Annotated in this window: 66 protein-coding genes and 1 pseudogene (1 of these 67 only partly in view); 22 read left to right on the top strand and 45 right to left on the bottom strand. The window is 61.8% G+C overall.

Features of this window, described 5'->3' with window-relative positions; genetic code table 11:
* The 5 genes from NKJ84_RS04460 to NKJ84_RS04440 form a co-directional block, all read left to right on the top strand.
* On the top strand, window positions 1–1,076 hold the 3' portion of the coding sequence (locus tag NKJ84_RS04460; protein ID WP_352505517.1) for a xanthine dehydrogenase family protein molybdopterin-binding subunit. 292 nt of this gene lie to the left of the window's left edge; only the last 1,076 of its 1,368 coding nucleotides appear in the window; its start codon lies off the left edge, out of view; the stop codon is at window positions 1,074–1,076.
* Window position 1,077: 1 nt separating this feature from the next.
* Window positions 1,078–2,082 carry a xanthine dehydrogenase family protein molybdopterin-binding subunit gene (locus NKJ84_RS04455; RefSeq protein WP_352505516.1) on the top strand — a complete coding sequence of 335 codons (1,005 nt, stop codon included), beginning with the start codon at window positions 1,078–1,080 and terminating at the stop codon, window positions 2,080–2,082.
* A gap of 69 nt (window positions 2,083–2,151) precedes the next feature.
* Complete coding sequence (locus tag NKJ84_RS04450; RefSeq protein ID WP_352505515.1) at window positions 2,152–2,988, top strand: AAA family ATPase; 837 nt, start codon at window positions 2,152–2,154, stop codon at window positions 2,986–2,988.
* Complete coding sequence (locus NKJ84_RS04445) at window positions 2,985–4,118, top strand: vWA domain-containing protein (protein ID WP_352505514.1); 1,134 nt, start codon at window positions 2,985–2,987, stop codon at window positions 4,116–4,118. Before NKJ84_RS04450 ends, NKJ84_RS04445 begins: the two co-directional genes overlap by 4 nt.
* Entirely contained in the window at window positions 4,118–5,005 is an 888-nt protein-coding gene (locus NKJ84_RS04440; RefSeq protein WP_352505513.1) for an amidohydrolase family protein, read from the top strand. Before NKJ84_RS04445 ends, NKJ84_RS04440 begins: the two co-directional genes overlap by 1 nt.
* A gap of 85 nt (window positions 5,006–5,090) precedes the next feature.
* Here NKJ84_RS04440 and NKJ84_RS04435 read toward each other — a convergent pair whose 3' ends face one another.
* The 15 genes and pseudogenes from NKJ84_RS04435 to NKJ84_RS04365 all read right to left on the bottom strand — a co-directional run bounded on the left by NKJ84_RS04435 (window position 5,091) and on the right by NKJ84_RS04365 (window position 20,914).
* Complete coding sequence (locus NKJ84_RS04435; RefSeq protein ID WP_352505664.1) at window positions 5,091–6,530, bottom strand: DHA2 family efflux MFS transporter permease subunit; 1,440 nt, start codon at window positions 6,528–6,530, stop codon at window positions 5,091–5,093.
* A 226-nt stretch (window positions 6,531–6,756) separates the two neighbouring features.
* Window positions 6,757–7,556: pseudogene (locus NKJ84_RS04430) on the bottom strand (3-methyl-2-oxobutanoate hydroxymethyltransferase).
* Window positions 7,557–7,593: 37 nt separating this feature from the next.
* On the bottom strand, window positions 7,594–7,908 hold the full coding sequence (locus NKJ84_RS04425; RefSeq protein WP_352505512.1) for a MocE family 2Fe-2S type ferredoxin: 315 nt from the start codon (window positions 7,906–7,908) through the stop codon (window positions 7,594–7,596).
* A 42-nt stretch (window positions 7,909–7,950) separates the two neighbouring features.
* A complete protein-coding gene (locus NKJ84_RS04420; RefSeq protein ID WP_352505511.1) occupies window positions 7,951–9,039 on the bottom strand; it encodes a fatty acid desaturase family protein in 1,089 nt (362 codons plus the stop codon).
* 91 nt (window positions 9,040–9,130) lie between these two features.
* Window positions 9,131–10,312: an aldose 1-epimerase family protein gene (locus NKJ84_RS04415; RefSeq protein WP_352505510.1), complete on the bottom strand. Its 1,182-nt coding sequence runs from the start codon at window positions 10,310–10,312 to the stop codon at window positions 9,131–9,133.
* A 34-nt stretch (window positions 10,313–10,346) separates the two neighbouring features.
* Window positions 10,347–11,129: an ATP-binding cassette domain-containing protein gene (locus tag NKJ84_RS04410; RefSeq protein WP_352505663.1), complete on the bottom strand. Its 783-nt coding sequence runs from the start codon at window positions 11,127–11,129 to the stop codon at window positions 10,347–10,349.
* Window positions 11,126–12,130 (bottom strand): ABC transporter permease, encoded by a 1,005-nt coding sequence (locus NKJ84_RS04405; protein ID WP_245274659.1) that lies wholly within the window; start codon window positions 12,128–12,130, stop codon window positions 11,126–11,128. The genes NKJ84_RS04410 and NKJ84_RS04405 overlap by 4 nt, the downstream gene beginning before the upstream one ends.
* Before the next feature lie 61 nt (window positions 12,131–12,191).
* Window positions 12,192–13,133 (bottom strand): sugar ABC transporter substrate-binding protein, encoded by a 942-nt coding sequence (locus NKJ84_RS04400; RefSeq protein ID WP_023675781.1) that lies wholly within the window; start codon window positions 13,131–13,133, stop codon window positions 12,192–12,194.
* Between the two features lie 37 nt (window positions 13,134–13,170).
* On the bottom strand, window positions 13,171–14,085 hold the full coding sequence (locus NKJ84_RS04395; RefSeq protein WP_352505508.1) for a sugar phosphate isomerase/epimerase family protein: 915 nt from the start codon (window positions 14,083–14,085) through the stop codon (window positions 13,171–13,173).
* 26 nt (window positions 14,086–14,111) lie between these two features.
* Window positions 14,112–15,200 carry a Gfo/Idh/MocA family protein gene (locus NKJ84_RS04390; protein ID WP_352505662.1) on the bottom strand — a complete coding sequence of 363 codons (1,089 nt, stop codon included), beginning with the start codon at window positions 15,198–15,200 and terminating at the stop codon, window positions 14,112–14,114.
* A 50-nt stretch (window positions 15,201–15,250) separates the two neighbouring features.
* A complete protein-coding gene (locus NKJ84_RS04385) occupies window positions 15,251–16,312 on the bottom strand; it encodes an ABC transporter ATP-binding protein (RefSeq protein WP_352505507.1) in 1,062 nt (353 codons plus the stop codon).
* Window position 16,313: 1 nt separating this feature from the next.
* A complete protein-coding gene (locus NKJ84_RS04380) occupies window positions 16,314–17,405 on the bottom strand; it encodes an ABC transporter ATP-binding protein (protein WP_352505506.1) in 1,092 nt (363 codons plus the stop codon).
* A complete protein-coding gene (locus NKJ84_RS04375) occupies window positions 17,405–18,364 on the bottom strand; it encodes a carbohydrate ABC transporter permease (protein WP_352505504.1) in 960 nt (319 codons plus the stop codon). Before NKJ84_RS04375 ends, NKJ84_RS04380 begins: the two co-directional genes overlap by 1 nt.
* Window positions 18,361–19,221: a carbohydrate ABC transporter permease gene (locus NKJ84_RS04370; protein ID WP_254820511.1), complete on the bottom strand. Its 861-nt coding sequence runs from the start codon at window positions 19,219–19,221 to the stop codon at window positions 18,361–18,363. The genes NKJ84_RS04375 and NKJ84_RS04370 overlap by 4 nt, the downstream gene beginning before the upstream one ends.
* 79 nt (window positions 19,222–19,300) lie before the next feature.
* Entirely contained in the window at window positions 19,301–20,914 is a 1,614-nt protein-coding gene (locus NKJ84_RS04365) for an extracellular solute-binding protein (protein WP_352505503.1), read from the bottom strand.
* A 124-nt stretch (window positions 20,915–21,038) separates the two neighbouring features.
* On the opposite strand from NKJ84_RS04365, the gene NKJ84_RS04360 reads away from it, so the two are divergent.
* The 3 genes from NKJ84_RS04360 to NKJ84_RS04350 all read left to right on the top strand — a co-directional run bounded on the left by NKJ84_RS04360 (window position 21,039) and on the right by NKJ84_RS04350 (window position 22,633).
* A complete protein-coding gene (locus NKJ84_RS04360) occupies window positions 21,039–21,278 on the top strand; it encodes a hypothetical protein (RefSeq protein WP_352505502.1) in 240 nt (79 codons plus the stop codon).
* 6 nt (window positions 21,279–21,284) lie between these two features.
* Window positions 21,285–22,316: a LacI family DNA-binding transcriptional regulator gene (locus NKJ84_RS04355; protein ID WP_352505501.1), complete on the top strand. Its 1,032-nt coding sequence runs from the start codon at window positions 21,285–21,287 to the stop codon at window positions 22,314–22,316.
* A 107-nt stretch (window positions 22,317–22,423) separates the two neighbouring features.
* Entirely contained in the window at window positions 22,424–22,633 is a 210-nt protein-coding gene (locus NKJ84_RS04350) for a hypothetical protein (RefSeq protein ID WP_352505500.1), read from the top strand.
* Here NKJ84_RS04350 and NKJ84_RS04345 read toward each other — a convergent pair.
* The 3 genes from NKJ84_RS04345 to NKJ84_RS04335 all read right to left on the bottom strand — a co-directional run bounded on the left by NKJ84_RS04345 (window position 22,630) and on the right by NKJ84_RS04335 (window position 24,736).
* Window positions 22,630–23,052 (bottom strand): aconitase X swivel domain-containing protein, encoded by a 423-nt coding sequence (locus NKJ84_RS04345; protein ID WP_352505499.1) that lies wholly within the window; start codon window positions 23,050–23,052, stop codon window positions 22,630–22,632. The genes NKJ84_RS04350 and NKJ84_RS04345 overlap by 4 nt on opposite strands.
* A complete protein-coding gene (locus NKJ84_RS04340) occupies window positions 23,049–24,296 on the bottom strand; it encodes an aconitase X (protein WP_352505498.1) in 1,248 nt (415 codons plus the stop codon). Before NKJ84_RS04340 ends, NKJ84_RS04345 begins: the two co-directional genes overlap by 4 nt.
* A gap of 185 nt (window positions 24,297–24,481) precedes the next feature.
* Window positions 24,482–24,736, bottom strand: a complete 255-nt coding sequence (locus tag NKJ84_RS04335) for a hypothetical protein (protein ID WP_352505497.1) — start codon at window positions 24,734–24,736, stop codon at window positions 24,482–24,484.
* 275 nt (window positions 24,737–25,011) lie between these two features.
* Between NKJ84_RS04335 and NKJ84_RS04330 the strand changes: the two genes are divergently transcribed.
* Window positions 25,012–25,344, top strand: a complete 333-nt coding sequence (locus NKJ84_RS04330) for a hypothetical protein (protein WP_352505496.1) — start codon at window positions 25,012–25,014, stop codon at window positions 25,342–25,344.
* Between the two features lie 143 nt (window positions 25,345–25,487).
* On the opposite strand, the gene NKJ84_RS04325 is transcribed toward NKJ84_RS04330, so the two are convergent.
* From NKJ84_RS04325 to NKJ84_RS04305, 5 genes are all read right to left on the bottom strand, one after another.
* The gene (locus NKJ84_RS04325) at window positions 25,488–26,165 is read right to left on the bottom strand and encodes a hypothetical protein (RefSeq protein WP_352505495.1); all 678 of its coding nucleotides are present in this window, start codon (window positions 26,163–26,165) and stop codon (window positions 25,488–25,490) included.
* A gap of 457 nt (window positions 26,166–26,622) precedes the next feature.
* Window positions 26,623–26,841, bottom strand: coding sequence for a DUF2934 domain-containing protein (locus NKJ84_RS04320; RefSeq protein ID WP_352505494.1), 219 nt, complete (start codon window positions 26,839–26,841; stop codon window positions 26,623–26,625).
* A gap of 81 nt (window positions 26,842–26,922) precedes the next feature.
* Window positions 26,923–27,135: a hypothetical protein gene (locus NKJ84_RS04315; protein ID WP_254820502.1), complete on the bottom strand. Its 213-nt coding sequence runs from the start codon at window positions 27,133–27,135 to the stop codon at window positions 26,923–26,925.
* 124 nt (window positions 27,136–27,259) lie between these two features.
* Entirely contained in the window at window positions 27,260–27,565 is a 306-nt protein-coding gene (locus tag NKJ84_RS04310; protein WP_352475486.1) for a DUF1236 domain-containing protein, read from the bottom strand.
* 364 nt (window positions 27,566–27,929) lie between these two features.
* Window positions 27,930–28,223, bottom strand: coding sequence for a hypothetical protein (locus NKJ84_RS04305; protein ID WP_352505493.1), 294 nt, complete (start codon window positions 28,221–28,223; stop codon window positions 27,930–27,932).
* A gap of 168 nt (window positions 28,224–28,391) precedes the next feature.
* On the opposite strand from NKJ84_RS04305, the gene NKJ84_RS04300 reads away from it, so the two are divergent.
* Window positions 28,392–28,667: a hypothetical protein gene (locus NKJ84_RS04300; protein WP_352505492.1), complete on the top strand. Its 276-nt coding sequence runs from the start codon at window positions 28,392–28,394 to the stop codon at window positions 28,665–28,667.
* A gap of 59 nt (window positions 28,668–28,726) precedes the next feature.
* Here NKJ84_RS04300 and NKJ84_RS04295 read toward each other — a convergent pair whose 3' ends face one another.
* The 6 genes from NKJ84_RS04295 to NKJ84_RS04270 form a co-directional block, all read right to left on the bottom strand.
* Window positions 28,727–29,026: a hypothetical protein gene (locus tag NKJ84_RS04295; RefSeq protein WP_254820498.1), complete on the bottom strand. Its 300-nt coding sequence runs from the start codon at window positions 29,024–29,026 to the stop codon at window positions 28,727–28,729.
* Between the two features lie 171 nt (window positions 29,027–29,197).
* A complete protein-coding gene (locus NKJ84_RS04290) occupies window positions 29,198–29,521 on the bottom strand; it encodes a hypothetical protein (protein ID WP_352505661.1) in 324 nt (107 codons plus the stop codon).
* The gene (locus NKJ84_RS04285; protein WP_254820497.1) at window positions 29,521–29,724 is read right to left on the bottom strand and encodes a hypothetical protein; all 204 of its coding nucleotides are present in this window, start codon (window positions 29,722–29,724) and stop codon (window positions 29,521–29,523) included. The genes NKJ84_RS04290 and NKJ84_RS04285 overlap by 1 nt, the downstream gene beginning before the upstream one ends.
* Complete coding sequence (locus tag NKJ84_RS04280; protein ID WP_352505491.1) at window positions 29,709–29,978, bottom strand: hypothetical protein; 270 nt, start codon at window positions 29,976–29,978, stop codon at window positions 29,709–29,711. The genes NKJ84_RS04285 and NKJ84_RS04280 overlap by 16 nt, the downstream gene beginning before the upstream one ends.
* Window positions 29,978–30,190, bottom strand: coding sequence for a hypothetical protein (locus NKJ84_RS04275; protein ID WP_352505490.1), 213 nt, complete (start codon window positions 30,188–30,190; stop codon window positions 29,978–29,980). Before NKJ84_RS04275 ends, NKJ84_RS04280 begins: the two co-directional genes overlap by 1 nt.
* A 1-nt stretch (window position 30,191) precedes the next feature.
* Complete coding sequence (locus tag NKJ84_RS04270; protein WP_352505489.1) at window positions 30,192–30,995, bottom strand: N-acetylmuramidase family protein; 804 nt, start codon at window positions 30,993–30,995, stop codon at window positions 30,192–30,194.
* Between the two features lie 151 nt (window positions 30,996–31,146).
* Between NKJ84_RS04270 and NKJ84_RS04265 the strand changes: the two genes are divergently transcribed.
* The 5 genes from NKJ84_RS04265 to NKJ84_RS04245 all read left to right on the top strand — a co-directional run bounded on the left by NKJ84_RS04265 (window position 31,147) and on the right by NKJ84_RS04245 (window position 33,356).
* Window positions 31,147–31,332: a hypothetical protein gene (locus NKJ84_RS04265; protein WP_254820493.1), complete on the top strand. Its 186-nt coding sequence runs from the start codon at window positions 31,147–31,149 to the stop codon at window positions 31,330–31,332.
* Between the two features lie 173 nt (window positions 31,333–31,505).
* Window positions 31,506–31,655, top strand: coding sequence for a hypothetical protein (locus NKJ84_RS04260; protein ID WP_352505488.1), 150 nt, complete (start codon window positions 31,506–31,508; stop codon window positions 31,653–31,655).
* A 176-nt stretch (window positions 31,656–31,831) separates the two neighbouring features.
* Window positions 31,832–31,999 (top strand): hypothetical protein, encoded by a 168-nt coding sequence (locus NKJ84_RS04255; RefSeq protein WP_352505487.1) that lies wholly within the window; start codon window positions 31,832–31,834, stop codon window positions 31,997–31,999.
* A gap of 167 nt (window positions 32,000–32,166) precedes the next feature.
* A complete protein-coding gene (locus NKJ84_RS04250) occupies window positions 32,167–32,340 on the top strand; it encodes a hypothetical protein (RefSeq protein WP_352505486.1) in 174 nt (57 codons plus the stop codon).
* Between the two features lie 269 nt (window positions 32,341–32,609).
* The gene (locus tag NKJ84_RS04245; protein WP_352475728.1) at window positions 32,610–33,356 is read left to right on the top strand and encodes a hypothetical protein; all 747 of its coding nucleotides are present in this window, start codon (window positions 32,610–32,612) and stop codon (window positions 33,354–33,356) included.
* Window positions 33,357–33,447: 91 nt separating this feature from the next.
* Here NKJ84_RS04245 and NKJ84_RS04240 read toward each other — a convergent pair whose 3' ends face one another.
* The 3 genes from NKJ84_RS04240 to NKJ84_RS04230 form a co-directional block, all read right to left on the bottom strand.
* A complete protein-coding gene (locus tag NKJ84_RS04240; RefSeq protein ID WP_352505485.1) occupies window positions 33,448–34,032 on the bottom strand; it encodes an acyltransferase in 585 nt (194 codons plus the stop codon).
* A gap of 33 nt (window positions 34,033–34,065) precedes the next feature.
* Window positions 34,066–36,807, bottom strand: coding sequence for an SGNH/GDSL hydrolase family protein (locus NKJ84_RS04235; RefSeq protein ID WP_352505484.1), 2,742 nt, complete (start codon window positions 36,805–36,807; stop codon window positions 34,066–34,068).
* Between the two features lie 141 nt (window positions 36,808–36,948).
* Complete coding sequence (locus NKJ84_RS04230) at window positions 36,949–37,299, bottom strand: hypothetical protein (protein WP_254820487.1); 351 nt, start codon at window positions 37,297–37,299, stop codon at window positions 36,949–36,951.
* Between the two features lie 555 nt (window positions 37,300–37,854).
* Here NKJ84_RS04230 and NKJ84_RS04225 point away from each other — a divergent pair.
* Entirely contained in the window at window positions 37,855–38,100 is a 246-nt protein-coding gene (locus NKJ84_RS04225) for a KTSC domain-containing protein (protein WP_352505483.1), read from the top strand.
* Window positions 38,101–38,211: 111 nt separating this feature from the next.
* A complete protein-coding gene (locus NKJ84_RS04220) occupies window positions 38,212–39,051 on the top strand; it encodes an ATP-dependent DNA ligase (RefSeq protein ID WP_502904010.1) in 840 nt (279 codons plus the stop codon).
* Between the two features lie 672 nt (window positions 39,052–39,723).
* Here the strand turns inward: NKJ84_RS04220 and NKJ84_RS04215 are convergent.
* Both NKJ84_RS04215 and NKJ84_RS04210 read right to left on the bottom strand, forming a co-directional pair.
* Window positions 39,724–39,948 (bottom strand): hypothetical protein, encoded by a 225-nt coding sequence (locus tag NKJ84_RS04215; protein WP_352505482.1) that lies wholly within the window; start codon window positions 39,946–39,948, stop codon window positions 39,724–39,726.
* A 118-nt stretch (window positions 39,949–40,066) separates the two neighbouring features.
* Entirely contained in the window at window positions 40,067–40,270 is a 204-nt protein-coding gene (locus NKJ84_RS04210) for a hypothetical protein (protein WP_352505481.1), read from the bottom strand.
* A gap of 844 nt (window positions 40,271–41,114) precedes the next feature.
* Here NKJ84_RS04210 and NKJ84_RS04205 point away from each other — a divergent pair.
* Together NKJ84_RS04205 and NKJ84_RS04200 are read left to right on the top strand one after the other, a co-directional pair.
* Window positions 41,115–41,573, top strand: coding sequence for a hypothetical protein (locus NKJ84_RS04205; RefSeq protein WP_352505480.1), 459 nt, complete (start codon window positions 41,115–41,117; stop codon window positions 41,571–41,573).
* 1,476 nt (window positions 41,574–43,049) lie between these two features.
* Window positions 43,050–43,385: a hypothetical protein gene (locus tag NKJ84_RS04200; protein ID WP_352505479.1), complete on the top strand. Its 336-nt coding sequence runs from the start codon at window positions 43,050–43,052 to the stop codon at window positions 43,383–43,385.
* Between the two features lie 393 nt (window positions 43,386–43,778).
* Here the strand turns inward: NKJ84_RS04200 and NKJ84_RS04195 are convergent, their stop codons facing one another.
* Both NKJ84_RS04195 and NKJ84_RS04190 read right to left on the bottom strand, forming a co-directional pair.
* The gene (locus tag NKJ84_RS04195) at window positions 43,779–44,609 is read right to left on the bottom strand and encodes a hypothetical protein (RefSeq protein WP_352505478.1); all 831 of its coding nucleotides are present in this window, start codon (window positions 44,607–44,609) and stop codon (window positions 43,779–43,781) included.
* Window positions 44,609–44,860: a hypothetical protein gene (locus NKJ84_RS04190; protein ID WP_352505477.1), complete on the bottom strand. Its 252-nt coding sequence runs from the start codon at window positions 44,858–44,860 to the stop codon at window positions 44,609–44,611. The genes NKJ84_RS04195 and NKJ84_RS04190 overlap by 1 nt, the downstream gene beginning before the upstream one ends.
* Before the next feature lie 77 nt (window positions 44,861–44,937).
* Here NKJ84_RS04190 and NKJ84_RS04185 point away from each other — a divergent pair, with 77 nt between their 5' ends.
* A complete protein-coding gene (locus NKJ84_RS04185; RefSeq protein WP_352505476.1) occupies window positions 44,938–45,090 on the top strand; it encodes a hypothetical protein in 153 nt (50 codons plus the stop codon).
* An 11-nt stretch (window positions 45,091–45,101) separates the two neighbouring features.
* Here NKJ84_RS04185 and NKJ84_RS04180 read toward each other — a convergent pair whose 3' ends face one another.
* The 9 genes from NKJ84_RS04180 to NKJ84_RS04140 form a co-directional block, all read right to left on the bottom strand.
* Window positions 45,102–45,764: a hypothetical protein gene (locus NKJ84_RS04180; RefSeq protein ID WP_352505475.1), complete on the bottom strand. Its 663-nt coding sequence runs from the start codon at window positions 45,762–45,764 to the stop codon at window positions 45,102–45,104.
* A gap of 201 nt (window positions 45,765–45,965) precedes the next feature.
* Window positions 45,966–46,892 carry a phage tail protein gene (locus NKJ84_RS04175; protein WP_352505474.1) on the bottom strand — a complete coding sequence of 309 codons (927 nt, stop codon included), beginning with the start codon at window positions 46,890–46,892 and terminating at the stop codon, window positions 45,966–45,968.
* Window positions 46,825–48,420, bottom strand: coding sequence for a phage tail protein (locus NKJ84_RS04170; RefSeq protein ID WP_352505472.1), 1,596 nt, complete (start codon window positions 48,418–48,420; stop codon window positions 46,825–46,827). The genes NKJ84_RS04175 and NKJ84_RS04170 overlap by 68 nt, the downstream gene beginning before the upstream one ends.
* Entirely contained in the window at window positions 48,417–49,019 is a 603-nt protein-coding gene (locus tag NKJ84_RS04165) for a phage connector family protein (RefSeq protein ID WP_352505471.1), read from the bottom strand. Before NKJ84_RS04165 ends, NKJ84_RS04170 begins: the two co-directional genes overlap by 4 nt.
* 286 nt (window positions 49,020–49,305) lie before the next feature.
* Entirely contained in the window at window positions 49,306–49,557 is a 252-nt protein-coding gene (locus tag NKJ84_RS04160) for a hypothetical protein (RefSeq protein ID WP_352505470.1), read from the bottom strand.
* Window positions 49,558–49,762: 205 nt separating this feature from the next.
* Complete coding sequence (locus tag NKJ84_RS04155; RefSeq protein ID WP_352465334.1) at window positions 49,763–50,752, bottom strand: Coat protein; 990 nt, start codon at window positions 50,750–50,752, stop codon at window positions 49,763–49,765.
* 23 nt (window positions 50,753–50,775) lie between these two features.
* On the bottom strand, window positions 50,776–51,381 hold the full coding sequence (locus tag NKJ84_RS04150; RefSeq protein WP_352505469.1) for a hypothetical protein: 606 nt from the start codon (window positions 51,379–51,381) through the stop codon (window positions 50,776–50,778).
* A gap of 72 nt (window positions 51,382–51,453) precedes the next feature.
* A complete protein-coding gene (locus tag NKJ84_RS04145) occupies window positions 51,454–51,684 on the bottom strand; it encodes a hypothetical protein (protein ID WP_352505468.1) in 231 nt (76 codons plus the stop codon).
* A gap of 217 nt (window positions 51,685–51,901) precedes the next feature.
* Window positions 51,902–52,474 carry a hypothetical protein gene (locus NKJ84_RS04140; RefSeq protein ID WP_352505467.1) on the bottom strand — a complete coding sequence of 191 codons (573 nt, stop codon included), beginning with the start codon at window positions 52,472–52,474 and terminating at the stop codon, window positions 51,902–51,904.
* A 252-nt stretch (window positions 52,475–52,726) separates the two neighbouring features.
* Here NKJ84_RS04140 and NKJ84_RS04135 point away from each other — a divergent pair, with 252 nt between their 5' ends.
* Window positions 52,727–53,041, top strand: a complete 315-nt coding sequence (locus NKJ84_RS04135; protein WP_352475510.1) for a YMGG-like glycine zipper-containing protein — start codon at window positions 52,727–52,729, stop codon at window positions 53,039–53,041.
* 153 nt (window positions 53,042–53,194) lie between these two features.
* Window positions 53,195–53,418: hypothetical protein (locus tag NKJ84_RS04130; protein ID WP_352505466.1), on the top strand; the 224-nt coding region annotated here is incomplete at its 3' end.

The following is a 53,418-nucleotide window of genomic DNA, read 5'->3' as shown; positions in this document are numbered from 1 at the left end:
TCGGGCCGGAGGACGAAACGGTGCTGGCCGACGGCAAGGTGCGCTGGAAGGGCGAGGCGGTGGTGGCGGTGCTGGCCGAGACCGAGCGTGCCGCCCAGGAAGCCGTCGCCAAGGTCAAGGTCGATTACGAGGTGCTGCCGGCCGTCTTCGACATGGACGAAGCGTTGAAGCCCGGCGCGCCGATCGTCAACGAATATCACGGCCGCAATTATTACCTCTACGACAGCGGCGAATGCCGCAAGGTGCGCTTCGGCGATGTCGAGGCAGGCTTTGCCGGAGCCGACCACGTGCTCGAACAGACCTACCAGTCTTCACCGATCGAGCATGCGCCGACCGAGACGACAGGCTGCATCGTCGCACCCGAGGGTAACGACCGCTTCACCTGCTACACCAACACGCAGGCGATGTTCTTCACCCTCGACAACGCCTCGATCATCCTGCAGATGCCCGGCAACAAGCTGCATTTCGTCGGCGGCACCGTCGGCGGCGGCTTTGGGGGCAAGGTCGACGTCATCGTCGAGCCGATCGCCATCCTCGGCGCCAAAATAACAGGACGACCGGTCTGTTTTATCTACAGCCGCGAGGAAGAGATGCAGATTTCCTCGCCGCGCGCCGCCGAGAAGGTCGTCATCAAGGACGGCGTCATGAACGATGGCCGCATCGTCGCGCGCAAAGTCACCGGCTACACCGATGCCGGCGCCTATTCGCGCCATTCGCCCTACGGCGCGCAGAAGGGCGCAGGCCACTATCCCGGCCCGTATACGATCCCGAACGTCTGGATCGACACTTATTGCGTCTACACCAACCGCACCCCGTCCTCGGCGATGCGCGGTTTCGGCGTCACCATCGGCGATTTCGCGCTGGAGGTGCAGATGGACAAGCTCGCACGGCTGATCGGCATGGACCCGCTCGAATTCCGCTTCATCAACGCCTACCGCGACGGCGACATGAAGGCGCATCGCCAGCCGACCGAGGGAGCGGCGCTGATCGAGTGCATGCAGGAAGCCTCACGCGCCGCCAACTGGCCGGTGGCGGAGAAGTTCATGGCGATGTCGTCTTACGCGAAGGGAGCTTGAGATGGCGATCAGGCGCGGACGCGGCGTTGCCGCGATCAACTATCCGACCGGCATGAATCTCGGCGGCGACCCGACCCAGGCGCTGGTTCATTCGACGCCGACCGGCAATTTCATGGTGACGCTGTCGAGTGTCGACCTTGGCCAAGGCATGAAGCAGATCATGGCGCAGATCTGCGCCGAGACGATCGGCGTGCCGACCGACCGTGTCGTCGTAGACACCGCCGACACCGACACTGGTCCGCACTGCATGGGCACCTTCGCCTCGCGTGGCACGCACCGCGCCGGCAACGCGGTCATCCAGGCGGCCAGGGAAGCCCGCCTGGTGATGTTGGAAGTAGCGGCCGAGGAGCTGGAGGTGAATGCGTCGGACCTCGAGACTGATGGCCAGGGCAACATCCTGGTCAAGGGCGCGCCGCAGAAATCGATCTCGATCTTCGATGTCGCGCTGTCGGCGCATTTCAAGCGCGGCCGCTCGATTTCCGGCCGCGGCATGTTTTTGATCCCCCGCTCCTATCCCGAAAAGGAAACCGGCGCGATGAAGCCGTCGACCTGCTACGCCCACGCCTGCACGGTTGCCGAGGTCGAGGTCGATGACGAGACCGGCGAAGTCACCGTGCTGACGGTGAAGAACGTCTTTGAGATCGGCCGCGCGCTGAACCCGAAAATGGTCGAGCAGCAGCTCGTCGGCGGTTCGTGGATGGGCATCAGCCATGCTCTCTACGAAACGACCGAGCCCTATTATCCCAACCGCGACCATGGCGGCACCGACTTCAACCAATATCTGATGCCGGGTCCTGGCGATCTCGCGCAAACCGAGATCATCGTGCTGGAGAGGCCCTCGGCCGACGGGCCGTACGGCGCCAAGGGGCCGGGCGAAATGTGCGCCAACCCGCAAATCCCGGCGGTGGCCAACGCCGTCTTCGACGCCGTCGGTGTTCGCATCGACACGCTGCCGATCACGCCGGAGCGCATCCTGCGGGCGCTGAAGGCGCAAGCATCGAACTGAGTGCTGGAAATGCCCAAGAGAAGCGCCCGGACTTCAAGCGCAGAGACAGTCGCGACCTCGCCGGAGGCGATGGCGTCCCGCCTCGCCGCCTCGCGCTATCTCGCCGATGAAAGCCTGGCCACCGCAATCTTCCTGGCGATCAGGCTGGGTAAGCCGCTGCTGCTCGAAGGCGCGCCCGGCGTCGGCAAGACCGAAGCGGCGAAGGCGATAGCCGAACTGCTCGGGCGCGATCTGGTGCGGCTGCAATGCTATGAAGGCATCGACGCCGCACATGCGCTATACGAGTGGAACTACCAGCGCCAGCTGCTCGCCATCCGCCATGCCGGCGAGCACGAGGTCGACATCTACGACGACCGTTTCCTGATCGCGCGGCCGCTGCTGCAGGTGCTGAAGGCGCCGGAAAAGCGCGTGCTGCTGGTCGACGAAATCGACCGTTCCGACCATGAATTCGAAGCGCTGCTGCTGGAGTTCCTGTCCGATTTCCAGATCAGCATTCCCGAGCGCGGCACCATTCGCACGACGGCGCAGCCGATCGTCATCCTGACCTCGAACCGCACCCGTGAGCTTGCCGAAGCGCTGCGGCGGCGCTGTGTCTATCACTGGATCACCTATCCCGACGCCATTCGCGAGGCCGAGATCATCATGCTGCGCGCCGGCGACGTCGCCGAGGCCACGGCGCGCGCCGTGGCTTCCGCCGTGCGCGACATCCGCGCGCGTCCGCTGGCCAAGCCGCCAGGCATCGCCGAGGCGGTCGAATGGGCCAATGCCGCCACCATCCTCGAAAAGGGCGGCAGCCCCTGGCCGGAAGCCTTCCGCCGCGCCATCGGCGTGCTGATCAAGGATGAGGAGGACCTTTCCTGCATCGCGCCCGAGCTCGGCAAGATTGTCGAGGAGGCGCTAGCGTGAGCGCGGCGGGCCTGCCTCAAGGGGCAGCACCCTTCCTCGGCTTCGGCCGGCTGCTGCGCCGCTACGGCTTCCCGGTGGCGCCCGAGCAGGTCTCCGGTTTCATGCAGGCGGTTACGCTGCTCGGCCCACGCTCGATGGCCGACGTCCGCGAAGCGGCCCTCGCCACGCTGGCGCCGCCGCCCGACCGCCGCGACGAATTCGAGGCGCATTTCCGGAGCCATTTCTACGGGGATGCCGCGGCGCTGGTCGAAGGCGACGCCGACGAGGAAGCCCGCATCAAGGACGACGGCAAAACCAGCAAACAAGAAATCGAAGTGGTCCGCCAGGAGGAAGGCGGCGAACTGTCTTCGGCCAGCGAACAGTTGAGCGTCCGCGAGTTCCAGCGCGATCGCGACGGGCTTGCCGCCTTCCGCCGCAAGCTCGCCACCGCTTTGCCCGCCCGCCGGTCCTTCCGCACCGTGCGCACGCATGCGCGCGGCAAGCTCGACCTGCGCCGCTCGCTGCGCGAAATCGTCAGTGCCGACGGCGATATCCCCTCGCCGCTGCTGCGCCGGCGGCAGACAGTGCCGCGCAAGCTTCTCATCCTGATCGACGTGTCGGGCTCGATGAAGCACTACACATCGGACTATCTCAAGCTGGCACACGCGGCGGTGCAAGGCGCCGACCGGGCGGAGGTCTTCACTTTCGGCACACGGCTGACCCGCATCACCTCGGCGCTGCGTATTCGCGACCGCGACCAGGCGCTGGCCCGCGCCGCTGCCCAGGTCGACGACTGGGACGGCGGCACCCGCATGGGTCCAACGCTGCTAGCCTTCCTCTCGGTGCCGCGCTTCTCCGCCTTTGCACGCGGAGCGGCAATCGTCATCCTGTCGGATGCGCTCGAGCGCGGCGATCATGCCGAGCTGGAAATGGCGATGCGCCGGCTGCTTGCCCGCGCCTTCCGACTCTCCCTGGCGACGCCGTTGGCCGGCGATCCGCGTTTCCAGCCGGCAACGGCAGCACTTCGCGCCATCCTGCCGATGCTCGACGACCTGGTCGACGGCTCGTCCATCGCGGGCCTCACCGATTTCATCCTGTCGCTCGCCCGCCCCGCCCCCGTGGCCGCGGCAATCTGGAAGAGGGTTTCGTGATGCAGAAGGCGATCGACGCGCATTTCCACATCTGGCGCCAAAAGGACCAGCCGTGGCTGGTCGGGCCGATGGTCCCGCGCATCTTTGGCCCCTACGAGCCGATCCGCCGCGACTATCCGATCGAGGAATTCCTTGCCGACCAGAAAGGCTCGGGCGTCGAGAAGGCGGTCTATGTCCAGACCAACTGGGCCAAGGAGGATTTCGAGAACGAGGTCGCCTTCCTGCAGAAGACCGCGGAAGAAACCGGCTGGCCGCACGCCATCGTCGGCTATGCCGACATGACCGTGGACGACGTGCGTTCCCAGATCGACCGGCTGATCAAATACCCGCTGCTGCGCGGCGTGCGCATGCAGCTGCACTGGCACGAAACGCCGGCCTTCCGCTTCGCCGCCTCGGCCGATCAGGTCATCGACCCGAAGGTGCGGGCTAATGTCGCGCGGCTCAAGGATTACGGCCTGTCCTTCGACCTGCAGCTTTTCCCCGCCCAGATGAAGGATGGGCTGACGCTCGTCGGCGAGAACCCCGAGACCAATTTCATTCTCACCCACGCCGGCATGCTGACCGGCATGGAGCCCGAAACCACCGAGGCCTGGAAGGCAGGGCTGCGCACGCTGTCAGCGGCGCCCAACCTCTATGCAAAGCTGTCCGGCCTCGGCACCTTCGTCCACCGTAACGATCCGGCGCTCATCGGCTATATCGTCGACAATGCCATCGACATCCTCGGCAGCGATCATCTGACGTTCGGCTCGAACTTCCCGATCGAGAAACTGTGGACCAGCCACGCCGAGCTGATCAGGGCGCACCGGCAGGCCGTGGCAAAACACGGCGCGACCGCCGAGGCGGATGTCTTTTGGAACACGGCGGAGAAGATATATCGGCCGGTGTAGCGCCGCCCTTTTCTTCTCCCCTTGTTGTGGGAGAAGGAAAAGCTCCCCGCCTCCGCCGACACAGGACGGACAACTGCGGCCGATTTCAGCTCCGCAAAACATGGCCCGAGACCTCGGCGCCGGCAGCGTTCGGCAACGCCAGGAAGCGACACGAGGCGACGAGCCCGATTGCGCCGATCGCCAGGAAGGCAAGTCGGAAGTCGATCAGATCGAGCGCCGCAGCGCCCCTGGCGATCTGCGACAGGTTGAGCAGTGCCGCCGCCACCGCCACGCCGAACAGCATCGCCACCTGTTGCAGCATGCTGGACAATGTCGCCGCCGAGCTGCGCTGCGGTGAGGCCACATCGGCGAAGGCCAGTGTGTTGAGCGCGGTAAACTGCATCGAACGCGACAGTCCGGCGATCAGCATCAGGACCACCACCAACGCTTGCGGCGTCTGCGGCGAAAGCGCCGCGCAGGCCATGATCGACAAGGAGGCGATCACCCCGTTGACGATCAGCACCGAACGGAAGCCGAAGCGCCTCAGCGTCGGCGTCGTCACCGCCTTCATGCCGAGATTGCCGAAGAAATAGGCCAGGATCATCACGCCCGCATCGATTGGGCTCAGTCCGAAGCCGACCTGGAACAAAAGCGGCAGCAGGAACGGCGTGGCGTTGATGGCGATCCGGAAAATCGTGCCGGCCGACAGCGTCGAGATGGCGAAGGTCTGCACCTTGAAAGCTGTGAGATCGAGCAGCGGATGGTTGGCGCGTCGCAGATGCCGCACAGCCAGCCAGCCGACCAAAATGCCCGTGCCGAGCAGTGCCACGGTTGGCAAGGCACCGTCTTGCGGATGCGCGATGCGCTCGAGGCCGTAGAGCATCGAGGCGAGCCCCACCGAGGTCAGCAGGAAGCCCGGCCAGTCGAGCGGCTTGGCTCCGGCTTCGCGGTCGCCGGGAATAAAGCGGGCGACCAGCGCCAAACCGGCAACCCCAAGCGGGATGTTGATGAAGAAATTCCAGTGCCAGGAGAAATAAGTGGTGATGAAGCCGCCAAGCACCGGCCCGACCACCGGCGCAAACAGCGCCGGCCAGGTGATCAGCGCCGTGGCGTTGAGAAGCTCGGATTTCGGCGCATTGCGCAGCACCAGGATGCGGCCGACCGGCGTCATCAGCGCGCTGCCCAGGCCCTGCACCGCGCGGGCGGCAACGAACTCGGCCAGGTTCTGCGAGATGCCGCAAACGAGCGAGGCCAATGTAAACAGGGCGATCGCAACGAGGAAGATGTTGCGCGCGCCAAAACGGTCGGCGAGCCAGCCGGACAGCGGCACGAACACCGCCATGGTCAGCATATAGACGGTGATGCCGATGCTCATCGCCACCGCCGCCACGCCGAAGGATTCTCCCATCTGCGGCAGCGAGGTCGAGATGATGGTCGAATCCAGAAGCTGCATGAAAAAGGCGACGGCGACGATCAGCGCCACCCGCCGGGCTTGCCGCGCCGTCGCGGTTTCCGGCAAGGCTTTGTTTTCGGGAATGGCGGTCATGCGCAGAACTGTCCGAAGGGGAATTTTCACCCGCTCCATCAGCAACCGCGCAATTGTCCGGCAAACCGATGACGCACCGGTTTCAACAGCATCTGGCCGGTGCCGTCCAGACCTGGTCCAACAAACTTTCGTGTGGCATCGCAGCCGGCCAAGCGATGACCTGGCCCTGGCGCCGAACCGGCTTTTTACGATCCGCGATGGCGCTTCGCGCCGCAGGCGGCGTGTCTCATGCGGCTTCGATCTTCTCCATAAACAGGCTGAGCTGGTCCGGGTCCATGTGCACGACGTGCCTGTCTTCGGGATAGGCCAGGCTGTTCACATCGGCGACATATTCGGAGAAGGCAGCGACGCGTTCGGCCTGCAGGCGATCGTATTCGGCGGCGAAATTGCGATAGACCTTGGAATGGCGCGGCATGTGGCCACGGTTCTGGCCGAGGATGTCGTCGGCGAACAGGTATTGCGCATCGCAGCCGGTGCCCGCCCCCATCGACAGCATGATCAGCGACGTCCGCTCCGAAATCGCCTTGGCCACCTCGACCGGCACCACCTCGATCTCGGCGCCGATCGCGCCGGCGGCCTCCAGTTGCTTCACCGCGTCGAACACCTGCATGGCGGTATCGGCGGTCTTGCCGACGGCCTTGAAGCCGCCAGTCCAGGTGGCGCGTGACGGGATGAGACCGACATGGCCGATTACCGGAATGGCATCGTCGGCCATCCGCTTGATGGTGGCGTAGCCGGCGCTGCATAGACCGCATCGGCGCTGGCCTTGTAGAGCCGAAACGCCCAGCGGACGAAATCATCTGCTGTGCCGATCTCGAAGAAATTCTCGCCCGGCATGGTGAACAGGCTGGGTGCCGCATCGCGGTATTGCGGATTGAGCACGAGCTCCGGCGGCACCGAGACGATATCGACGCCGGCGCGTTCGGCGGCCTCGGCCTCGTCCATCGTCAGCACGCGCAGCATCGTCAGCTGCCGCTTGCCCTTCATGGCACGCAGGTCTGCGACGGTCGGTCTTTTCCGGCTCATGGATTCTGGTCCCCTTTGCTACGTGACAGAAGGCCGGTCAGGCGATCTGGATCATCACCTTGCCAGCTTCCACCTTGACGGGATAGGTCTGCAGATTGACACAGACGGGAGCCCCTTTGGCCTGGCCGGTTTTGTAATTGAAGCGGCCATTGTGCTTTGGGCATTCGATGATGTCGTCCATCACAAGCCCGTCGGCCAGATGCGCCTTCTCATGCGTACAAAACCCGTCGGTGGCGAAGAATTGATCGTCCGGCGAACGGTAGATCGCGAAGGTGCGGCCGCCATGGTCGAAGCGGATGACGTCTTCCTCGTCGACATCGTCCACGGCGCACGCTTCGACCCAATCGGCCATCTCTGCTTCTCCCGAAATTTCTGCGTTGCGCTGCTGCGGTGCCTATTCAGCCGCCGCCGACATGTTCACTTCGTGGAACTCGCCACGATAGGGCCTGGCCGTTGGCGGCAGTTCGCGCTTGAGGAAATAATCCTCGTACTTGAGCTGCCTGAGCAGGACAGGCCAGACCTCGCGATAGGCATGCCATATCGACGGGTTCGGCTCCGGCAGATCGTGCTTGATCAGTTCGTGCAGCCTGGGCAGCGCGTGGTAAGGCACCATCGGAAACATGTGATGCTCGACGTGATAATTCATGTTCCAGTAGATAAACCGGCTGATCGGGTTCATGTATACGGTCCTGGTGTTGAGCCGGTGATCGACGACGTTGTCGGCCAGACCGATATGCTGCAGCAGGCCGGTCATCACCATGTGCCAGGTGCCGTAGAGGCGCGGCACGCCGATGAGCACCACCGGTATCCACGACCGCATGAAAAGGGCGAGTGCTATCGTGGCGATGTAGATGGCAATATGCCAGCGCGCCGCGATGACGGCCTTGTGCTGTTCCATCTCGGGAACGTAGCTTTTCTCGTCGGGCGTCAGCTTGCCGAACGCCTGGCGTACCAGTGCCGGAAGCGAATAGCGAAAATCGAGGATGCCGGTGAAAGCCAGCGCCGCACGCAAAAGGTCCGGCGGGCGCATCACGGCGATCTCGGCGTCGCGCCCGACGATGATGGTGTCGGTGTGGTGGCGGGCATGGCTCCAGCGCCAGGTCACCGGGTTGCGCATCAGCATGAAGCTGGCGATCTGGTAGACGACATCGTTCATCCAGCGCGTGCGGAAGGCAGTGCCATGGCCGCATTCGTGCCAGCGCGAGTCGCTGGACGAGCCGTAGAGCACGCCGTAGACGAAGAAGAACGGCACGCACCACCAGGTACCCCAGAAAAAGATGGCGCCAGCTGCGGAGCCGAGGATGGCGACGATCCAGATGATCGTGTCGCGGATCGCCGGGCCGTCCGAGCGCTGCATCAACTCCTTGATCGCCTTGCGGGGGACATCCGTGTGGTACCACTCCGCCGAGGCCAGTCCCGTCTCGATCGCCCTGCGCGTGCTTTCGCCGACCAGGCTGTAATCGCGCTTTACCGTGCCAGCCATTGTGACCTCCAATTCCCGATCGGCCGCCAACCCTCCCCGCTCCGGCCGGAACCAGCCTCCCAACTGGTGTCCCGTATCGTCTTCGCCATTATCACGACCTGCCTCCAAGAACAGGAAAACGGCCCGACGGCTGCGGATAATCCTGCTGCGGCTGCCTGGCGATTGCAGCGATCCGGCTTTCGGCGGCGGCGATCTCGCCGGCGCCGTCGAGGACCCGGAACGCCGCATCGTAGGAGCGGCTCTCGCCATGCTCCAGCCAGATCATCTCGCCGCGTTCGCGCGCCGCCAGATTGCCCAGCACATGATGCGTCGACGGCTCGATGCCCAGCGCGTACTGCCCGGCCTGGAAATTCTGCCATTCATAGGCGCAAGGCAACTGGTCCTTGCGCGTGACCACCTCGAAGCCAAGGCCGAGCCTGTCGTTGACCACCGCCACCGGGACTTCGCCGGTGCTGTCGGCGCCGAGTTCATGCTGCCAGACCTGTTCCTTGAATCCCGGTTGCGGCGCCGGCACCGTGCGGTAGCCGACCTTCTGCGCTTCATAGCGCTCGCCGGCATGCCCGGCCCAGACGACGTCGCGGATCGGCGCCAGGTAGCGCGATCCCTCGTCGAGCACCGGATGACTGACATTGATGTGGTAGAAATACATATGCGGCGTACGGTTGAAACCGTGATTGACGACACGGTCCGAAAGCCGGATCTCGTTGCCGCCGACATCGGCCTCGATCCGCCGCAGCAGGTGCAGATCCTCGCCGAATACAGTCGATTGCTGGACGATGCCTTCGGCCCACAACACGCAGCGGTCGCCGTCCCAGGTCTCGCCATAGCCGGTCAGCCGCGCTGGAATGGTGCTGACACGGCCGTGCAGCGAATGGCGTACCGTCTTCTTCGGCGGGTAGTTGTAGGTGTCGGCGGATACCTCGTTCATGAACAATATATGGTCGAGGCCGCAGGTCAGCAGAAGGCCGGAAAACGACCGCGCCCACGCCAATCCCTCCTCGCCTTCATATTCGTGCAGGCCGGGATGGCGAAAACCGCTCGGCGAGTGCCAGCCGATCGCCTGGCCCCTGAAGTCGCAATCGGCGATATCGAGCGCCCGGTCGACCAGCGCGGTGAAGCGCAGGCCGGAGCCGGTGCGGAATTCGAGCATGCGGATGCCGCGCTCGACGCCGTCGCCAAGCGTCATCAGCCGCACGCCGGCGAACTGCGACAGCATGCCCGAGCGTTCCGAGACCTGCCGGCGCGACAGCGTCTTGCCGTAAAGCTCTACCATGTGACGGCCAGTTCTTTCACTTTGCTCCGGTCCTTCACTTCGCTCTCGTCTCCTTGAGCAGGGCCGATATGTCGGCACCGGTGATGATGCTTTCCACGGTCAGCAGATCGGTATCGGCGACCGTCTGCTCGGCGACGATCTCGCCGCGGCGCATGACGATGATGCGATCGGCGACCTGGAAGACGTGATGGATGTTGTGGGTGATCAAAAGCACCGAGTGACCGGCGTCGCGCACTTCCTTGACGAAGCGCAGCACGCCGTGCGTTTCCTCGACGCCGAGATTGTTGGTCGGCTCGTCGAGGATGATGACCTTGGCGGCGAACTGCATGGCGCGCGAGATGGCGATCGACTGACGCTCGCCGCCTGACAGCGTGCTGACCAGCGCATCGGCGTCGAGTTTCTTCGAGATGCCGACGCGCTTCAATAGAGCCGACGCAGCATCGCGCAATCGAGCGAGATCGAGCGGCGCGAACACGCCAAGCCATTTGAGATTGACCGGCTCGCGGCCGAGGAAAAGATTGCGCGCAATGCTGAGATCGGGAGCCAGCGAGGTGTCCTGGTGGATGGTCTCGATGCCGAGATCCATCGCATCGCGCGTCGAGCGGATGGAGACCTTCTGGCCGCGCACATAGATCTCGCCGCGATCGACCGGAAACACGCCCGAGATCGCCTTGATCAGCGTCGATTTGCCGGCGCCGTTGTCACCGAGCAAGGCCACCACTTCGCCCTCGTTGAGCGCGAAGGACGCGTTCTTCAGGGCGCGGACGCTGCCGAAGGATTTTTGCAAATTCTGCAGCCGAAGCACTTCCATGGTCAGCTCCTGGCGGCGTTCTTCTGCAGCAAAGCGTGCAGGATGAGCATGGCAAGGATGATGACGCCGACGAAGATGTTGTAGGCGAGCCCGGGCACGCCGATCAGCACGATGCCGTTGCGGATGCTGCGCAGCATCAGCGCGCCGACGATGGTGCCTAAAATGGTGCCGCGTCCACCGGTCAGCGCGGTGCCGCCAACCACCACCATGGCGATCACTTCGAGCTCGTACCCGGTGCCTGCCACCGGCGAGGCGGCAGAGATGCGGAAGGCGCTGATCATGCCGGCGAGACCGGCCAGCACCGAGGTCAGGATGAACAGCCAGATCTTGACCGCATCGGCCGGCACACCGCGCGCTACGGCGGCGTTACGGTTCGAGCCGATAGCGCTGATCCAGTTGCCGAGCTTGGCGTAGTGCAGCACATAGATCGCCAATAGCGACAGGCCGATGAACCACCACAGCGAGGTATAGAAACGGAACGTTCCGATATTGAAGCTGCCGGCCAGCAGCGTCACGAAGAAGCCTGGCTGGTTCCAGGATTTCAGCGGAAAGCCTTGGGTGATGTAAAGCGCTGCCCCACGCACGACGAGCAGCATCGACAGTGTCACCAGGAAGGACGAGATCCCGATCTTGGTGACGATCAGGCCGTTGATCGCACCGATCGCTATGCAGAGCAGCAGGCCGGCCAACAGCGCGACGCCAATATCAAACCCGCCGTTCTGCACCAGCAGCATGACGACGACCGGCGCCAGCCCGAACACGGCACCGACCGAAAGGTCGAACTCGCCCGCCGTCAGAAGCAGCGTCATGCCGAGTGCGATGATGCCGAGCTCGGGCAGGAACGCCATCATGTTGGAGATGTTGAGCGGCGACAGGAAATTCGCGTCGGCGATCGCGAACACCGCCAGCAGGACAATCAGGATGACGAGCGAAGAGAACTGCGGCGAGCGCATCAGGCTCGACCTGCGTTTGGCACGCGGCATTTCCTCTTCTGCGGCAATTGTCATGACAGTTCGAACCATACGCCAGGGTGACGCTCGCCGCCTGCGCGGCGAGCGTCAGTTTCAATCATTTGTTGTAGAGTTTCAGGATCGGTTCGACGCTCGAGGCGTCGTAGAGGCTGAACGTGTGAATGTCGTAGCCGATCGGTTCGCCCGCGGCGGCCAACCCGAGCAGCGCCACCGGCATGAAGCCCTGCGCTGACGGGAACTGCCAGGCAGCCGCGTTGATGAACCCAGACTTCACTGACTCGGCGGTTTCCTTCGAATTGCCCCAGCCGACGACCGGAATCTTGCCGGCCGGCACGCCGGCGCCGTCGAACACCCGCTTGACGCTGGCCGCGACGGAATCGCCGAGCGCGATGATCGCCGGCGGGTTGTTGGCGACCATGTAGTCGGTCATCTTGGCGATGATGCCGGCCGGATCGGTGCCGCAATCGACCACATCATATTTGATGCCGAGCGGATCGAAGACGCTGGCGATGCCTTCGGTCTCGAGCTGCTGGTAGCTGGCGCCCGGCACTTCGACCGGCAGGAACACTTTGTCGCCCTGCTTCACCATCTTGTGGTCGACCAGATATTTCGCCCAGATGACACCGGCTTCCTTAAGGTCGGCGCCGACATAGGCCTGCCGGCCGGTTGCCGGATCGTCGGTATTGAAGAACACGATCGGGATGCCGGCCGCCTTGGCTGCCTTGACCTCCTCGGTCCACAGGCCGGGCTGCGCCGAGGTGGTGGCGATGCCGTCCGGTTTGGCGGCAAGGGCCGAGTTGAAGGCCTCCTTCTGCGCCGCCATGTCGCCGCCGCTGAACGAGATCTTGCAGGTCACCTTGAGCTGGTCGCAGGCCTTGGTCGCGCCGGCATTCCAGTCGATCCAGAAGGCATCCGACGGGCCGCCATGCGACAGCAGGTAGAACGTCTTCTGGGCGTCCTGCGCCAGCGCCGGTGTACCCAGCGCCACACCGGCGAGAACCGTCGCCGCGGCAGCGATTTTCAACGCGAATTTCAACATTTCTCTTCCTCCCTTGTTTCGTAGCCGAACCGCGCCATCACAGTCCGTTGGCGCGGAATTTTCCGTCGAGGAATTTCTTGGCACGGGGCACGTCGTCTTCCGAAAGATGCTCGATGATGACCGGGATGTTTGGATGCTTTTCGGCCAGCCGCTTGAGATAGAGGTCGTAATTCAGCGAACCGAGGCCGGGGGCCGGCAGCTCGATCTCGCCGACGCCGCGGAAGGTGTGGCTCTCCAGCGCGTCCTCGTCGCCGATGTCTGCGTGTTTTTCCGACTTGTCGCCGCCGGAACGCTTGACGTCCTTGGCGTGGGCAATCTTGATCTTGTCGGCCAATGTGTCGAACACCTGGTTCAGGATCTGGTCCATCCTGTCGATGTTGTGCGTTTCGAAATAGTTGGTCGGGTCCATCAGCAGGCCGAGGCCTGGGTGGTCGACCTGCGCGAACATCCTCACCGTCTCTTCGACCGAGCCGACGACATTGTTGACATAGGTTTCGAGCAGGAAGACCGCGCCGTGGTCATAGGCGGTCTGGGCAAGGTCGGCGATGACCTTGCGGCATTCCTCAAAACCTTCCTCGGTCTTGTTCTTCGGGTGATGCACCCAGTCGGACTCGGTGTTGTAGGTACCGGTTTCCGAGATCACGTAAGGGGTGCCGAAATGGCGTGCGTTGCGGATGATCTCCTTCAAATAGCCGACGCGCCTCTCGCGCTCGCCCATATCCGGATGGATGATGTTGGTGTAGCCCGATACGCAGCAGATCGGCAGATTGTGATCGCGAAACGTATCGCGGACGGTCTTGGCCTTGTCCCTGGTGATCTGCCCGGCCGACAGATCTATGTCCTTGAAATGCAGGTCGAGCTGCACGGTGTTGAAATCGAGCGCACGGATCTTCTGCGCGGTTTCCTTGAGGCTATACGGGAAATAACCCGTGAAAATACCTGCCTGCATCATGGTGTGAAGTCCTCCCTGTAAGTAATTCAGTCAGTTGATATTTCGGAAAGTTTGACTGTCCGGCCCTTGTCGATCGAACGATAGCCGGCTTCGACCAGCGCCATAGTCTTGACGTTGTCGGCGACCGACAGCGCCGGCGGCTCGCCCGTCTTGACCGCGTGCTGGAGCTGCTCCATGACGCCGATGAAGGCATGCGGGAACCACATCGTGTCCCAGCTGGGTGTCGCCCATTCACCACCGGTGGTCTCGGTCGAGGCGTAGGTCAGCGTCGAGGCAGCGCCAGTCGGCCAGCCGATGGTACCCTTGGCGACGCCCTTGGTGCCGTCGACGCGCCAATTGATGTGCTGGTCGTCCTTGTAGCCCTCCTGGCGCGGCCCGGACCAGACATCCTCCAGCGATACGGCGAGCACGCCGGACGGGAACTTGATCGTCGACACGGTGATGCCGTCCGAATGGTCGAAGCGGGTGCGCGGGTCCCTGCGGGTCAGGGTGGTGATCTCCAGGGGATCGCCGAACAGGAAGCGCAGTACGTCGAGATGATGGACGCTCATATTGGCGAGCGTCAGCCGGTCATAGTCCTCGAGGAAGCTCTGCCAGTGCGGGATCGCATGCATGTCGATCTGGGCGAAAACGATGTCGCCGAGCGCGCCGCTATCGATGACCTGCTTCAAGACGCGCATCGACTGGTCGTAACGCATGTTCTGGTTGACCGAGAGGATCTTGCCTGCCTTGGCCGCCTCGTCGCGAAGTTTGACGGCCTCTTCAAGGGACAGCGCCAATGGCTTCTGCGCCAGGATCGCCTTGATATGTGCCTGCTTCAGAGCATGGCGGATCAGCGCCGGCTGCTGGTCGGGCGGAAAGGCAAGGTCGATGATCTCGACGTTCTTGTCCTCGATGAGCTGTTCCGGCGTGTCATGGACGGTTGGGATATCCCAGCGTTTGGCGACCTTCTCGGCGCTGGCCTTGGTCCGCGAGGCAATCGCCACCACGGGGAAACCGGCTTCCTTGTAGGCGGCAAGGTGACATTCGGCCATGATCATGCCGGCGCCGACGCAGCCGATCCTGTATTCCCTGGTACGGACTTCGACGTCCGGCTCGAAGCCGTTGCCCGCCATTTCTTGGCTTGCCATATGTTCCTCCCGAAGCTCGTTCCTTGCCGCCGCCGTCATCTTGCCAGCGCTCCCCCGCTCTGTCCGAAATAATGCACCCTGCCGGGCTCGCAGGATATCGCCACCATCGCGTCCGGCCTGATGTCTGGCTGGCCGCGCAACAGCGCCCGCAGACGCGCCTGCCCGGCGGCGAGCGTCACAACGGTGTAGCCGCCGAGCGGCTCGACCTCGAACACTCGCGCCGGGCGGCCCGCGCCCCCCTCCGACCAGGCCTTGACCTTGATGTCTTCCGGCCTGAGTCCAATTTCCACGGCATCGGCCGGGGCGCCGGTATCCGCGATGCGGATCGTGCCTTCCGCCGCCTCCACGCCTTCGGCGCCGTGCACCGACTTCAATATGTTCATCATCGGCGACCCGAGCAGCCGCGCCACATAGGTGCTGGCTGGCCGGTCATAGATCTCGGCCGGCGCGCCGATCTGCCTGATCTTGCCGTTCTCCAGAATGGCCATTCGGTCGGCGACCGACATCGCTTCTTCCTGGTCGTGCGTGACATAGATCAGCGTCTTGCCGAGCTCGCGCTGGATGCGCTTCAGCTCGACCCGCGTTTCCTCGCGCAGCCGGGCGTCGAGCGCCGAAATCGGGTCGTCCATCAGATAGGCGGCCGGGTCGCGCACCAGCGCACGGGCGATCGCCACGCGCTGCCGCTCGCCGCCTGAAAGCTGTGCCGGCGGCTTGTGCAGGATATGGCCGATATGCAGCTTGGCCGCGACGTCGGCGACGCGCTTTTCGATCTCGGCTTCGGCGACCCGGCGTTCGACCAGCGGAAAGCGGATGTTGGCGCGCGCGCTCATATGCGGAAACAGCGCCAAATTCTGGAACACCATGGCGACGTTGCGCTCGGCCGGCGACACCGTGTTGACCGGCTTTCCGCCGATCAGGATCTCGCCCGCGTCCGGGGTTTCCAGCCCGAGCACCAGACGCAGTATCGTCGACTTGCCCGACAGCGGCGGCCCGAAGAAGCAGAAGAACTCATTGTCGTTGACAGTGAACGAGGCGTCGTCGACGGCGAGCGTGTTGCCGTAGCGTTTTGTCACATTATGGAAAACGATATCGGCCATCTCAACCTGCTCTCAATGCAAGACCGGTGGCGGCGTCGAAGACGCGCACCGCCTCCGCCGCCGGCGCGACGACAGCTGTCTGCCCGATCGCCAGCCCGACATCATTGTCGAACACCGCCTTCACCGCAGTCTCGCCGTCGCCAAGGTGGATGATGGTGCGCGCGCCGATCCGCTCGACGAAACTCACCGGCATGGACAGGCCACGGCCACCTTCAGCCAGCGTCACCTGCTCCGGTCGAAAGCCATAAAACACCTCGCCGCGCATCCTGCGTACGGCATCGGCGATCTCGACCGGCAGCGGCGGTGTCACGCCGAGCGGGCCGAGATCGATGACCAGACCACGGTCGCTTTCCGCCGGCCTGCCCTTGAGCAGGTTCATGCCCGGCGCGCCGATAAAGCGGGCGACGAAGACATTGGCCGGATTGTTATAGACCTCGAGCGGCGTGCCGACCTGCTGCAGCACGCCGTGGTCCATCACCGCGATGCGGTCGGCCATGGTCATTGCTTCAAGCTGATCGTGGGTGACGTAGACCATGGTCTGCCGGAACTGCCGCTGCAACTGCTTCAGTTCGGTCCGCATCACCGCCCGGAAGGCGGCATCGACATTGGACAGCGGCTCGTCGAGCAGGAAGATCGCCGGCTCCATGATCGCCGAACGGCCGATCGCCACCCGCTGCAATATGTTGACCGACAGTCTGTCCGCCTTGCGGTCGAGCAGCGGCGTCAGTTGCAGCATCTCGGCAATGGCGCCGACACGGCGGCCGATCTCGGCCTTTGGTGCGCCGCGCATTTTCGGCCCGTAGGCGAGGTTCTGCCGCACGCTCATATGAGTGAAGATCGCATAGTTCTGGAAGACGAAGCCGACGCCGCGCCGCCCCATCGGCACGCCGGCCATGTCGCGCTCGCCGAACAGGATCTTGCCGCTGGTAGGCTCTTCCATGCCGGCGATCATGTTCATCGTCGTCGACTTGCCGCAGCCGGACGGCCCCAGCAGCGCCATGAACTCGCCATCGGCAATGGCCAGATCCATCGTCTTCAGCGCGGTGAAATCGCCAAATTTCTTGACCAGGTTCTGCAGATGGATGGTGCTCATCAGGCCGCCACCTCGCGTACCCGAGCCATGCGTTTCATGGCAAACACCGCGGCGATGGACAGCACGATCAATATGGCCAGCGCGATTGCCGCCACATAGCCCCAGATCAGGTCCTGGGTGGTGAGCTTGTAGATGTAAACGGAGATGGTTTCGGTAGCGACGCCAGGACCGCCGCCGGTCATGATGTAGAGCGTGTCGAAGATCTTGAAGTTCTCGATCACCCTGATCGCCAGCGCGATGATGATGATCGTCTTCATCTTCGGCAGCACGATGGTGATGAATCGCTGCCAGGGGTTGGCACCGAGCAGCGTCGCCGCCTTGATCTGGTCCTCAGGCACGCCGACCAGGCCGGCAAGCAGGATCAGGAACATCAGCGGCGTCCACTGCCAGATATCGGCGACCATGACGGCGATGAGCGCCAGCGTCGGGTCCGACAGCCAGGCGATGGTGACGGGAAAGCCTGAGATCGCCGACAGGATGTCGTTGACCGGGCCGCCCGACTGAAACAGCATGAAGAACATGTAGCCGGCCACCGCCGGCACCACCATCATCGGCATCAAGAGGATCGAGTAGAAGATCCGCTTGCCGGGGAACTCGTCCGCAAACAGTGTCGCGAGCGCCAAGCCGAGCAGGAACTCCGCCGGCACGCAGACGATCATGACGATGGCCGTGCGCTTCAGCGCACTCCAGAAGCGCGCATCGGCGGCAAGATCGGTGTAGTTGGCGAAACTGTTCCACATCGACCAGGCGTTCCACCAGCCGGTGCCCGACAGCGGCGACCAGTCGGTCAGGCTGATGTAGAGCTGCATCAGGAGCGGAAAGACGGCGATGAACAGCACCAGGATCTGCGCCGGCAGCGTCAGCCGAAAGCCGAGCTTTGCGCCCTCGTCCGGCAGCACCGACGCCGCTTTGGAGGCTTGCATGTCGCCCTCCGAAATCGTCGCAGTCACCGCGCTCATTGCTTGAGCGCCCCGAAGGTCAGCCCGCGCACCAGATGGCGCTGGATGGCGATGCCCATGATGACAGGCGGCACTGCGGCTATCAGGCCGAGCGCTGCCTTGGCGCCGTAGAGTTGGCCGGTCATCGAGGAGGACAGCGAGGCCATGTAGACGGGGACCGTCACCCATTCGCGCGTCGTCAGAAGCAGCGCAATCAGATAGTCCGACCAGTTGAGGATGAAGACGAACAGCGCGGCACTGGCCAGCGGCGCGCGCATCATCGGCAGCGTGATGCGCGTGAAGACGCGCCACCGCGAACAGCCCTCGACCAGTGCCGCCTCCTCGATCTCGCGCGGCATGTCGTCGAAGAAGGTCTTCATCAGCCAGAAGGCGAAAGGCAGCGTGACGATGCCGTAGATCAACGACAGCCCCCACCAGCTGTCGGTGAAATTGAGGAAGGCCCACATGATCATCACCGGGGTCATGACCGCCATTGGCGGAAACAGGCGAAGCTGGATCAGCGCCAGCGGCAGGTTCTGGCCCGAGCCGAAGCGCGACAGCCCGTAGGCCGCCGCGGTGCCCGCCGACATGGCGATTGCCGTACCGAATGTGGCCGACAGCAGCGACGACAGGATCGGCTTCAAAGCTGTGCGGTCGAGGGCGACGATCAGATTGTTGGTCGACTCACCGAAGACGAAGCGGAAATTGCTGAGTGTCGGGTTCTTCGGCCACCATGTCAGGTCGGCGCCGGTCGCCGACCATTCGGCGATCGGCTTGAACGCCATCGACACCATCCACAGGATCGGCACCAGCGTCACCGCCATCGCCGCAAGGATCGCGGCATAGCGGAATATCTCGAAAGGAACTGAACGCTTCATCTTGCGGCTTTGCTGGGTCCTTCGTTGCCGAGGGGAAGAGCGACCGCTCCTCCCCTTCTTGGTAGGATCCTTGGAAGGATCAGGCGATCGGATCGAGGACGGTCGGCCAGGCCTCCTTGTTGGTCTTGATGGCTTCGAGAAGCTTCTCCTCGCCGGTCCGGCGGGCAATCTTCTTCCACTCGGCCTCGGTGTCGGCCATCGCCTGCTCGGCTGTCTTGGCCTTGGTCAACGCGGCGACGAGGTTCTCGTCCAGCGCGTTGTGGAAGGCGGTGGCGCCGGGATAGTTGATGGTGGGCACGGTGCGGGCGACCGTCTCGCGCACCACGTCCATGTGATAGGCGTGATAGGTCTGGCGAACCAGCGGATCGGAGAAATCCGACAGCCGGAACGGATCGAAATAGCCGCCCGGATTAGCGGTCATCCAGGCGTAGATGCGACTTGAACCCAGCCACTGCAGGAACAGGTAGCAGGCTTCCGGATTCTTGGCTTGCGAGGACACCGACGCCGACAGATTGAGCCACAGCACCGAACGGCTGACCAGTTTTCCGTCGATCTCGCGGCCGGGCGGCAGCATCGAGCCGATCTTTCCAGTGACAGCTGAATCCTTGTTGCCGGCATTGTCGAGGAATTTCGGCAGGTTGGAGAAGGCACAGGTCATGGCCGCACCGCCCTTGGCGAAATTGCCGTACTGCTCCGGCCAACCCCAGGAGATCGCATCCGGCGAATGGTGCGAAAGCGAAGCAATGTACTCGTTGGTCGCCGCGATACCTTGCTCCGAATTGATCAGCGGCTTGCCGGCATCGTCGAACAAAAACTGATTGGGCGAAGCCATTGAGACATAACGCTGATACCAGTTGGTGTAGCCCCAGCCCTGGTTGCGCAGATCGGTCGAGCCGAACAGGCCCTTGTCCGGGCGCTGGAAGAAGGCTGCGATCTCGTCATGCTGCTTCCACGTCTTCGGCGCCGCCAGTTCATACCCGTATTTGTCGGAGAAGGCCTTCTTCTCGGCTGCGTCGCCGAACAGATCGGTGCGGTAGACCCAGGTCTGGAAATCGCCATCCAGCGACACGCCGTAGGTCGAGCCGCGATACTGGTTGAGCAGCGAGACGCCCTTGGCGCCGTTGACGTAGCCACGCTCGGGATCGTCCCATTCCGGCTTATATTGTGCAACGAAGTCGTCGAGCTTGAGGATGCCGCCGGTTTCGGCGAGGTCGCCAAGACGGTTCCATTCGACCGCGTAGATGTCGTAGGCTCCACCCTTGGTGGAGATGTCCTGCATCGTCTTGGTGAATTCCTGGCCGTTGGGCACACCGACGATCTCGAGCGGAATACCGGTTTCCTTCTCCCATAGATCCTTGATCGACGGCGCGCCCGCCGGAAACGGCTGCGTCAGTTGGCCGATCGAACCGTCGGACAGGCCGAGCACGATCTTCGTCGGCGCCTTGCCGGCGCCCTTCATCGCCTTGGCTGCCTCGATGGCGCGGCCCTCGGGTGTGTCGGCGCCATACTGATAGCGCTCCGAGCCGTCGAAGCCGGTCGGGCCACCGATCATGCCGGGCGCCAGGGCATCGGCCGCATAGGCACGGCTTGGGCGAATGAATTTCGGCGCGATACCTGCGGCGGCAACAAGCACTGCCGCCTTTCCACCGGACGCCAGCAAACGGCGCCGCGACACGCGGATCAAATTCGACATTGGAACTCCTCCCTCAGGGCCTTGTTCCTCCACGGCCCTTATGATGGATATTGACGGCACCACACGAAGGCTGTCAACATCATAAATAATCAAGACACATCATAATATCTCAAGGGAGAGGAAAATGGCGTTCATCAAGGCTCTCACACCGAAGCCGGTGCTTGAATTTGAGGGAACCAGGCCTGCCCACCTCGCCGCTTTGGTCCGCTTCGGAATTGATCTAGCGCAGCGACTTGCGGATCGGCCAAGGCCGGTTACATCATTTCCCATCAGAATCGCGAGCGGCGATGCGGCCGCTCTTCGACATCGGACCTATGAAATGCGTAATCTCGATGCGCCTTTGGCACATTTTGGAATGAGGTGATCGACAGTGCGGTCCACCCTGACAGACATAGCTCGGGAAGCCGGCGTTTCCGCCGCTACGGTCGACCGTGTGCTCAACAACCGCGCCGGGGTCAGGGCGCGCACTCGCGAGGTCGTGCTCGAAACGGCACAGCGGCTTGGCTATATCGCTGAAAATTCAAATAATCCGAGCTCGCTCAACGCGCTGCGCGGTGAGATCATACGGCTCGATTTCGCCCTGCCCGCCGGCACCAATTCCTTCATCAAGATGCTGCACCGCCAGATCGAGGCGCAGGCGCAGTCGCGGCCTGACCTCGACGTCCGCGTCGCCACTATCGAAGGCTTCAATCCGGATCGGCTCGCCCGTCTGCTGCAGGAACTGCACGGGCAGACGCAAGGCGTTGGTGTGATCGCGCTCGACCATCCGACGGTGCGCGAGGCGATCCGCTCGCTTTCGGCCAGCGGCGTCAAGGTGGTTACCCTCGCTTCCGACATCCTGCATGTGCCGAGGGTTGCCTATATCGGCATCGACAACCGCGCCGCCGGCCGGCTCGCCGGCTACCTGCTCAACCGCTTCATGGGCGCAGAGCGTCCGGGCAAGGTCGCGCTGTTCGCCGGTTCGCTCTCCTACCGCGGCCACGAAGAGCGCGAGATGGGCTTCCGCCACATACTGACGGAAGAATCGCCCAATCTGCAGATCGTCGAGATGCGCGAAATGCTCGACGATCGGGAAAAAGCCTACTCTGAGGCCTCCGCCCTGCTGGACCGGCACCCGGACCTGGCCGCCGTCTACAATGTCGGCGCTGGCAACACCGGCATCGCCCGCGCGCTGAAGGAACGCGGGCGCGCGCTGTCGACGGTCTTTCTCGGCCATGAGGTGACGGAAGGCACCAAGGAGCTCTTGCTCGACGGCACGCTCGACGCGGTCATCGACCAGAACCCGCGCGTCGAGGCCCGCGAGGCGCTCAACACCTTGATCCACGCGGTCAAGGGCTTGCCTTACGAACTGCACCAGCCGAGGCTGCAAGTGATCTTCAGGGAGAGCATCCCGGAGATCTGAACCCAGGTGAGTGGCTGGGGTTTCGTGAATCTTGCGGGCGCGCTCTATTCCGGCCAGCCGCTGAACAACACGCCGCTCGACCGCTCGCGGCGACCGTCGGCTTCTGGATGCTGGAAGACCAGCTTACCGTTGGCGCGCAATATCTCAGAGTTGGCAAGATCACGCGCACCAACCGCAGCAAACCGGACGAACCGACGCTCGTCGATGACGGCTTCGATCTGGTCAACGTCTTTGCCAACTGGCGCATCAACGGCCACGCCAATCTCGATTTCAGCGTCGACCTGGCGGCGGGGCGCGGCGGGACGATGGCCGGCTAGAGCTTGCTCACCATCGCTTGCGCATCTTCGCCCAGACCGATAGCGATCCGGTCGCCGGAGGCAATGCCTGATATGTCGCAGACGACCAGCGGCATGCTGATTTCGTAGAGGAATTCGGCAACGATGGCGCCGATGGCAAGGATCGGGTCCGGCCGCTCCAGGATAATGCCGGCCGGCCCCGTCCCTCTGCGAATCGCTTCGGCCAGAACCGAAGACGAGGACGACGACCCCCGCCCGCTCGGCATCACCAGGATCCTGCCGGCGATATTGCCGCCCAGGTCCGGATGCGAATGGTCGATGATGTCGCCCGTTTCGACATCGATCCCGCCCCAGAAGCTGAGCGCCTGCGAAAGCACCAGCGCCGGGCCCTGTGCGGAGCCGGCAAGGTGGAATGTACCGGTTCTGGCCGGCGCCTTCATGGCGCGCCTCGCACGACGCGGCCGGCCGCGGCCGAGCGGACGCAGTCTTCCATGTCACCGAAGGCCACCGAGACACCGATATTGCCAGGTGCGTAATGCGCCCATTTGCCGGAATTGGTCATCACCACGCCGTCGAGACGCTCGAGGATCGACGTGACATAGGTGCAGGTGTCGGTGACCGGGACAAGGCCGAAGGCTTCCATGCCGGCCAGTGCGCCTTCGTCCTCCAGTCGCGTCAGCGTGGCACGCCCTGTGTTGACATAGATCGGGACGCCCCTGCCCGGCGCAACTTCGCGCAGCAGCGGCAACAGGCGCATCCACTCTTCATGGGAGAAATGCGGCGTGCCTAACGACACGGCTGCAAGCTGCACGCCGTCGGGGACGCTCGACAGCCTGGCCAGCGCATGGCGGACATCAGCGCTAGAGATCCGGATTTTTTCCTCCGGCACCAGGCCGTGCAACGCCTCATCCAGCGTCGTCGCCTCCGGCGTAATGCCGACCGCATGAAACAGCGCCACAGCGCCCGTCGTTGCCGCCGCCGCCCCCAGCGCCTTCAGTTGGTCCTCGTCGCGCGGCTGCGGCAGGCCTGATATGACAGGAATGCGGTCGCCGCTCTTTTGCCCGACAAGTAGTCCGACACCCACGAACAGGGCGTCGCTGGGCTCGAGACCGCCAGTCAGCTCGAACAGGATCTGGCCTCGTCGATTTTCACTCAGATGCAGCCCCCAGGCCGGCGCGCGTCCGGTCATTGCGCAGCATAAATCGATGAAATCGCCATAACGGTTGGTTCGCGCCCCGATCACCGAATTGGCAAAGACGATGGCGTTGGACTCACCCCAGGCGATCTGCTCGCCGAACCTTGGCCGGAATCGAGTCTGATAGGGTGCGCAGGTGAAGGTCGCCTGGCAGCCGAGGTCCAGATGCGCCATCATCAAGCGACGCGCCGGCGCTTCTTGCGACATCGGCATCTTCACCAATCCGGGATGGATGAGGTCGAACGAACCGACATTCAGCGTCGTCGGCACCCGAACGCGGCCGCCGCCCTCGATCAGCCTTTCGACGAAATCGAGGCTAGCCTGGCCGTGATAGAGGCAGCCGTCGATATGGGCACCGGCAATATTCAACAACTTGCGCGCGCCGACCGCCTTCGCGAAGGCGACCAGGATCTTCATGGCGGCAGCCGCTGCCGAGCCTTGCTCGCCATGCAGCATCGACTGGTCGCCGGCCGTCAATTCCAGCGTCATCGGCAAATTCCCGAGCCCGCACTATGCCGATCAAGCACTCCCTGATTGCGGAGCGTCTGGCAAGACAGAGCTTCGGATCTCTTCTACTTCGCGGCGATCAGCAGACCAGACGTTCACAGCTCATCGCAAAGCGAGAGAGACGCGAAGCACGGTCGGAGAGCGGGCGATCCACGGCGGAAACGGCGCTATTCCTTCTGCGACGGTCGGTCGGCCGTGCTGCGGTCGCCATCTGCAGAATGCGGCAGGATGCCGAAGTCGCGCGACTTGGTCCCATGCGCCGCCGTCAGGAAACCATCGGCTGTGAGACCTCGCCTCAAAAGCTCACGTACCGCGGCCGACCGGCTCGGCATGTGCTTTTCGAAGCGCCAGTTCTCCAACGCCGCCAGTTCATCGACAGTCAGCATGATCTGCAGTCGTTCCGGGCGTTCCAGTTCGGACATCTCGGCCTCCAGTCATACCAGCCTAAGCGCAGCTGAGTTAGTATGTTCCTGATTTTGTGTAGAATTAGGTACGTGAGCAGAGTACGTCAAGACCTTCAGATGTGTGACTCATGCAGAAGTCCGATGAAGCGGATCAAGCATCAAATGGGCAATCAACAAAATACGCTAACTATTTGACACGAAGCGATTTTTCAAGGGTCTTCGCTTGCCAATCACGAGCCCTGGGCGCATGGTAGAACACGAGGGACAAACCGCCCCTGAAAGGAAGGTTTTCCATGCGCTACGGATTTTCGGTTCGCCTGCACGAAGACGTCGGTTCCCGAATTCGAGCTACATTGCGGTCCGGGATTGCCATCAATCTGACTGCTGTCGCCGAAGCCGTGCGACTGCAAAACCTCGCCGAGAATATTGCGCGCGAAGACATCGAATGGCTCGTCATGCAGGCAGCCCAGCTCCAAGGCGCAGCTATCGAGTTCGACGGCTTCGCGGAAGCCGATCTGGCGGAGTTTGCGTGCACTCAGCTGATGCAAAGCAGCCCCGCATTGGGCTGGGACGCCCTGGAAGGCGGGGTGGCCGTTTCGCCGGATCTTGGCCGTCAAACACATTGAAGCGCGTGCTCTTGTGAGCCCAGCCATGCTGCCGCCACGTGCTCGGCAAAAAAGCCCGCCGCAATGGCGGGCTTTGGACTGCTGGAGGTCTGGTGGACGAAGGCCTTTCGGCCCGGTCCGACATTTCATCCGATGTATTCGCCTTAGCGGCGCGCGATAAGCAGGCACAATTGGCGCAGATCGCTATCGTAAGTGCCTTCGCTACTCAGCACGTCGACGCAGCGCTTCTTCATCCTGGCCAACTTGTCGCCCGACATGTCGGCAACGACCTGGGGCAAGTTGGGATTGCTGGGATTGGGCGGGCTGCCCGGGTTGGACGGATTGCTCGGATTGGTACCACCGATCCCGACACCGGCGCCGACATTGATGCCGCTGCCGACCCCGACCCCCGCGCCAGCCACAACGCCGCTGCCGATACCTACCCCCGCGTCGGCGGCAATGCCGCTCGAACCGCCAACCGTTGCGCCGGCACCAGCGTTGATGCCGCTTCTGCCCCCGACCGACGCGCCGGCGCCCGCGGCAATGCCGCTCGAACCCCCAACCGTTGCGCCGGCACCGGTGTTAATGCCGCTGCCGCCCACCAAGGCACCGAGGCCTGCCTTGATGCCGCCGCTGCCCCCGACCGTTGCGCCGGCACCGGCGTTGATGCCGCCGCGACCGCCAACCGTCGCGCCGAGGCCGGCTTTGATGCCGCCGTTGCCGCCGATGGATGTTCCAACACCAACGGCAATTCCGTCCGCTGCATTCACGGGCATCGAGAGCATGAAAAGCGCTACGCTGCCTGCCACTGCACCGGTGATTGTTTTGATGTTGATGGTCATAACATTCTCCCTGCTGTAGTTTCGCTGAGCAACCCGCGAACTCGCCGGTTGCATTACGCCCTAAGTGCAAGGAAGAAGATCGGTTTCTTTGCCGATCAACTTGCTGGTCCCATGGTGTATTTTCAAAGAACAGCCGCGTGAAATTTATATTGAAATTTTCCGAAAGTTTGAAGCGATGCGAGAGTCAGCTGGTCGGCGCCGCAACAGACGAACATCGCAACGGGTCGGCGGCCGAAAAGGCGAATTCCTAATCTGCAAACCACAACATCAAACCGACCCCTCGGCAATAGAACAATGGGCCGATAAGATCCGCTCTGCGCGGGTTTGCTTCACCGTGCTGCGTCATTTTTGACCTGTCTGGACTGTCTCTGCTGCCGACCGCGGACGAAAGTACAAAGCGCCGAACCGCGAGATCCAGCGATGGAATCAAATCCGCTCGAGTTCACGCTTTGCGTGGTCACGCCTTGGATTTGGTTTCCTCCTTGGCGGCGGGCGCCGTCTTAGGCTGACGTGGTGATGGCTTCGGCCGGCTGGCGGTCTTCTCTTTCGTGGCGATTTCTGCGTCGATTTCGGCGGTAGCCTGATCCCAATGTTGCTGATGCGCCCCGTCGGGCCTGCCTGCCCGTTCCCAGATCGCGTGTGCACGCTGGCGAATCCGTTCCTGTCTGTCCCTCACCGTTGCCTCCGTCGGTTTATGCGTAAGCAACTTTGTTCTAGCTGAAATTTCGACCGGCGTCTTGATCCCCAGGCAACACCGTCATTGAACCTCTCTGTCACACAGGACGGCGACGCCGAGGAGCGCCGCCTTCTTGATGATCAGCCCTTCAAGGTCGGCGTCCGAGCGCTCGGTTCCGGTGCGTTCGCGCAACAGTGCAATCGCCGCCTTCATCGACAGCAGCCCATCGCCTCGTTCAGCAAGCAGTTTGTCGACGGCGGCGGCCACGTTGGCCCGCTCGACATGCGGCAGCATGGGAATGGCTCCTTTCCTTGTTTCGCGACGACAGCGGCTCCATCCCGATCGCTCGGGATGGAGCTCTTATTCGATAATTTAGACCGTGACCTTTCCAAATCCGGTTCGCGGTTTGGAACGCCGATCACTCGATGACGTGCACGATCTTGCGGGTGCCTGGGTCGACGAGCACGGTGCGATTGCCGACGACGACGTATCTGTACTTCACGTCGGGAACATCGATCGGTTGCAGCTCGACCGTATCTGGCACCGTGGAACCGATATTGAGCTCCACGCCCAGAAGATTGATCGACGCCAACGGGTGCTTATGGACGTATTCGCGGATGACCGTCTGCTGTTCGGGCGTGACAATCACCTGGTCCGCGGTGGCCACGCCGACGCCGGCGAGCAACACCAATCCCGCCGCAGCAGGAACAAGGTGGATTTTCATCGTCTACTCCTGTTGTTACGGGCCTCGCCCTTACAGTTGCGACGCGGCTTTCCGGTCGAAGCGGCGAACCCTCTAGGCAAACGCCCACGCCACCTTGTTGTTCCGTAAGTGGCGGCTAATCGAATGGCGGTGAAGTGCCCGCGCGGTGCGGCGAATGAACTGCAAATGAGCTACGGTGGCCCGCGTCGCAAGACGCGGGCCGATCGGTTTCCCGATCAGCAGCGACACCGGAGGGGGATGATATCGGCTGCGTCTGAAACAACGTTTAGGACAAGCTAATGTTCCTGAGAGAGGGCAACAAACCTGCCGGTACAGCGCGACGTTACCGCCCATGGGCAAGCCCCTGTGGCCGCAAATGAAGCGGCTACTGCTTTGGCGGTTGTGGCGGCACCTCGCCGGGCTTGAGCACCGGGGTCTTGCCCTCGTTCGGCGGTGGCGCCGCCATGCCCTGATCGCCCGTTGGCGGCGGCTTCAGGACCCCACCGCATGGCTCGAGCGTGTCGGACAAATTGCTGCCGGCCGGCTTCTGCTGCTGGTTCTTCTGATCCTGCGGCTCAACCTTGCAGCGGTCGGATTGCGCCTGTTCGCCCGGCTGCGCGGCCGCCGGCGCCGCCAGCAGCGCACCTAGCATATACGGCAAGAAAATGAGCGGTCTCATGTCGAGCTCCTTTCGCGCCAGTATCTTCTGAATGTGAAGGCGGGCAGGCGCGATTGGTTCCGTCGTGCGGCAATGCGCCCGGACCGCAGCGGCCCGGAACCGGCCGCCAGACTTATGAGTTCAACCACTGAGCCAGTTCAGGGCCGCCGACATTATGGAGAACCAGCGATGGAACCGCGCAGGAAAGAACGAACCGACGACGAGACCGAGAGCCCGACGATCCAGCAGCAGGACTGGGATGCCATCCGGAGCGGGAAAATTCTCCCAGACGGCGTGCCGCAAAACGGCGACATCCGTTACGACGTCGAGAAAGACGGCGAACTGCCGGAGGAGGACGACGACAACGCCTACCAGGACAGCGACGAGGCCTTGCCGGACGATACTGAGGAACGCGTTATTTCACGCGATCTCGCACGCGAAGGTGGTCCTTTCGACGAGGAATGAGCGACTGCCTTTCGCACTGCGCTCGCTATCCGGGTAGACGGTCGGATGAGCCTCTGCTTTCAATTCGGGAGGTCGAAGACCGGCTCCTGGCAGCGATAGACCAGACATTGACCATCACGCGTCTTGATATACGCGGAGCGCGGCACTTGCGGCCAGTCGCATTCATTGCCGAATTGGCGGACGTAACGGTCGTAGGTGTTCTGGCCGGTGGTCAGCACCACCGAGCGATGCCTCTGGATCAGAAGCTGCGTCTGTTCGCATGTCATCGCGCGGCTGTCCGGCCGGGCGTCGGCCGTCGCGGCAAACAGAAGCGCCCCGGCTGTAAGGACTGCCGCTTGTGTCAGGACTCTGCCAAGCATGAGACCATCTCCCGTGAAGCCTAACGCGCATCTTGGTTTCGCAAGCGCCGGATCGAGCCGCCCTCGCAAAGAAAAGATCGTACAGATTGCCAGGAAAAATGCAAAAGCCCGCCGCACCTTTCGGCGCGGCGGGCTTCAACTGAACGTCACTCTTAGTCAGGCTTGGGCGGCTTACTCCTCCTTCACCGGCCCGAACCGGCGCACGATCATTTCGAAGACGATATCCGAGATCCACATCGCCGATACGCCAATCAGAAAGGCCGCGGCCAGCGTCGTGGTGTCGTCGTCCGGCGAAGGAAAGGGCAGGCCGGCGGCGCGGAAATAATGCACGACCGGCAGCGTCAGATAGGCCGCCGCCAGCGCGCCGCAGATCGGCGAGGCCACCATTTCGCGGACCTTGTAGCGGTGACGTGACAAGGCCCGCAAAATGCCGCCGGACAGGCCGGCGACCAATACCGGCGCCTTGATGCCCAGAACGTCGAGCAGCTCATGCATCATGGCGTCCACCCGCACCATCTGGCGCCCTGCCCGTTGAAGGCGTTCATCTCGTCGAGCTCGGGCCGGGTCATGGCGGCGACGACCGGGGCGGATGGCCGGCGTGGCTGACTTTGGTCGCACCAGACTTGCCGCGGATTGCCGGCCGGCGCGGTTGTCGTGCAGCCGGCCAGCACCAGGCAGAGGATCAGCGCCTTGCCCATTTCTCAGCCTCCGCTCTTGCTGCCGCATCGATCATGCCGGCGGCCTTCCGCCCTTCGGCGGAAGCCTCGCGGTTCATTTCGAGGCGGTCCTCGGCGGCCGCGATTTTTGCCTCGACCTGTTTGACCGCCTCCTTCTTCGCCCGGTTGAAGCCGCCTGCAATGTAAAGGCCGATGCCGCCGGCCACAGCAGCGAATACCGTCATGACGACCTTGTTGCCGATGATGGTGCTGAGAATGGCGAGGAGCGCGGTCATCACAAATCCTCGGCGCGGCGGCGGCGCAGGAACTCGGTCAAGACGCCGTTGATCACAAGAAACCAGGGGAACCATTCCCCTGGGATGACCGGCGAAAGAACCTGCGGGTCGACATAGGTGACGATGCTCGCGATGATGCCGATAGCCGCCTGAACCCGCGCCCAGACAATTGTTTCGCTGTCGCGGAAGAAGCTCTTGATCCGGGTCCACATGTCATTTCCTTCCGAATAGTTTGAGGATTGCTGATAATTTGAGGATGGTGGCGATCAGCGCTGCCCAGAAGCCGGGCTTGGCGGCAGGCACAGGAGGCCCAGGAGGCGCGTGCGTGGCGGCCGCTTGTGGAACGGGAATTGGGCTGGCTGGCTCTGGCGGAGTTGCAGGGACGACCGCCGACGACAGCGGGCCGGCAGACGGCCAAGGCGTGTCCTTGATGCGCGACCATTTGCGATAGGCCTCTGCGAGCCTGGTATCGTAGGCGTTCTTGCGATAGCCGGCGCCGTTGTAGCCCTTGGCGAAGCCTGCCCAGTCATGGTTGCGCAGATTGTCGTCGAGCTTGTTCGTCTTGATGAAGTTGAACGCGGCCTCAAGCTGGGCTTCCTCGTCGGCCATCATGGCTTCCACCATGGCCTGCACTGTCGCGAACCCGGCGGCGGCGTGGTTTTCGCCGAGAACCTGGCCAAGACCCCATGACGCGGATTTGAGCGCCGCGGTTTCGTCGATCGCACAAGCTGCCTTGAGCCGTGGGTAGCCATCCCTGGGATAGGGCTTCTCGCCCCACTTCGAATAGGCGAGGCCAGCGGCTACCGCTCTTGCCCGCTTGGCACCCGACAGGTTGCGATAGAAGACGTGCGGCTCGAACAGGATGACCGGCCGGCCAAGGGCGTCGAAGCCGTGCCCGCTCGTTTCAACATCGAGGAACGCGTGCATCTCGTCCTCGCCGACGCCGATCCGGGCGCCGAGTTTCGGCAAGTCCATATCATCGAGGCGCCTGGCGGCGCCCTTGAACAAACGGTCCATAGGTTTCCTTTCCGCCCTCGCGGGCAGAGTTTTGAGCTTGAAACGGCACGTGCGTGGCGGCAGAGCAGAATTGGGCGGCAGCGCGCGCCGATGTGGCAAGCAAGGTTGATGTTTTCGACCCGCCATGTGAAATGGCCGCGGGATGGTGCACATGTCTGATGACGAACAAACCGCTGCGGCGCGCTGGACGGTGAAGTCCGAACTCCGCGCCGTCGGTCGCGACAAGCCGCTGCTGCTGGTGCTGGCGGCGATCCTCTGCCTCTATTGTGCGTTTATCGCCGGACCGATCGTCTACGCGGTGCTGGCCATCAACGGCATTGCGGATTTCTTCAAATGAAGCCGGTTCCGGCGATCTCGCTCCGGTCCCGGTTCCTGCGTCCACCGCGCCCGAAATTGCTCGACCTGGATGAAATTGCTTAGCCGGGATGAAACCGTTCCCGTCTATCGTTCGTACCTGTAGCGGGTACGGGAGGACACGTGACGATAAGAATCAGGCTTCCAGGCGGGACTTTGAAGATCAAGAAAAGGGACGAGCTGCGGCGGCGCGAGCAGAAGCGCGAGGTGCCGGTTTGGCAGGTCGGCAATTATTTCGTCATCTGGTGGCCGAGCGGCATGTCCGATCGCCGATCGTCGCCCAACAAGTCCTCGCCCAGGAAATAGCCCGGGCACCCGACGATCCCGACCCGGCACTGATGCCTCGGTGCCGGATCAGGAACCGCCGTGCGCGCCAAACTTCCGAGACCGCTCGACAAATCCCAGAAAAAGTCAGCGGACAGGCGTTGACTCTTCCGCCACGGAAGGTTTTGATGCTGCATTGCACAATCAGGCGGGGGCCGATGGCAGTACGTATCAGAATGCTAGGCGGCACGCTGAAGGTGAAAGTGTACCGCGAATTGCGCGATCGCGAACGCGCCCGCCGCATACCTGTCGTCAAGATCGGCCGGGTTTATTTCACCTGGTGGTCGAACCGCCAGCGACTCATTGACGACCAGTCGCCACGGTGAACGTCCCAATTCTTCCGACCTGGCATGCGCCTGGGAAGCCCGCTCAGCCTCCGCAGGCGAGCTCGCAAGATAAGTTGATGAGGCTGCTGTTGACTCTTCCGTGACGGAAGGTCTCTACTTACCGCATTGCACGAAAATTGCTGCGTTGCACAACGGGAGTTGGACCGATGGCGGTGCGTATCAGGTTGCCTGGCGGCACTCTGAAGATGAAGACCTATCGTGAGTTGCGAGCCCGGGAACGCGACCGCCGCGTGCCTGTGATGAAGATGGGTTCGCTTTATTTTATCTGGTGGTCGAAACGCCAGGAACCTCACCAGAAGCCGCAGGACAGCAGACGGTAGCGGCTCCGCCGGCGACGGGTCCGCGTCAGCGATGAACCCTGACAATTCCGAAATACAACTCCAGCTGTAGGAATTTTTGGTCGGCCGGGTGTGCCATTGTTGGTGCGCACAGCATCCCGAGCGGCCCTCGCAGAGCAATTCTTCCGACGTCTTTTCGGCGATTTTCAAACGGCGTCCAGACTGGCGGGCGCGGGTGTTTGCAACTTGCAAACCGTCGCCGCTTGTCGCAAATAATTGGCCGCGGGCGGGCGATCAGGAGTCATCCATTGATGAATGTCCAATCGCGCATGCATGCTTTCCTTCGCTCAAGTCCGCTCCGATATTATTTTCACCTCGCAAAGGCTCGCCTTGCCGGGTCTCCGCAATCAGACGAAAGTGTGATCCTGTCGCAGATTGTTGGCCAAAGCCCGAAAACGTTCTTGGAATTTGGTTTCCATCCGACGGAATACAACTGCATTGGGCTTAGTGAATTCAGGGGTCTGCTCGTCGACGGCGACGCAACGACCGTGCGGTTAGCGCGCTCGCTGCTTCCAAAGCGGATTGAAGTGCGCCAGAGCTTCATTGATCTCAACAACATCGAAAGTCTCGCCACGCATTTTCCGCAACTTGGAGTGCTTTCCGTCGATGTCGATGGAAACGACTACTGGTTTCTGCAAGCCTTGCTGCCAGTGCGGCCGGCCGTCATTGTGGCGGAGTACAACGCCAGTTTTGGTCTCAATCCTATCACAGTGCCGTATGATCACGCTTTCGATCGCACCGCCAAGCACGACAGCGGCTGGTATCACGGTGCATCGATCACCGCCCTGGCCAATCTCTGCAAGAAGTACGGCTACAAGCTCGTTGCCGTCTCGTCCGCCGGCGGGAACGCGTTCTTCTTACCTAACGGTTCGGACATGCCGGGATTGGAGCCGGCTCAGTCCTATCGAGAGAGCACCCTGCGCAACCGCTGGTCTGGAACTACCGCTAAGGATCAATGGGAGCGTATCAAGCATATGCCTTTTGTCGAAGCGACCTGAAACGGAGACGAGAAATGTACGCTGGATAACCGCATCGACATGTAGCCATATACGATGGCACGACGCTCATTGATGAGCGCGGCCAAAGGCATCACTTCACTAGGTCTGCTGGCCGCACCAACGAATCGGCCGGGACGTCGTGTCGAACAATCGACCCGGCCGAGATAATCGCCCGATCGCCGATGGTGACACCCTTCATGACCATAGCGCTATTGCCGATCCACACGTCATCTCCAATAGTGATCGGCGCCGAACGAATGCCCGGGTCGACACGCGGATGGCCCTCACGAAAGATGGCTTGCATCTGAGCAAAACGCTTCTGCGGGTCCATCGGATGCGAATTGGTGTCGTGGATCGCCACGCCCCATGAGACGTGCACTCGCTTGCCGATCTTGATCCCCACCGGGTCTGACGACCAAATCGTCGAGCCTGGGCCAAGATAAAACCAATCATCGATTTTGATCCGACCCTCGTGGGCAAAGACCTGCAAATGCCCATCCAAATGGCTGTCCGCGCCGATCGAGACGCGAGACCGGTCCCCGCGGATATTGAAAATTTCCGCCCCGGCGCCAAACTTCGTGCGCGGCCCGATGACGGCATTTTCCCTAGCGGCGCCAGTGGCGATCCATGACCAAAAGCGGCGGCGAAGAGCTAGAACGGTGGAGAAGACGCGCATTCGCGAACATCTGCCACACAGGATCACTCCAGTCTAGGCTCCGAAGAAGCCCCGGCGCGAGAGACGACGAAGTTCCTCTGCATCGAAAGTTCCGTGCCGCAGGCTGCCGGCAGCAGTCGGATGAAGCTCATCGCTCATGTAAGCCAACGAGGTCAGGTAGCCGATACCGCTCTCGCCTCCTACATCAATTAACGGTATGGACAGCATATCGGCTACCTCCCGCTCCGCCTTCATGAACTGGACCAGCGTGTTGCCTTGACCGTTTATTCTTCCTATCCGGTGCGTCGCGTGTCCAGGGCCGCCGCTGTAGGTACCAATCATGACGATCTTGGCATTCGGCGCGCGCGCTCGGATGGCGGCGCAGGCCGCCCACAGCGAACCATAGTGAGTGGCGTAGGTCGTGTCGCCGAGAGCGCCTAGGGGCGTCTCCTGCGCGCCAAAGGCGTTCGGGCCCGGCTCCAAGATTACCAACTCCGCGTCGACTGGAATGTTGGCGATCGCATTGGACATTCCGTAGCTCGGATAGGCGGTGGTGCTCAGCCCCAAGGCCGAGCCACTGACCGCTAGATTGGTAGGAACCATACCGGTCAGACCGACGAGGACGGGAACGTAGTAGGCTCCGGCCGAAATGCTAGAGCCGATCAGGGTCAATTTTTTGCCAACCAGGGCGGCCGAGCCGTCGTCATATGGGTCGCCGCCGATGTTGGCCGGATCCGACAATAGGCCAAGATACAGAGCGCCATTGGCGACTGCCGTCACGCCGGCGCTTTTGGTCCAGGCCGAGTTGGAGAGGTTTTCCGAAGACGAGAAGACATTCGGCCCACCATTGATGCTTAGAGCCGACCTTTGGACATAGAATCCAGACACACCATCGCCGACATACGGGTGACCGCCAGCAGACGGGAAAATACGCTGTTGCCAGTTCGTCGCGGCCGTGGCTGTTGCCGTCTTCGTAACCGTGCATTCGTACCAGCCGTTGCCAAGAGCGACGATGCTCGCACCTGTGCCGGTCGCGGTCCCGGTGTCGAGATTGAAGGTGCAGTCGAAGATGACGGCGTTGTTGGAGTAGAGATTGAGACGATTGCGTTCGCCCTTTTTGGCGGTGACTTTCCAGACGATATTGTCGCCATTGACCACGGACCTGCCCTGATAAACGGAAGGATTGCCAGAGCCGACCATTTCGACAAGCTTCGATGCCGTCATTCGGCCTCTGACGGTCACGTCGAGGCCATCGACAAGCGGAGGCAGGGAGATCAGCACCGGTTCATAAGGGCTGACCGTGGTGGTAACCGTCACGTTCTGCTTCGTGAAGGCTGCGTTGGCGGGGTCGCTGCTCGGGAACAGGTTAGCCGGCAGGCCCTGCTTGCGAAGCACGACACTGCGAATGTACATACCGCTGGTTCCATCGCCGGTGAACGGAAAAACGCTAGCAGCCGACATACGTGCCTGCACATTGTTCGTAATATTTGCCGCAACCAGGACGACAGCCTTGCACTCGTACCAGCCGGAGCCAATATCTGTGATGGCAGCGCTGACGAGGTTCGCGCCTGAACTGCTTGAGACGATACCCTCCTCAAGATTGAAGTTGGCTGTATAGGCCGCACCAGGCCCCGCGTGGATAAGCTGCAGAATGCTTCGCTCTCCAGCTTTGGCAATGGCAATGTGCTCGATCGTGTCGCCCGACACAAAAGAGTAGGATCGATATATAGATGGGCTGACTGATCCGGCCGCCTCTGTTAGCCTGGCGGTCGGAACGCTAAGGCCTTCGATCATTGCTAGGCTATCGACGCTCGAAAGGAGAGCAGCCGTTGCCGCCCGGACGCCCGTATCAACTGCTACCGGTCCGGCCCCAACATTGAACAACCCCAAAGAACCTGTCGAAACTTCGGTCCAGAAATACTCACCGACATCGACATTCCTGCCCAGCACCGCCGCGGCGGCGGCGCCGGCCAGTCCTGCCGACGCCGCAAAGCTGAACGTCGGCGCCACTGTGTAGGAGCCCGGCGCCGTGATCAGTATCTGCGTCAGCACCCCGCCCGCCACCACGAAGCGGCCGGCAGCGCCCGACCCGGTGCCGCCGGTAAACGCCAGGTCGAACATGCCGTTGGCGCCGCCCGAGCCTGGCGTGATCGCTCCGGTGCCGGCAACGCCGAAGCCGATTGCGGCGGCAGTCGTCGGGAAAATGCCCTTGCCGTAAAGCGATGCGTCGCGTGCGGCCTGAGCGCTGATGACGGCCGCCGCGGCCGCGACGGAATCGGAATTGGTCGCAGCCCGGTCGGCTGTGGTTTGTCCGGCATTCGCGGCGGAAGCGGCGGCACTGGCGGATGCCTGGCCGGCGCTGGCTTCGGCAGCATCCTTCAGCGCCTGGGTTTCATCGCGCAACGCTTCGACCTCATCGACCATGTCCGCGATGTCGGGCGGAACGGATGCGGCGACGGTGATGGCATCGGCGCCGACGGCCGGCTCGTCGGCCGTGAACTCGAACACGCGGCCGCCATTGACCGATCCGATCTGGGTGTGGACGGTCGTGCCCTTCTGCAGGGTGCGCGTAGTGCGGGCATCGGCGGCGCGGAACCATTCGCCTGCGCTCGCGGTGTAGATGCCGTTTTGCGTCGGGTCGGCCTGGTCCTTGACCAGCACGCGGTCGCCGACCTCGGCCGGCACGCCGTCGATCGCCTGCAGGCCGTGCAGGAGGATGTCGGCCGTGGTCGCGAGGCGCACGGGTTCGCGTTCGCCGGTCAGGAGACGAACGGCGGCCGTTGCAGGTCGGGACATGAGGGCTTGCTCCATAAAAAAGCCCCGCATAAGCGAGGCTGGAAGGGGTTTAGTGCTGTCGGTGGGAGACTTAAGCTACGCCGCCGGACACCGCGCTATCCGGCGCAGCCGGCGATTTTCCGGACAGAGAGCGGCAACGGGCTACAGCAATCCGCCAATGAGCCTTCTTGTGCCGCCCATTGCCGCCAGCCCACAGGCCATGCCGGCGCAGTCGGCGACCCAGTCGAGGATATCCATATCGCGCGCGATCAGCTGCGCGCCTTGAAGCAGCTCGATCGCCGCGCCGGTGATGGCGAGGAGCAGGACCAGTCTCGTCTTGTGTTCCGGCCAGCCGAGGCTTCCAAGCGCCGCCAGCACCGCGAATGCCGCGGCGTGGTTGAGCTTGTCGTGGTGGAAGGTGAAGCCCAGGTCCAACTCCTGCAGGAAGCGCACCGGCGAAAGCGCGAGCAGGAGAACGCCGGTCAAGGTGAGCAGAAAAACGATCCTTGCCATGGTCGAAAAAGAGTCCGTGCGCAACAGGTCAATCCTTCATCTGAAATGGGAGGCGTTCCAGAAGGCACCACCGACTGGGACCGCTCTGCGGTTATCAGGCCATAAGCCAGCATCGTGACCACAATCAGACCGCGGTAAGCAGAAAATCAGCATGCGTTCCTCGAACTTCGGAAAAGATGTCCTCGGCGGGCTTGCGTGTCATGTTGCACTAGGTGATGTTGCCGGTGGGCAAGCATAACGGGGGGTACACTATGAAGCGACTAGGTTTTCTAGTCTCGATTTTGGCCGGCTTGGTAGGGTGCGCCACGCCCCCCGACAAGATTGCAGGAGTTCCGAATGCCGGCCCTTGCACGCAGGCTGACAGAGAGCGTTTGGCCGTCATATCAAATCAGCAAAACAAAGCTGTGAGCGGCGACGCCTTGGGCGTATTTCTCATTGGCGTACCCGTCTCTTCTCTTTCAGGCGGCGACCACGAAACCGAAATTGCAGTCCTCAAGGGACGCTGTGGCGCGCCGAAGACTTAGCAAGCGGCATCCAGGGAACGCGACTGCCTCCTTGACCATTGATAGCTTTTGGTCGAGCGCGGTGATGCCATCCACGTCGATACGCAAAACGGAATACGATCCGGAGAACAGAATCCTTTCGATTTGGTTCGTGGCCAGTGGCAAACGGTACGAGTTTGAGGGCGTACCGCCGGAGACCTATGCTGCCTTCAAAGCGGCCTTCGCCAAGGGCCGCTACTTTAACGATCACATTCGCAATCACTTCCGCTACCGGCTTGTCGCTACCGACGACGGGTGACACCCTTTGACGATCATCCCCCGTTCGAGGGATGCGTTACGAGATACCAAGACCTAGACCCTAGTCGTGATAAAGGGACCGACTGCCGGAGGTCTAGAGTTCATCCCTCCGATGATGCCTACTCTGGTAGCGAAGCCGCCCCAGGGCGTCGGATGGAGTCACGAGGTCAAGTTCGACGGCTACCGCTCCCAGATCATCATCGACGCCGGCCACGCGCGAATCTTCACCCGGCATGGCCTAGACTGGACATCGAAATACCGCGACCTGGCTGCGGCAGCCAAAGAGATGGACGTCCAGAGCGCCATCATCGACGGTGAAATCATCGTCCTCAATGACAAGGGCCTGTCGAACTTTGCCGAGTTGCGCAAGGCGATCACCCGGCGCCAGCACGATCTCTATTTCGTCGCCTTCGATCTGCTGCACCTCAACGGCCATGATTTACGCGACATGGCGCTAGAGGAGCGACGCGAAATCCTCGCCGGCGTGATAGAGGCCGGTGGCCGTATTCAATTCAGCGAGGCGCTGCCAGGCGAGGCAAACGCGATCTATCATTTGGTAGACAAGGCCGGCCTAGAGGGCATGGTGTCGAAGCGAATAGAGAGCAAGTATGTCAGCGGCCCCACCAACAACTGGCTGAAAACCAAGTGCTACACAACTGGCGAATACGAATTGCTCGGCGTTGAACGCGAGCGCGGCAAACCGGCTTTCGCCCTGATGGCCGAGCCCGGCACGCGCAAATATGTCGGCAGCGCTTTCGTCAGCGTCAATCGTGAAATGCGCGAGCGGCTGTGGAAGCGGGTCCAGGAACATGCCGGCCCACCGCCAAAGAACATGCCAAAGCGGCCGGCAACGCAATGGGTGAAGCCGGGGATCAAAGCCCGCGTCAAACATCTCAGGGGCGAGGAAGACCTTCGGCACGCTTCGCTGCAGGATTTCTGGGTCGATGAGTGATCCAAGCTTGCCGCGTCAATCTGGCAAGTTCGAGGAGCGGCGATTGGCCGGCCAATACCTTACCACTCCTGTCGAGCCGCGCGTCGACACGTGAGGCCTATCTAATTGCAAGCGGCCTGATATGATGTTCTTCGTAATCTTGAGAGGGGGGACTCATGAAGATTTCGGTAAACCTGCTTGTCAGCGGAATACTACTCAGCACCGTTCTAGTTTTCGGGCGACCAGCCTTTGCAGAGGACATCCAAATCTGTGGAGAGCTCGGGGCAAATGGCACCTTCTTGCAATGTCGTTGGACCACTGGGGCTGGCGTGTGCGTCTTCCCTTGGACAAGAATTGGGGATGGCGGAGGGAGTAGGGAGGAGGCTTGCCGACGAATGCAGAGCGGTGATCCGAAATACGCCAATTGCCAAAAAATAACAGGCTGCTAATCCGTAACGCCTAAACCTAGATATCTCGCAAGACTGGGCCGCCGAGTTGCGCAGACCCGGAATCTGCGAGTGGCGGCCTCCCGCGGCGCTGCTGCGAGACGCGGGGCGATCAGAGAGGAACTTGTATTCGGAGGACGCAGACTATGCTACTTATTTTGCCCGGGTAACTGCTACCGCTATTTGGGTGGCATGGAGAACAAACTAGTGTCGATAGGGGGATGACATGGAAGTACGTTATTCTATTTTAGCCGCTGCCGTTATATTTTCCTTTACCGCGCTCGCTGAAGATGCGGATCAAAAGAAAGATACACTTATGGCCCAGGAAGATCACTGGGGCTATTGCATGAGCCAGAGCTCCGGCCACGACGACTGTATCGTCGTAAATAGAACTCAGAACCTCTGTCCAGATGACTATGGCGATGGCGGCGTCTTGTACACAAGTCGACAGGCAGCTTGCCAAGCTGCTCATAGTTCTATGTCGTGCGGGGGCGGTGTTACTTGCTAGGAGAAGTAATGCATCTAGTCACCGCTCAAGCGGCGATCGCATTCAGTGGCGATAGTCGGGGTGAGAAGGCGTACATTCTTGCTCATTTTGCGTCGCGGGTCAGCCTCTCGACAGTATCGATGATTGCCTTTGCAAGGGCTTCGGCCTCATGGATAGGCAAGGGACCGTAAAGTCCCAATACGGCCTCCTCGCTCGGCAGCACGCCGGGCGGGCACTTCTCCTCGATGACCATGCGAATGAGGTTGAGGCAGTTCCGGGCGTCACAGGCCGGGTCGTTCATCGTCATGATTCTGGCGCAGGTCTGGCGATCGTCAAGATCGGTCCAAGCGCATCCTCGCGCGCAATGGCCATCTGCGCCTCGACCTTTGGCATTTCCCTTTGCTTGTTGTTGTCGTTTAGGGCCCGTCGGGCGAGCATTCGCGCTTTCAGATTGTCAATTTACCGTCACGTGCGCCCTTGTGGCCCTGACCTTTCCGCTAGCGCATCTAGCCGATTCCGACCTTAGCTCTGGGGCTGCGCCTAGGAGACTGCGCCCTACACTATCAATATTGACGCAGTTTCGCGGCTACCTGCGCCGCTTTTTAGAAGCCGCCGTTTCACTCCAAAAGGCCGCTCTCCAGCTCGGTTGCTTGGCCGACAAGCCGAAGAAGATAACCCCGACAAACGGATTAGTACTCATCAATGTCCCACCGCCAGCGCCAAAACGGCGACGATATACGAAACGGCAAGCATTGCGTAGGCGATTTGAAGCAGGGTCATGGGCGCGAATCCTTTTCGCTGAGTCAGATGACCACCTTCATATGCCTCCCGACACGAGAACAGATCATGAAAATATAGAATATCACTTCTATGCCCGCGATTCACAGCCGCGAGTTTCTTGTGAAAAGCAATTAGCGTATTCGCCCTGTCGCCTTGGCGGGGTAATCATCATTTCCTAAGAGAGACCTTGCCGTCGCCGCGGTGCTCCCATGAATCGGCTCCCTGATTTCGCTCGATTTGCCAAAGTGAACAAAAAGCGAACGATAGGGTCAAGGGCCTCTTGACCTGAGAGGAAAACATTCCTTATTCCTCTTTCATCTGAGCAGGGAGGAAATGGTGGCGAGGCGCCAGAAGCGCTAGCCGGCGAAGCTATGGCAAAAACAGCGGAGGACAATTTTAGGATCGAGGTTTGGGACCGCGATGAAAAACGGCTGGTCGAGACCATCGGGCGGTCGCCAGATTCGGTGGTCAGTCAAGCTGCCTGGCAGGCAGCTATACGCCGGCGGCCGGGAATGCTGCTCATTCATTACAACGGCCGACATGTAATGGAGAAAATCATAACGCCCGGCGAAACGAACGTTGAGCCCCAGACCATAGTCGACGGCAGCGTTCACGCCGGTCTCGATGCCTCTCTTGGCGATCTTCGCGAATGGCATACCCTGCGAGCGTGGTGCAAAAACTGTTCACATCATGCCCAGGTAAAGCCCGCGAGTCTCATTCGGCGGTACGGGAAGAACGCGCTGTTCAGCACCGTGGAACAGGCGCTCTTCTGCACCAGTTGCGATCGAGGTGGACCGGTCAGACTTGAGATTCATACGGCGCCAAGGTGATCTCGTTAGCTGTTGCCCCGATCAGACGCCTCCCCAATTGCGCCATTCACGCTACTTCGAACAATAAAAAATAAACGTTAACGGAAACGCTCCGCGTCTAGCATCGAACAAGCCAATATGGTGCAATACCAACGTAGCTCCCTGATCTTCTAGGTAGTCAAAGCGTATTGGAGGCCTTGGATCAACGCCGAAATTAGGCACATTGCCACGAGGGTATTCAAGTCGATATCCTAATATCTTCTCACCAATGTTGCAATTCATTCGTATCAAGCGAAGGCGCGGATTTTTACTATTGGAACTCTGTATTCCCTCGGACTGTCGCACTTCTCGCACTTCGAGTGCAATGACCCTATTGCTCAAGAATAGCGTTGCAAAGCAAACTAACGTAAACCCAAAGAGAATTTTTGCCGCTATGCAAATTTTCATCGACGATTTCCCCGTCACATATTGCAAAGGCCATTGTCAGAGACGAACGAAAAATGGACCCAACTCGACTGAACATTGCGTATATTAAGGTCGCCGTAACCCTGATCATCCGACGCGCAATTAAAGCGGTATGTTTCACCGCCAGCAACAACAGGGCGAGCTATGATAGCTCCTCCCGCATAATTATCCATGATCTCAAATTGATCGCTGTTCATGGATGTGTTTTGGTTATACAGTCCGACGTTTGACGGCAAAACAACCTCCCTTTCTTGATTATAGCTGCAGAAGCTCTATCAAATGTAATTTGCTGTATTTTGTCCAATATATGACCCCACGCAGCGACCGCCGATTTTGAGTGTATGCTTTTCAGTTCGCTGAAGGTCGAATGAATAGGGTCCGCGCGTTACGCGCCTCGTGCCAAGATTGGTGGTCTGATAGCAGCCATCTTTGAATTCGAAGAGAACGTCATTGCAGGCATTGCCACTGTCACATTGATCTGCCAGGGCGACCGCAGATGAAAACGTGGCAAAAATACCTGCACATACTATAACTTTTAACAGTCGCGGCATGATCTCCTCTCCATTCATCCAGATTCCACGAAAGTGTAAACTCGACGTTGCGGTTTGTCGACTAGAGAATTCCTATTCGTTTGAGCCGAACGGTTGTACGCCCTACCGCACCTAGTCAACCAATCCAGCCGTTCGCTGCGATTGACGCGGACGATTCAACTAGTCGTGCGCCGAAATTCGAGCTGAGACATCACCTGACATGCCAAATTACTTGTGCGCGCTGCTGTTCGCCAGTCTCTCATCACTTTGGTCTTGTGTTGCGGACCTGTCGGACGAACTCTTGTCTTTCGTCAGGCGTGAGGTCAGCGATCTAGGTCGGCTTGTCAATTATCAATAGGCTGCTAATATATCCCCGACCGAGGGATATCATCGCTGCCGTCCAACGCAGACACCAAGTGTCAGATAACTTGAATACGCCGAGGCTCATCCCTTGGAGTTAAAGGAATGTGGTGAGTATTCGGCACAGCCGGGAGGAACTCAAATGCCACAGACGACATCAGCTAAAATTCTCGAAATCATGCGTGCAAACGGGCTCGAAGGAGTCGGCGACGGGGTCTTGTTTCCTTGGGGTGCAAAGATTGTCGATATCGAAGGAAAGAAGGTGCTGAAAGCAATGTCGCCGAAGGAGTACGGGGAGGCTGTGTTTGCCGGCACCGGCATCCAGCTTTCAGACAATCAATTGTATGACGCGTATTGCGGCTATGACGGTGGAGCGAGGTGCATAAATAACGGCTGCACGACGCCAGCTAATTATTGTTCTCTCACGAGTACGCCTGACAATGGTTTCTTTTGTCTGTGCAAGAAAAGTGGCACTTGATCGTCAGACGCGGTTTGGCTCGTCCATCATCAGAACGCTTCTAACGACTTGCTTGCGGCAATGGCAGAGATTCAGATGCACAACCATTTCTATGTCTATAATGAATGCGAACGAGAAGTAAGGTCGACAGCCTACTTCCTGCCCGTTGGTAAAACTAGCGTCGACACTTCCACCGCTTTGGTCGTCCCTGGGCACAAAGCATTTCTCTGTGTCACTGACGAGAATTCCATCTCAATTGAGACAGTGTCAGTTGACAGAGTTTTGAGGTGGCAAGCGGTCGATGTGTTTATGAGACCCATAGATAGGCAAGAGTATACTCACGTTATCGCCTGCAATTGCGTAGGCGATGGTTGTCCGGATGCTTGGCCCCTCGATACAAGTCGACAAGAACCATCACCGTAGGGAGTGTTTGTTCGCGAGTCCGGCATGAGCATCGACCGCCCGCGCCGCCACCGCCGCGTCGGCTCGCCGGACGAACTCTTGCCTTTCGTCAGGCGTGAGATCGGCGAGGCGGGCGTCCGCCGCCTCCCCACCCGGCATCTCGGCAGCGCGCCTCGGATCTTGCGCGATCATCGCCTGGATAAGCGCCTTTGCCGTGTTGATGCGCCAGGCGGCCTCGGCGGCCTGGCGGGCAAGCGGGTTGCCCATCTTGCCGATCAGGTCGAGCCCGCTCTGCCGGATCGCCTTGAAGGCTTCGCTGTCGTCCGGGTCGCCCTGCGCGATGGCGCTTGTGTAGCCGTCCTCGACCTTGCTCCACTCGGCCTGCTCGTAGTTCTGGCGCCTCGCGTGCTGCTGCGCGGCCATGCGCGCCGAGCCGGCCAGCCGCAACGCCTGCTTTTGCGCCAGGAAATTGGCACGTTCGCCCTCCGGCACTTTCGCCACGGTCTCGTCGAACATCTGGTCGAACAGGCCGGGCTTGACGACGCCGTCGCTGCGCGGGTCGAGCTGGCCATACATGAAGTCGTGCAGGCCGCTGCCGTCGGCCGGCGCGGTCTGCACCGCCACGGCCTCGGCGTGGGCTATGCGTGCGTTCAGCTCGCGGCCGATAATGTCGGCGTCGAACGCGTCCTGCTGCTGCTTCTGCTGCCGGAAGCGTTCGGCAATCGCCGAGAGCTCGTCGCCAAGGCCTTGCATGGCGGCGCCCACCGGCGAGCCGTTGGGATATGAGGCCACGTTGCCGGTATCGAGCCGGCGCTGGGCAAGCTGGAGCGGGATGGTGGCCATCAGTAGAGGCCTCCGCCCGGCGCCGGCGGGAAGGCGCTTCTGCCGAACGTCACCGCCTTGGCCGGGTCGTAGAGGCCGGAGATGCCCGATACGAGACTGCCGCCGGCCTTGAAGATCGAGGCGCCCACCGCCTGCCTGCCGGAAAAGCGCGAAATCGCCGCCTGCGTGGCGAGACCGTTCTGGCGCAGCTGCGAGCCGTACTGGATCGCCTTGAGGTCGAGCTGGCCCTGCCTGGCATTGGCGGCCAGCACCTCGGTCGGCGAACCAGAAATGGCGACGCCCGAAGCGCCGGCCTGGGCACGCGCCTGCGCCTGCAGGAGATCGGCTTGTGGCGCTCCTGGCCCTGCTCGAAGGCCGAGCTTTGGGCGTCGGCCCGCGCCTGCTGTTCATAGGCTTTGGCCTGGTACTCGGCCATTTGCTTCGACTGCTGGCCTTCCGCCAGCGCGCCGCCGACGGAAAGCGCCGTGCCGATAAGAGCTAGTGTGCACATGGTCAGCCTCGGCTTCGGCCCCGGACAGAAAATCTCCTTGTCGCGCCTCCGACCGGCGCCCCAACCGCCGGGCGAGGGTCGAGGGCGCCGCCCGGGCTGAAGAGGGACAATAGCTGCTTGTCGGCCTGGAGCGCTGACGCGCCGAGACCAGCGGGAGCTGCGGCGCGCGGTCCTGTCGTGGCAGCACGGCGGATGATTGTCATGTTGACCTTGAGATCGGCTTTGCCGGCGGCGTCGAACCGACTGTTGGCGCTGGCAATGTCGCGTTTCAATGCATCCGCCTCGAACAACTGCCGCCGCAGTTGCTCAATCAGCCAGTGGACCATTTGCCAACGCTCGCCGAGAGCCTCGGCCTTTATCCTGACCTCGTCACCGGGCGCCCGCGTATCGGCGCCGGCTTTGTTCTGGGGGGCGCCGACGCGGCGCTTGTCGGCCGCCTCGATGGTTTTCTCGATCAGCGCAATTTCAACGTTGCAGTCGTCTAATGCGGCACGCACCGCCGCCAGGTCGCCCTCGCCGAAGACCGCGCGATCCTCGGCCTGTTGCAGCTCCTGCTTGCGGGCGATCGCATCGTTGAGGGCAGTGTCGAGCAAGGCGATGATGGCTACCAAATCGGCAGCCGTCCGCGCCTTGCCGAGTTGCTCGGCATGGGGGATCTGAGTCACGGGTGGGTTCCTTGGTTGGGGAAGCGATGGAGGACGGAGCAGGTGATCTCCCCCCTCGAGGGGGAGATGGCCGGTAGGCCAGAGGGGGTCGTCTCGCGTGGGAGCGCCAACCCCTTCAATTCGCGATGGGAGGCCGCGTCAGGACGTGCCGACCCCCTCTGTCGCCTTCGGCGACATCTCCCCCTCGAGGGGGGAGATTAACTAAGGCTCGGCCTCGAACACCGGCGTCATGGCCCTGATCGTGCAGGGCGTCGGGTTGGCATGGCGAATGCGCACCCGCCCCTGCCCTTCCCAGCTATCGTCGATTGGCACCTCGACATTGCCGGTGAACAATTTCGCCATGCCGTCGGGAGCAACCACGGACGGGATGCGAACCTGCTCCCAGCCGCCGCGGATGAACGACTGGACCTGAAGCCCGGTTGTGTCGGTTTCCAGCAGCGAAAGAATGAGCTTGGCCACCTTCTTGCGCCGGCCGACGATCGATCCGTCGCGGCCGCCGACGTCGAGCTCCAGCGTGTTGGCTTCGGACTGGTAGCCGAGCCCGACCTGCCATTTGGCTGCCGTAGCCCCACAGGGCAGCGAAACCGCGCCAGCCGCCACCGCAAGGCCCTTGTAGACCTTGCCATCGGCCAGGACGTCGACTGTTTCGCCGTTGAGATGACCAAGCCCTGAGACCGTGCCGACAGCGACGCCGTCATAGGTCAGGCCGCAGTCGACTTCGAATGCATCGCCGATCCTGCCATACTCGAACGGCGCGGTTTTTATTTCGATATAGCGCCTGGTCACGCCGCCGATCGTGCGCTTGACGATCAGCCAGAGATCGTCGTTGCCGTCCTGGCCGGGCGTCACCACGGCGCTTTCGACAACGGCCCAGTTCGATCCTGCGAAGCTTCCGGCGATCTTGTGGACATGCATGCCGCGAACGTCTTGCGACGGCTGGTGCGTGTAGCCGCCGAGTTCGCCATTTCCGAGCGGGAACCACAGCAGTGGGTCGGGGTCGGTCTGGAAGGCGAGTTCAACGACGCCTTTCTTCGGAATGTGCTCGGAAATCTGCCCGACATCATCCGAGGTGAAGCGGCCGGTGGCGTTTTGCGTCAGCTCGGCAATCGATTTGCGGGAGCGGGTCACATAGAGGAACGACTGCCCGGCATCGACGGGACGCAGCGGGGCACAACCGAAAGTCCGGGACCGGCGGTTCTTGAACGAGGACGGCGTCAGCGCCTCGTCGATGCCGGAGCGACAGCGCCCTCACCCCGCCAAGCGTTCCGATGATCAGCGCACCGTCCGATTCCGCCACCCACGTAATGTCATTGGCCTGGCCGCCACCTGCCTGCACGAATTCCAGCGCGTCGGTGTCTTTCTCACCGGTGGCGAAGTTATCGAAATCGCCGGTTTGCGAGGCATAGACCGAGAATTTTCGGCTGAACGCCAGGCGCTCCTCGTAAAGCGAACCGCTCTGGACGTACTTGCCGGGCACGAACGTGCCGAGACGCCAGCGGATGATCGGGCTGAGATCGGGCAGAGCGTGCCCGTATAACTGGACCGTGACTACCGTCGTGCTGGGCCGGCCAACGACCTTGGCCCAGCGCCAGAAGCCATCCGCGCCAAGCAGACGAATGGCGCGACCGATATCGCTGGTCTGGAAGCCGATGCCGTCATTGATGCCGACGATCGAGGATGCCGAAAGATCGAACGGCGTTTGCGACGGCGCGTATTCGTGCAGGGCCAGTTCGGCGATAGCGGTTCCGTCGCTGCCGCCACCTGAAAACAGCAGCTGATAATATTCGTAGGCAACCGTGTTGTTGAAGCCGTCGAAGAAGCGGGTTTCCGACTTGGACCAGCCGGTCTCTCCGTCCCGGCTGTCGAGCGTCGTCCAGTCGGTGCCGTTGTGCGAGGCCTGGAATTGCCACTGGGTCGGCGATGCAGTGTCTGAGTGATCATTCGTGGCGGTAATCCAGTAGGCGTCGACCGTCTTGGTCCCGCCGCCGCCGAACTGGTAGCGCAGATACCCGCTCGGAAAGCCCGCTATATTCTCTCCCTTCTGCTTGTCGCCATCGAACACCTGCCACACGTCGGATGAGCCGTTGCTGTTGCTGACCGTGCCGCTTGGCAGCGTATTCGAGGCCATGACCGGCATGGCGTTGCCGGTTGCGGCCGGTGTCAACGTCGTGGCGGTGGTGTTGATCTTGTCGTATGGGCCGTCGAGAAAGACGAAATCGGCGAGCGTCCAGGTCGTGTGCGCGGTGCGCGTCAGCACTTTGACCGGATGATCCTTGTGGGTGATCCACATCTGGTCTGCCGACTGGACGAATTGCAGGTCGAACAGATCGGCCTCGAGATAAGGCGAAACGACTTCGACCGTGCCGACACGCGCACCATAGGCATAGACGCGGATGTAGAGATCGCCGAATTCGAGCGCATAGGCCTGGTCGGCCGAGAAGATGAACGGGATCAGCCGTGTCGCCTTTGATGGAGCCTTCACCTCAGCGCAAAAATAGGTGCCGCCGCGCTTCCTGATGCCGCCATGCGGCAGCGTGACGAAGTTGGTGCATTTCGACAGCGCCGCCCGGTAAAGCTCGAGCGAGGCGCGAGCATGCAAGCGGGGAGAAATCTCGCCGCGGATGAAAGCGTCCTGGACCGGATAGAGCGTGGTCATCGGCCGACGAACCTGTTGTCGCCGCGCTGGAGAGCCCAGGAGGTTCTGGATAATCTGCCGCCGCGCTGGATGGCATTGGCCGAGTAGGCGGCGTCCAGCGCCCTGTCATAGGCGCTGCGGGCGACGTCGATCATGCCGGCCTTGTGGGTCAAGGGATGCGCGATCTTGACGGCGAGCGCCGCCACCATCACTTCGCTGAACAGCGCGTCCCAGTCGTTGGGGTCGGTCAGGTTGGCGACATAGCGGATGATGCGCGGGCCGGCCTGATCGGAATAGATCAGCCCGGCCTCCTGCCGCCATGAGAGCGGAACGCCGCCCGGCTCGCCATTCCCCGTCAGCGGCAAGGGCCGCAGGCAATCGGCGGGAAGCTCATAGGCGAAGTTCAGCGTGCCAGCACCGCTGCCGGTGTCGAAGCCGGCGACCGAGGTTGCCAGGATGGCGAAGACAAAGGCATGTTTGGTCAATTCGGCCTCGCGGGTCTGGTCGAAATGCAGATTGAGCAGGCGCGCCGCCTTGGCGTCCTGGTCGAGGCTGTCGATCGGCGCCTCGTCGAGCACGGCGAGCGCCATGTTGGCGATGTCGAGCGGGGTGATGGCCATGGCTCAGGCCTCCGGCTGTGTGGTTGGTCGGGGAAAACGGGGCATGGTGCCTCCACGGCAAAAAGCCGCTTCAAGGCGGCTGGGGATTTCTTGTGATTGTGGCTTGGCCAGATGTTGCACGTCTCGTGCATGAGGCCGTCACGCCACCAACCGCCCATCAGGAAATGGCGTGGCAGACGCTTCGTCAGTCGTCTTTTCCCATTCGAGCAAGGAAGACGGCAATGCTTGGGCTATTGCAGTTTCACGACACCGCCGCGCAACGCGGCGATCTCTTGCCTTGATTGTGTCAGCCGACGCGTGCGCTGGTCGCGATCCACTGCCCTGTTTCGGCTGACTTGACAAAGGCGCCTGATTTCACCCTTCCGGCACCTCCTGCCATAGCCAAGCCCTTGTCCAGGGCATCCTGAAGACTCGGCGTGTAGTAGGCGGTGTTTTCCAGACCGCTGAAGAAGTTTATGCGATGAACTTCCCCCTTCTTGCTCATGACAATCCCCGCTTTTCGGAGCACTTCCTGAACTGTTTTGTACTTCATGTTCATAGTTACCTCCCTTGCCGAGACAGTCAGCATCGCCCTTTCTTGTAACTGTTTGGTGCCGTCGATTGGCCAAAGGGCAACATGAATGTTGTAGCGAACCCCAAAATTCCCATCACTCCGGCGCAGCGCAGCGGGTGAACTTGGGATTCGCCACGGTGGCCTGGCGTCCCGAAGGAGCGGGACGTCTGACGCCCGCCCCTTCGCCCGATCACGCCTCGGTAGTCTTCAGCGCGATGAATGTCATGTGCTTGACGCTCGACGCCGTGCGGTCCCAGTTGGCCGCCAGTGCCAGCTCGGCATCGGTGGCGAATTCGCCGGCCGAGGACGCGTCGAGAAAGCGGGTGCCCGGCACATGCGGCACGAAATGCCGGCGGCCGACCATTTCGGTGACGCCACCGCCATGGCCCTGCCGCGGCTTGCGGTCGAACTCGAGCGGCCCGCCTTCGGTGTTGACCGGCAGCTCGTTCCACAGAATCGCCTTGTCCTTGAACATGAACGCGGTGTAGACGCCGCCGGCAACCGGAATGTCGTCATCGACGACGGCCCTCAGCCCCATGTAATAGGGGATCAGCGGCCCGCCCTGCTCGGACGACGGCACATAGTCGATGAGATCGGCGAGTTTCAGTGCCTTCATCTGTTTCGAATGCATCCAGATCGTCTTGAACTTGTCGGCGCGGTCGCCCATCAGATAGGCGGCCTCGATGATGTCGGTGTCGACGATAGAGGCGCCGGTGACGCGCACCAGGTCGCCGCCGTCATTGGCGATGTTGTCGGCCAGCACGCCTTTCAGGATGCCGAGCAGCGTCAGCTTGTTGGCGCGCTGCCAGTAGTCGGTCTGGCGACGCACGATAAGCTTCTGCGGATCGTCGCCGGCAAGGATCGAGGTCAGGTCCGGGATGCCCCAGGCCTGCGCACGCACATTGCGGGCCGCGACTTCGCGGCGCGCGCCGATCTTCTTCATCTCGATCGAGTCGGCCGGGTCGTCATTGACCGGCTCGGAGGGATCGTTGCCGAGGTCCTTCCAGCCGGGCATGTCGACGGAGCGCCCGCCGAGGCTGAGCTTCGAGGCGATCGACGGGTCGGAAAACAGGATCCCGGCCTGGTAAATCTCCAGCGACTGGACGTGCTCCTCGAACGAGTATTGTGCATAGACCGACGGAACGATCGCGTCCGCGATACGGGTATAGGCGTCTGCCATTTTTGTCTTCCTTCAGGTTTGGGTTAAAGAGGATTGTTGGGCATCCACAGGTCGGGATTTTCGCCGGCCTCGTGGGCCAGCCGCCGGGCGCGGGCGGGATCGCTTTTGACCAGGGCCGAGATGCCAGTCAGGTTGCGCTCGCCGGCGGCATTGCGCTTGAAGGGATTGCCTCCGCTCAAGGCAGCATTGCCGTCGATCGTGTCTTCGCGGAACATCGCCTCGCCGACAGCGTGGAACGCCTTGGCGATTTGCGGGTCGGTCAAGGCGCCGTCCGGCAGAAGGATGCCCTTCGCCTTGTAGGCATTGACCAGGCCGAGCTTCTTCATCGCCCGGTTGGCGACCTCGAGCTTCTGGCGAAAGCCATCGCTCCCGGTCGGTCCCCAATCCCGCACGAGGTCGTCGTGCGTAGTCTCGACCGAGCGGGCAACGGCGATTTGCTGTGCCTTGGCCTGCTCGGCCATGTAGCCGACGAAGCGGTCGTGATAGGCCTGTGCAACCTTCGGGGTAGCACCTGCCTCGACCGCCCAGGCCTTGGACGCATTGGCGAGCTCGTCCGAATAGGCGAAGTTTTCGGGGAGCCCGTCGGGGCGCCGGTACTCGACCTTGTCGGGCGAGGTCAGCGGACGCATCGCCTCGGGCAGCCGGGCATGGAACCTGTCCCAGTCTTCCGCAGCTGCATCGGCTGCCGGAACGCGCAGGCTCTAATCCTGCTGCCGCTCCAGCTCCGCATAGGAGGCGAAAACTCGATCGAGGCTTTCAGGCTTGGTCCAGCCCTTGGTTTCAGCGAGCTTGCGGTTGCCTTCGGAAAGACCGTCAAACCAGCTTGCGGCCTTAGGCGGGGCGGACCCGTTGTCCCCGTTGGCCGGTGGCCGTGCAAGGTTGCCCGCCGGTGGCACCGCCACCACGGACCCGGCGTCTGCCAGATCTGTCATGAGAAGATTCCTTTGTTGAGAGTTTGAAGGCCGGTGATGAGAGCACTGGCGGTGAAACTTGGTATCTCCCCCCTCGAGGGGGAGATGGCCGGCAGGCCAGAGGGTGTAGCCGCGCGTGGAGCGCCGACCTCATCTGTCGCCGGGGGTCGCGCCCGGTCGAACCGACCCCCTCTGTCGCCTTCGGCGACATCTCCCCCTCAAGGGGGGAGATTAGCGCCTACGCATTGTCGCCCCAGTTCTCCCAGAGCAGCGTGATCGTGCCGGTAACGGCAATCGTGCCGTCGGCGTCGATATCCGTGCCGGTGGCAAACGCCAGATTGAGACAGAGGTCGACCGGCGTCACGGTGCCGTCGAGCGTCAAGGCTGCGGCAACATCGGCAATCGACGCGCTCGACGGCGCGGCACCGGCGCCATCCAGCGTGCGGCCGGTCGCGCCCAGCACATTGACCATGGTTCCGGCAAGCACAGCGCTCGATGCTGCCGTCGAGCCGAGCGACCAGGTCAGCGCGGCATTGTCGTTGATGGTCGACGCGCGGGTAGTCAGCACCGCAAACTGCAGCCGGGCCGTACCGCCCTTGATACGGATCTTGCCATCGATGAAATCGAACAGCTTCTGGCTGGCATAGGCCAGTGCATCGGTGACCGGCACCGGCATGGCATTGAAGGAGAAGACGGTGCGGTAGGCGCCGCCCTGTCCGGTCGTCCTGGCGGTAAGCCCCGCCTTGGACGGGGCAAGGCCGGCTTCTCTGGCGGCGGCACGCGAAAGCGTCCGGGCAAGACCTCGTGTCATTCGATTTCTCCATTTTTGAGGATTTGAGGAAGAGTTGGCCGCTGCGTAGAAAAAGCAGATCGGGCACATGGGGCCGTCGAAGATTAGTCTCGTTTGGGCATCGTCTTGCCGAGCCGTCGTCTCCGGCCGTCAGACAAAAACAACCATGTCTTATTTCGTGAGGCACGGTGCCTATGTTCCGCCGCAAATGCGACCGTACTTGGCAAAATCAGCCTGCGTATTAGTTCATAGACTTCAAGGGAGTATCAGACGATGACCATGTCCAGAGCCATTGCCGCCATGTTCGTAACCGCCGCGCTGGCAGGCTGCGCGCAGACCGAAGCACAGCAGAGAACCAGCACCGGTGCGCTGCTTGGCGCCGGCGCCGGTGCGCTTGCCGGCCAGGCCATAGGCGGCAACACCAAAAGCACGGTTATCGGCGCAGCCAGCGGCGCCCTGCTCGGTGCGGTCGTCGGCAACGCCACCACCCCGCAACCGCGCGGCGAACAGCTCTGCCGCTATCAGGATCGCTACGGCCGCATCTACACCGCCCCCTGCGATGACCGGTATTATAACGGCAATTATTGAGCGTAGCGCTGGCGACGGCCGATCAGCCCCCGCTCCCCGTTCTACGGGGAGCGGGGAAACAGCTTCAGCCTCGGCGCATCCTTTCCCCCGATGATTTGGTCCTTCCGCTGATTAAACGTCGGCGCTATCGTCTGCTCTCCAAAGGGGGCGACGATGCGATTTTTGATTACCTCACTGCTGGTTGTTTGTTCGGTTTCCGCACACGCCAGACAGGCTGTCAGTGTTGGGCGGATTGACGAATGCCTGGTCTTGCCGGTGGCCGCCGTCGACAATCGGACACCTCGAAAAACCTGGCAATCGAGACCGCATTTTGATTCACTTCGCCTGGTGATTTGCACGGAGGCGTTGGATGCGAGGCCAGGCTGGATTCTGGGACA

Source organism: Mesorhizobium sp. M0048 (assembly GCF_040323405.1).
In the GTDB taxonomy this organism is placed as follows: Bacteria; Pseudomonadota; Alphaproteobacteria; order Rhizobiales; family Rhizobiaceae; genus Mesorhizobium.
The sequence above is the reverse complement of the archived record's forward strand: the minus strand, read 5'-3'. Positions and strand labels throughout refer to the sequence as shown.

Coding starts and splice junctions, on each gene's coding strand:
- NKJ84_RS04220 (WP_502904010.1), top strand. CDS start 38,212: ATGATGCCTACTCTGGTAGCGAAGCCGCCCCAGGGCGTCGGATGGAGT.
- NKJ84_RS04345 (WP_352505499.1), bottom strand. CDS start 23,052: ATGAAGGCGCCGGCCAGAACCGGTACATTCCACCTTGCCGGCTCCGCA.
- NKJ84_RS04440 (WP_352505513.1), top strand. CDS start 4,118: ATGCAGAAGGCGATCGACGCGCATTTCCACATCTGGCGCCAAAAGGAC.
- NKJ84_RS04330 (WP_352505496.1), top strand. CDS start 25,012: ATGCGCTACGGATTTTCGGTTCGCCTGCACGAAGACGTCGGTTCCCGA.
- NKJ84_RS04245 (WP_352475728.1), top strand. CDS start 32,610: ATGAATGTCCAATCGCGCATGCATGCTTTCCTTCGCTCAAGTCCGCTC.
- NKJ84_RS04455 (WP_352505516.1), top strand. CDS start 1,078: ATGGCGATCAGGCGCGGACGCGGCGTTGCCGCGATCAACTATCCGACC.
- NKJ84_RS04340 (WP_352505498.1), bottom strand. CDS start 24,296: ATGACGCTGGAATTGACGGCCGGCGACCAGTCGATGCTGCATGGCGAG.
- NKJ84_RS04420 (WP_352505511.1), bottom strand. CDS start 9,039: ATGGCTGGCACGGTAAAGCGCGATTACAGCCTGGTCGGCGAAAGCACG.
- NKJ84_RS04255 (WP_352505487.1), top strand. CDS start 31,832: ATGGCAGTACGTATCAGAATGCTAGGCGGCACGCTGAAGGTGAAAGTG.
- NKJ84_RS04250 (WP_352505486.1), top strand. CDS start 32,167: ATGGCGGTGCGTATCAGGTTGCCTGGCGGCACTCTGAAGATGAAGACC.
- NKJ84_RS04415 (WP_352505510.1), bottom strand. CDS start 10,312: ATGGTAGAGCTTTACGGCAAGACGCTGTCGCGCCGGCAGGTCTCGGAA.
- NKJ84_RS04210 (WP_352505481.1), bottom strand. CDS start 40,270: ATGACGATGAACGACCCGGCCTGTGACGCCCGGAACTGCCTCAACCTC.
- NKJ84_RS04195 (WP_352505478.1), bottom strand. CDS start 44,609: ATGGCCACCATCCCGCTCCAGCTTGCCCAGCGCCGGCTCGATACCGGC.
- NKJ84_RS04300 (WP_352505492.1), top strand. CDS start 28,392: ATGGAACCGCGCAGGAAAGAACGAACCGACGACGAGACCGAGAGCCCG.
- NKJ84_RS04165 (WP_352505471.1), bottom strand. CDS start 49,019: ATGGCCATCACCCCGCTCGACATCGCCAACATGGCGCTCGCCGTGCTC.
- NKJ84_RS04390 (WP_352505662.1), bottom strand. CDS start 15,200: ATGGCGGGCAACGGCTTCGAGCCGGACGTCGAAGTCCGTACCAGGGAA.
- NKJ84_RS04350 (WP_352505500.1), top strand. CDS start 22,424: ATGCTGGAAGACCAGCTTACCGTTGGCGCGCAATATCTCAGAGTTGGC.
- NKJ84_RS04380 (WP_352505506.1), bottom strand. CDS start 17,405: ATGAGCACCATCCATCTGCAGAACCTGGTCAAGAAATTTGGCGATTTC.
- NKJ84_RS04145 (WP_352505468.1), bottom strand. CDS start 51,684: ATGACAGATCTGGCAGACGCCGGGTCCGTGGTGGCGGTGCCACCGGCG.
- NKJ84_RS04405 (WP_245274659.1), bottom strand. CDS start 12,130: ATGACAATTGCCGCAGAAGAGGAAATGCCGCGTGCCAAACGCAGGTCG.
- NKJ84_RS04450 (WP_352505515.1), top strand. CDS start 2,152: ATGGCGTCCCGCCTCGCCGCCTCGCGCTATCTCGCCGATGAAAGCCTG.
- NKJ84_RS04150 (WP_352505469.1), bottom strand. CDS start 51,381: ATGCGTCCGCTGACCTCGCCCGACAAGGTCGAGTACCGGCGCCCCGAC.
- NKJ84_RS04275 (WP_352505490.1), bottom strand. CDS start 30,190: ATGTGGACCCGGATCAAGAGCTTCTTCCGCGACAGCGAAACAATTGTC.
- NKJ84_RS04215 (WP_352505482.1), bottom strand. CDS start 39,948: ATGAGCAGCTTGGCAAGCTGCCTGTCGACTTGTGTACAAGACGCCGCC.
- NKJ84_RS04435 (WP_352505664.1), bottom strand. CDS start 6,530: ATGACCGCCATTCCCGAAAACAAAGCCTTGCCGGAAACCGCGACGGCG.
- NKJ84_RS04395 (WP_352505508.1), bottom strand. CDS start 14,085: ATGATGCAGGCAGGTATTTTCACGGGTTATTTCCCGTATAGCCTCAAG.
- NKJ84_RS04155 (WP_352465334.1), bottom strand. CDS start 50,752: ATGGCAGACGCCTATACCCGTATCGCGGACGCGATCGTTCCGTCGGTC.
- NKJ84_RS04235 (WP_352505484.1), bottom strand. CDS start 36,807: ATGTCCCGACCTGCAACGGCCGCCGTTCGTCTCCTGACCGGCGAACGC.
- NKJ84_RS04360 (WP_352505502.1), top strand. CDS start 21,039: ATGGCGTTCATCAAGGCTCTCACACCGAAGCCGGTGCTTGAATTTGAG.
- NKJ84_RS04365 (WP_352505503.1), bottom strand. CDS start 20,914: ATGTCGAATTTGATCCGCGTGTCGCGGCGCCGTTTGCTGGCGTCCGGT.
- NKJ84_RS04265 (WP_254820493.1), top strand. CDS start 31,147: ATGTCTGATGACGAACAAACCGCTGCGGCGCGCTGGACGGTGAAGTCC.
- NKJ84_RS04310 (WP_352475486.1), bottom strand. CDS start 27,565: ATGAAAATCCACCTTGTTCCTGCTGCGGCGGGATTGGTGTTGCTCGCC.
- NKJ84_RS04290 (WP_352505661.1), bottom strand. CDS start 29,521: ATGCATGAGCTGCTCGACGTTCTGGGCATCAAGGCGCCGGTATTGGTC.
- NKJ84_RS04200 (WP_352505479.1), top strand. CDS start 43,050: ATGCCACAGACGACATCAGCTAAAATTCTCGAAATCATGCGTGCAAAC.
- NKJ84_RS04240 (WP_352505485.1), bottom strand. CDS start 34,032: ATGCGCGTCTTCTCCACCGTTCTAGCTCTTCGCCGCCGCTTTTGGTCA.
- NKJ84_RS04375 (WP_352505504.1), bottom strand. CDS start 18,364: ATGAGCGCGGTGACTGCGACGATTTCGGAGGGCGACATGCAAGCCTCC.
- NKJ84_RS04295 (WP_254820498.1), bottom strand. CDS start 29,026: ATGCTTGGCAGAGTCCTGACACAAGCGGCAGTCCTTACAGCCGGGGCG.
- NKJ84_RS04400 (WP_023675781.1), bottom strand. CDS start 13,133: ATGTTGAAATTCGCGTTGAAAATCGCTGCCGCGGCGACGGTTCTCGCC.
- NKJ84_RS04325 (WP_352505495.1), bottom strand. CDS start 26,165: ATGACCATCAACATCAAAACAATCACCGGTGCAGTGGCAGGCAGCGTA.
- NKJ84_RS04160 (WP_352505470.1), bottom strand. CDS start 49,557: ATGAACATGAAGTACAAAACAGTTCAGGAAGTGCTCCGAAAAGCGGGG.
- NKJ84_RS04425 (WP_352505512.1), bottom strand. CDS start 7,908: ATGGCCGATTGGGTCGAAGCGTGCGCCGTGGACGATGTCGACGAGGAA.
- NKJ84_RS04280 (WP_352505491.1), bottom strand. CDS start 29,978: ATGACCGCGCTCCTCGCCATTCTCAGCACCATCATCGGCAACAAGGTC.
- NKJ84_RS04385 (WP_352505507.1), bottom strand. CDS start 16,312: ATGGCCGATATCGTTTTCCATAATGTGACAAAACGCTACGGCAACACG.
- NKJ84_RS04285 (WP_254820497.1), bottom strand. CDS start 29,724: ATGGGCAAGGCGCTGATCCTCTGCCTGGTGCTGGCCGGCTGCACGACA.
- NKJ84_RS04140 (WP_352505467.1), bottom strand. CDS start 52,474: ATGACACGAGGTCTTGCCCGGACGCTTTCGCGTGCCGCCGCCAGAGAA.
- NKJ84_RS04230 (WP_254820487.1), bottom strand. CDS start 37,299: ATGGCAAGGATCGTTTTTCTGCTCACCTTGACCGGCGTTCTCCTGCTC.
- NKJ84_RS04335 (WP_352505497.1), bottom strand. CDS start 24,736: ATGTCCGAACTGGAACGCCCGGAACGACTGCAGATCATGCTGACTGTC.
- NKJ84_RS04315 (WP_254820502.1), bottom strand. CDS start 27,135: ATGCTGCCGCATGTCGAGCGGGCCAACGTGGCCGCCGCCGTCGACAAA.
- NKJ84_RS04305 (WP_352505493.1), bottom strand. CDS start 28,223: ATGAGACCGCTCATTTTCTTGCCGTATATGCTAGGTGCGCTGCTGGCG.
- NKJ84_RS04205 (WP_352505480.1), top strand. CDS start 41,115: ATGGCAAAAACAGCGGAGGACAATTTTAGGATCGAGGTTTGGGACCGC.
- NKJ84_RS04370 (WP_254820511.1), bottom strand. CDS start 19,221: ATGAAGCGTTCAGTTCCTTTCGAGATATTCCGCTATGCCGCGATCCTT.
- NKJ84_RS04170 (WP_352505472.1), bottom strand. CDS start 48,420: ATGACCACGCTCTATCCGGTCCAGGACGCTTTCATCCGCGGCGAGATT.
- NKJ84_RS04270 (WP_352505489.1), bottom strand. CDS start 30,995: ATGGACCGTTTGTTCAAGGGCGCCGCCAGGCGCCTCGATGATATGGAC.
- NKJ84_RS04135 (WP_352475510.1), top strand. CDS start 52,727: ATGACCATGTCCAGAGCCATTGCCGCCATGTTCGTAACCGCCGCGCTG.